Genomic DNA, 43,139 nt, shown 5'->3' on the forward strand with positions numbered 1-43,139 from the left:
CCGTGATCGCTTCGACTGAGAGACCGCGCTTGGCGGCCACGTCTTCCGGCGACTGCATGGAAGCCAGGCCATTCACGGTCGCGCGGACCACGTTCACCGGATTGGTGGAGCCATAGCACTTGGCCAGGACGTTGTGCACGCCGGCCAGTTCCAGCACGGAGCGCATGGCGCCGCCGGCGATGATACCAGTACCGTCGGAAGCCGGCTGCATGTACACCTTGGAGGCGCCATGACGAGCCTTGACCGGATACTGGAGTGTGCCGCCGACCAGGTTCACCTTGACCATGTTGCGACGCGCCTGGTCCATCGCCTTCTGAATCGCGACCGGCACTTCACGCGCCTTGCCACGACCGAAGCCAACACGACCGTTTCCGTCACCGACGACAGTCAGAGCGGTGAAGCCGAAAATACGGCCACCCTTGACCACCTTGGCGACACGGTTGACCTGCACGAGCTTTTCTTGCAGATCGCCGTTTTGCTGTTCGTTCTTCGCCATCGTAAAACCCTTTAGAATTCCAGGCCGCCTTCACGAGCGGCGTCGGCCAGGGCCTTCACACGACCGTGGTACTTGAAGCCAGCGCGGTCGAAGGCCACCTGGGTGATGCCCGCTTCCTTGGCGCGCTCAGCGATCAGCGCACCAACTTTGGCTGCGGCGTCTGCGTTGCCGGTTGCACCTTCGCGCAGGCTCTTGTCCAGCGTGGAAGCGCTGGCCAGGACCTTGCCACCATCCGGCGAGATAATCTGCGCGTAGATGTGACGCGGGGTACGGTTGACGCACAGGCGAGACACGCCCAGCTCGCGGATCTTGGCGCGAGCGCGGCGGGCACGACGGAGACGAGATTCTTTCTTCGCGTTCATAACCCTGCCTTACTTCTTCTTGGCTTCTTTACGGCGGACCTGCTCATCCGCGTAACGCACACCCTTACCCTTATAGGGCTCGGGCGGACGGAAGGCGCGGATTTCCGCTGCGACCTGGCCGAGCTTCTGCTTGTCCGCGCTCTTCAGCACGATGACGGTGTTCTTCGGCGTTTCCGCAGAGACACCCTCAGGCAGGGCATAATCGACCGGGTGAGAGAAGCCCAGTGTCAGGTTAAGCGTCTGGCCTTTCGCTTGAGCGCGATAACCGACGCCGATGATTTCGAGGGTCTTGGTAAAGCCCTCGGACACGCCGGTGACCAGGTTCTGAACCAGGGCACGGGTGGTGCCGACCATGGCCCAGCTCTTAGCGGATTCGCTCGGCTGGAAGGTCAGCTGGCCGTCTTCCTGCGCGATCACGACATCGCCGTGAACGGGCATGGAGAGGGTGCCCTGACCGCCCTTGGCGGTCAGCGTGGCGTCGTCGATCTTGACCTCGACGCCAGCGGGCACTTTAACCGGATATTTGGCTACGCGGGACATTCCAAACTCCTAGAATACGGTGCAGAGGACTTCGCCGCCGACACCAGCCTGACGCGCGGCACGATCGGTCATCACACCCTTTGAGGTAGTGACGATCGCGACACCCAGGCCATCGGCGACCTTCGGCAGCGCATCCTTGCCCTTGTAACTACGCAGGGACGGCTTGGAAACCCGCTGCAGATGCTCGATGACCGGCTTGCCTTCGAAGTACTTCAGGCTGACGGTCAGCTCGGGCTTGGCTGATTCGCTCACGGCGAAGTCAGTGATGTAACCCTCTTCTTTCAGCACGCGGGCCACTTCAACCTTGATCTTGGAGGACGGCATGGTGACCGTCTCCTTGGTGGCCTGCTGCGCATTGCGGATACGGGTAAACATATCCGCCAGAGTGTCTTGCATGCTCATTTAACTTGCGCTCCTGATGATTCTACGTGGCGTTACCAGCTGGACTTCTTGAGTCCGGGCACGTCGCCACGCATGGCGGCTTCACGCAGCTTGTTACGGCCGAGGCCGAACTTGTTGTAGTAGCCGTGCGGACGGCCAGTCACGCGGCAGCGGTTACGCTGACGCACGGGGCTGGAGTCACGCGGCAGCGACTGCAACTTCAGCTGCGCATCGAAGCGCTCCTCATCGGAGCTGTTCACGTCCTGGATGATCGCCTTGAGCTCGGCACGCTTGGCAGCATACTTCTCAACCAGTTGCGCGCGCTTCTGCTCACGCTCAATCATGCTCTTCTTTGCCATGATCCCACCCTTATTTCTTGAACGGGAAGTTCAATGCGCTCAAGAGCGCACGACCTTCGTCATCGGTGTTGGCAGTGGTGGTGATGGTGACATCCAGACCACGAATCCGGTCGATCTTATCATATTCGATCTCCGGGAAGATGATCTGCTCACGCACCCCCATGCTGTAGTTGCCACGACCGTCGAAGGACTTCGGGTTGAGACCACGGAAGTCACGAACGCGGGGGATCGCGATATTCACCAGGCGATCGAGGAAGTCCCACATACGCTCACTGCGCAGTGTGACCTTCACGCCGATCGGCCAGCCTTCACGCACCTTGAAGCCCGCGATGGACTTGCGTGCCTTGGTGACCATCGGCTTTTGACCGGAGAGCTTCTCCAGGTCGCCGACGGCCGCATCGATCAGCTTTTTATCGCTGGTCGCTTCGCCGATACCCATGTTCAGGGTCACCTTGGTGATCCTGGGTACCTGCATAACGTTGGCGTAGCTAAACTGCTCTTTGAGTTGAGCCACCACCTCGTTTTGATAACGTTCTTTCAAGTTCGCCATTTTGCTACCCGACTCGCGTTAGGCGTCGATCTGCGCTTGCGTCGACTTGTAGATACGTACCTTGGTACCGTCTTCCTTGATCTGGAAGCCGACGCGATCCGCCTTACCGGTCTCCTGATTGAAGATGGCTACGTTGGACGCGTGAATCGGAGCCTCGCGCTCGACGATACCGCCCTGATTGCCGGCCATGGGGTTCGGCTTGGTGTGACGCTTGATCATGTTCACACCCGCTACCACGAAACGGTCGTCCTGGAGGACGCGCTTCACAGTACCGCGCTTACCCTTGTCCTTGCCGGCGATGACGATCACTTCATCATCACGTTTGATCTTTTGCATGTCGCCTCGCTCCCTTACAGCACTTCAGGCGCTAAGGAAATGATCTTCATGAACTTCTCAGTACGAAGTTCACGCGTCACCGGCCCGAAGATACGGGTACCGATCGGCTGTTCGTTGGTGTTGTTCAACAACACAGCCGCATTTCCATCGAAGCGAATCAGCGAACCGTCGCTGCGACGGACGCCACTGCGGGTACGGACAACCACCGCCTTCAGCACTTGGCCTTTCTTGACCTTGCCGCGCGGAATGGCTTCCTTCACCGTGACCTTGATGACATCACCAACGCGAGCGTAGCGGCGGTGTGAACCACCCAGCACCTTGATGCACTGCACCCGGCGCGCTCCGCTGTTGTCGGCGACATCCAGCATTGTCTGAGTCTGAATCATCGGTTTTCTCCAAACCTAAACTGACTGCACGAGGTTAAGGCCGTGGCCTTAACCCTTGGCCTGTTCGACGACCTCGACCAGGGTCCAGGCCTTCTTCTTGGACAGCGGACGGCATTCCTGAATGGATACCGTATCGCCGGCCTTAGCCTGATTGGTCTCGTCGTGGGCGTGCAGCTTGGTGGAGCGCTTAACGTATTTGCCGTAGATCGGGTGGCGCTCACGACGCTCGATCATGACGACGATGGACTTGTCCATCTTGTCGCTCACCACCTTGCCGGTGAGCGTACGGGCTTTTTTCTCTTCGGCCATCTCAGACACCTGCCTTCTCGTTGAGCACAGTCTTCACGCGGGCGATATCCCGACGAACCTGCTTGAGCAGATGAGTCTGGCTCAGTTGGCCGGTGGCCTTCTGCATGCGCAGGTTGAACTGCTCGCGGAGGAGTTCGAGGAGCTGCTCCTGGAGCTGCTCGGCGGACTTTTCACGAATTTCCTGGGCTTTCATCACATCACCGTCCGTTTCACAAAGGTGGTGGAGACCGGGAACTTCTGAGCGGCCAGAGCGAAGGCTTCGCGTGCCAGCTCTTCAGAAACACCTTCGATCTCGTAAAGGACACGACCGGGCTGGATCTGAGCGACCCAGTACTCGACGGAGCCCTTACCTTTACCCATCCGGACTTCCAGAGGCTTCTTGGAAATCGGCTTATCCGGGAAGACGCGGATCCAGATCTTGCCGCCACGTTTGACGTGACGAGTGATCGCACGACGACCAGCTTCGATCTGACGGGCGGTGACGCGGCCGCGGCCGGTGGCCTTCAGGCCGAATTCGCCGAAGCTCACTTTGCTTCCGCGATGCGCCAGGCCACGGTTGCGGCCCTTTTGCACCTTGCGGAATTTTGTACGCTTGGGTTGTAACATCGAATCGCTCTCCCCTTACCTGGAACCTTTCTTCTTGGAGGGCGCTGCCTGGCTTTGCTTAGCCTTGGCGCGGACCTCTTCGATGCCCCCGAGGATTTCACCCTTGAAGACCCAGACCTTGACACCGATGATGCCGTAGGTGGTCTTGGCTTCGTAGGTGGCGTAATCGATGTCCGCACGCAGGGTATGCAGCGGAACACGACCTTCGCGGTACCACTCGGTGCGGGCAATTTCCGCGCCGCCGAGGCGACCGGAGAGCTGCACCTTGATGCCGCCGGCGCCCAGACGCATGGCGTTCTGGACAGCGCGCTTCATGGCGCGACGGAACATGACGCGGCGCTCAAGCTGACCGGCAATGTTCTGCGCGACGAGCTGGGCATCCAGCTCAGGCTTGCGAACTTCCTCGATGTTGACGTGAACGGGCACGCCCATCATCTCGGTGACGTCGCGACGCAGGCGATCGACATCTTCGCCCTTCTTGCCAATCACGATGCCCGGACGGGCAGTGTGAATGGTGATGCGTGCGTTGTTCGCGGGACGCTCGATGGTGATCTTGCTGACAGAGGCGTTCTTCAAACGCTCTTCCAGGAAGCTACGAACCGCGAGGTCGTTGTTCAGCTTGTCGGCATAGGCGCCGCGCTCGGCGTACCAGACAGAGGTATGGTCTTTGACGATACCCAGTCGGATGCCTGTCGGATTGACTTTCTGACCCATCTGGTCGACTCCTACTTCTCGGCTACCTTGACGGTGATGTGGCAAGTGCGCTTCAGAATGCGATCCGCACGGCCCTTGGCGCGCGGACGGATGCGCTTGAGCGTCATGCCCTCATCGACGCAGATGGTCGAGACACGCAGCTCGTCGATGTCCATGCCGTTATTTTCTTCCGCATTCGCGATGGCGGACTGCAGCACCTTCTTGACCAGCTTGGCCGCCTTCTTCGGGGAGAAGGTCAGCAGGTCGAGTGCTTCGGCGACAGGCTTACCGCGCACCTGATCAGCCACCAAACGGGCCTTCTGGGCGGATAAACTGGCGCCACGCAGCTTTGCTGTGACTTCCATCTCTTAATCCTCTCTGGCTTACCGTTTGGCTTTCTTGTCCGCCGCATGGCCGCGATAGGTGCGGGTAGCAGCGAATTCGCCCAGCTTGTGGCCAACCATTTCCTCGGAAACATGCACCGGGACGTGTTGGCGACCGTTATGGACTGCAATGGTGAGCCCGACCATGTTGGGCAGGACCATTGAACGACGCGACCAGGTCTTGATCGGTTTGCGATCGTTCTTTTCCGCTGCAGTCTCAACCTTTTTCAGCAGATGAAGGTCGACGAAAGGACCTTTCTTCAGTGAACGTGGCACAGCCGTTACCTCTTAATGTCTTGGCGTGGGATCTTAACCGCGAGCCTTACGGCGGCGGACGATCAGCTTGTCGGTGCGCTTGTTCTTGCGGGTCTTGTATCCCTTGGTGGGCATACCCCACGGGGACACCGGATGACGACCACCGCTGGTGCGGCCTTCACCACCACCGTGCGGGTGATCCACCGGGTTCATCGCGACACCGCGAACGGTCGGGCGCACACCTCTCCAGCGCTTCGCACCGGCCTTGCCAAGTTGACGCAGGCTGTGCTCGGAATTGCTCACCTCACCCAGGGTCGCGCGGCACTCTGACAGCACCTTGCGCATTTCGCCGGAGCGAAGACGCAGAGTGGCGTAGTTACCTTCACGAGCCACCAGCTGGGCGCTGGTACCGGCGCTGCGTGCAATCTGAGCACCCTTGCCAGGCTTCAGTTCGATGCAGTGCACCGTGGAACCCAGCGGGATGTTGCGCAGCGGCAGTGCGTTACCCTTCTTGATCGGCGCATTGACGCCGGACTCGAGGCGGTCACCAGCACTCACGCCCTTGGGGGCAATGATGTAACGACGCTCACCGTCGAGGTACTTCAGCAGTGCGATGTGGGCGCTGCGGTTCGGGTCATGCTCCAGACGCTCAACAATGGCTGGAACGCCATCCTTGGTGCGCTTGAAGTCAATGATCCGGTAATGGTTGCGATGACCACCGCCAACGTGGCGAGTAGTGATGCGACCATTGTTGTTACGACCACCGGACTTGGACTGCTTTTCGAGCAGCGGCGCGTAGGCGCGGCCCTTGTACAGCTCTTCACCAACAATCTTGACGACGTGGCGACGACCGGCGGATGTGGGTTTTGTCTTGACGATTGCCATGATCCGTACTCCTGCCTTTACTCGGCGCCAGAGAAGTCTTCAAGCGTCTCGCCGGCGGCCAGTGTCACGTACGCCTTGCGATAACCCTTGCGCATACCAACACCATGCGCGGTGCGCTTGGTCTTGCCCTTCACGTTCAGCACAGAAACGCGATCGACTTTCTTGCCGAACAGCTGCTGAACGGCAGCCTTGATCTCGGGCTTGGTTGCGTCACTCGCCACCTTGAACACGTACTGGTTACGCTCGGCGGCCATGGCGGCCTTCTCGGTCACGTGGGGACCAAGCAGAACCTTGAATACACGCTCCTGGTTCATGCCAGCTTCTCCTCAAATTTGCGCAGTGCGGAGACGGTAGCCAGGACCTTGTCGAAGGCGACCAGGCTGACCGGGTCGGCGGCGGCGACGTCCACTACATCCACGTTGGGGATGTTGCGGGCGGCCAGGTACAGGTTCTCGTCAACTTCTTCGGTGACGATCAGCACCTTTTCCAGGCCCAGGTCGGAAAGCTTGGCGACCAGCTGCTTGGTTTTCGGTGACTCGACAGAAAAGGCGTCAACGGCAACAAGGCGTTCCTGACGGACCAGCTCGGACAGAATCGAGCGCATGGCCGCACGGTACATCTTGCGGTTGACCTTCTGGGAGTGGTCCTGCGGACGAGCCGCGAAGGTCACACCACCGGTGCGCCAGATCGGCGAACGGATGGTACCGGCGCGAGCGCGACCGGTGCCCTTCTGGCGCCACGGCTTCTTGCCGCCGCCACGGACGTCGGAACGGTTCTTCTGGGCGCGGGTACCCTGGCGACCACCAGCCAGATAGGCAGTGACGACCTGATGCACGAGCGCTTCGTTGAATTCTTTGCCAAAGGTAGCGTCGGACAGTTCAACAGTCCCAGCGCTTGCACCTGCAAGATTCAGATTCATTGGAAAGTTCCCCTTCAGCCAGCTTTGACGGCGCTGCGCACGATGACATCACTGCCAGTAGCGCCAGGAACGGCACCTTTGATCAGCAGCAAGTTGCGCTCGGCATCGACACGGACGATTTCCAGGCTCTGAACGGTGCAACGTGCGTTGCCCATCTGGCCGGCCATCTTCTTGCCCTTGAATACGCGACCCGGGGTCTGGCACATGCCGATAGAACCGGGGGCACGGTGGGACAGAGAGTTACCGTGGCTGTTGTCCTGGGTACGGAAGTTCCAGCGCTTAACAGCGCCCTGGAAGCCCTTACCCTTGGAAGTGCCGGTCACGTCAACGCTTTGACCAGCTTCGAAGAGGGATACGGTGAGTTCGCCGCCCACTTCAGGAGCGTCTTCGCCTTCAGTCAGACGAAACTCCATCAGAGAACGACCAGCCTCAACACCTGCCTTGGCGTACAGGCCAGCTTGGGCCTTGGACAGATGCTTGGCTTTGCGGGAGCCGGTTGTCACCTGAACCGCAGCGTAGCCGTCGGATTCGACAGACTTCACGCAGGTCACGCGGTTGGGCTCAACCTCGATAACGGTCACGGGCACAGATGCGCCGTCTTCGGTAAAGACACGGGTCATACCGGCCTTTCTACCGACCAAACCGATAGTCATGCTTAGTCTCCTATAGTGTACGGGGCTATCACCCGCTATGGCTGCCCTTTCCAGAGCATTCCACTAGCACGTTGTGTAACGCCATCCCGGCGTGGCGGCTGCTGAACCTCATCTTTCATATCGAGGAACGCTGGGCCGCGAGTGTCTAGTGATATCAGTCGAGCTTGATCTGCACGTCCACGCCAGCGGCGAGGTCGAGCTTCATCAGGGCGTCGACAGTCTTCTCGGTCGGCTCAACGATGTCGAGCACACGCTTGTGGGTACGAATCTCGTACTGATCACGGGCGTCCTTGTTCACGTGCGGGGAAACCAGCACAGTGTAACGCTCGCGATTAGTCGGCAGAGGAATCGGACCACGAACCTGGGCGCCGGTACGCTTGGCGGTATCAACGATTTCCGCAGCGGACTGGTCGATCAGGCGATGGTCGAAAGCCTTCAACCGAATGCGAATCTTCTGGTTCTGCATTTGCCCTAACTCCAATGGAACTTGACGGCGCGAGCCGTCAACCCACGCATTCAAAGGATGCGCATTATATGCGCCACGCCACCGAGAGTCAAACCCTCAATGACGATGCGCAGAAAAGGGGGCTCCTTGCGGAGCCCCCTTCGATGATCACCGGTCTAACTTAGACCAGGATCTTGGCCACGACGCCAGCGCCGACGGTACGGCCGCCTTCGCGGATGGCGAAGCGCAGACCTTCGTCCATGGCGATCGGGGCGATCAGGTTGACAGTCATCTGGACGTTGTCGCCCGGCATAACCATCTCAACGCCTTCCGGCAGTTCACAGGTACCAGTGATGTCAGTGGTACGGAAGTAGAACTGCGGACGGTAGCCTTTGAAGAACGGAGTGTGACGACCACCTTCGTCCTTGCTCAGCACGTACACTTCCGCCTCGAACTGAGTGTGCGGAGTGATGGTGCCCGGCTTGGCCAGAACCTGACCACGCTCGACTTCGTCACGCTTGGTACCACGCAGCAGGGCACCGACGTTCTCGCCTGCACGACCTTCGTCGAGCAGCTTACGGAACATCTCGACACCGGTAACGGTAGTCTTGGTGGTGTCCTTGATACCAACGATCTCGATCTCTTCGCCCGGCTTGACGATGCCGCGCTCAACACGACCGGTCACAACGGTACCGCGACCAGAGATGGAGAACACGTCTTCGATCGGCATCAGGAACGGCTGGTCGACAGCACGCTCCGGCTCAGGGATGTAAGCATCCAGGGCCTTGATCAGGTTGGCAACGGCGGTAGTACCCATGCCGTTGTCGTCCTTGCCTTCCAGAGCCATCAGGGCAGAGCCGGTGATGATCGGAGTGTCGTCGCCCGGGAAGTCGTACTCGGACAGAAGTTCACGAACTTCCATCTCGACCAGCTCGAGCAGCTCTTCGTCGTCGACCATGTCGGCCTTGTTCAGGAACACGACGATGAACGGAACGCCAACCTGGCGAGACAGCAGGATGTGCTCGCGAGTCTGCGGCATGGGGCCGTCAGCGGCGGAACAGACCAGGATAGCGCCGTCCATCTGGGCAGCACCGGTGATCATGTTCTTGACGTAGTCAGCGTGTCCCGGGCAGTCGACGTGAGCGTAGTGACGCTCCTCGGACTGATACTCGACGTGAGAGGTCGCGATGGTGATACCACGCTCACGCTCTTCCGGAGCGTTGTCGATGGTGTCGAACTCGCGCCAGTCACCGCCGAATACCTCGGCAGAAACGCGGGTCAGGGCCGCCGTCAGGGTAGTCTTACCGTGGTCGACGTGACCGATGGTGCCGACGTTGACGTGCGGTTTGGAACGTTCGAATTTTTCCTTAGCCACTGCTATGACCTCTTTCGTTAGCTAACGGTTAACCGTTCTGGTTGATGACGGCTTCAACGACGCTGGACGGCGCCTCTTCGTAGTCCGCAAACTCCATGGTGTAGCTTGCGCGGCCCTGGGTCTGAGAGCGCAGATCGGTTGCGTAACCGAACATCTCAGCCAGCGGCACGGTGGCGCGAATGACCTTACCAGAGGAAGAGTCATCCATACCCTGGACCAGGCCCCGACGGCGGTTCAGGTCGCCCATGACGTCACCCATGAATTCTTCAGGGGTCACGACCTCGACCTTCATCACCGGCTCGAGCAGAACTGCCTTGGCCTTGGGTGCGCCTTGCTTGATCGCCATGGAAGAGGCGACCTTGAACGCGGTCTCGTTGGAGTCCACGTCATGGTAGGAACCGTCGAACAGCGTCACCTTAACGTCGATCATCGGGTAGCCCGCGATGACACCGTTCTGGAGCTGCTCATAGGCCCCTTTCTCGACGGCCGGTACGTATTCCTTGGGAACCACACCGCCGACGATCTCGGAAGCGAACTTGAAGTGCATATCTTCGTCGTCGCCCTTGTCTTCGGCCGTCAACGGCTCGATACGCAGGTGTACGTGACCGTACTGACCGCGACCACCGGACTGACGAACGAACTTGCCTTCCTGCTCGACGCTCTGACGAATCGTCTCGCGATAGGCCACCTGCGGCTTACCGATGTTGGCTTCCACCTTGAACTCGCGACGCATGCGGTCAACGATGATGTCCAGGTGAAGCTCACCCATGCCGGAGATGATGGTCTGGCCAGTCTCTTCGTCGGTCTTGACCTGGAAGGACGGATCTTCCTGGGCCAGCTTGCCCAGTGCAATACCCATCTTTTCCTGATCAGCCTTGGACTTAGGCTCGACCGCGACAGAGATAACCGGATCCGGGAACTCCATGCGCTCGAGAACGATCTTGTCGTTCAGGTCGCACAGGGTGTCACCGGTGGTCACGTCCTTCAGGCCGATACAGGCGGCGATGTCGCCAGCCAGAACTTCCTTGATCTCCTCGCGAGAGTTGGAGTGCATCTGGACGATACGACCGACGCGCTCCTTCTTCTGCTTGACGGAGTTGTAGACGCTGTCACCGGACTTCAGCACGCCAGAGTAGACGCGAATGAAGGTCAGGGTACCAACGAAGGGGTCGGTCGCGATCTTGAACGCCAGCGCAGCGAACGGAGCGCTGTCGTCGGCTTCACGAGTCGCGATGGTGCCGTCCTTGTCGTCCAGCTCACCTTCGATCGCCTTGACCTCGGTGGGAGACGGCATGTACTCGATGACGCCATCGAGAACGGCCTGAACACCCTTGTTCTTGAACGCAGAACCACAGGTGACCAGCACGATCTCGTTGTCGAGAGTACGACGACGCAGACCAGCCTTGATCTCGTCGATGGTCAGCTCACCCTCTTCGAGGTACTTCTCCATCAGCTCTTCGGACGCCTCGGCGGCGGCCTCGACCATCTGCTCGCGATACTCTTCAGCGGTCTCCTGGAGCTCCGCCGGGATATCAACGAGGTCGTAGTTCATCCCGAAGTTGTCTTCATCCCACAGGATGGCCTTCATCTGGATGAGGTCGATAACGCCCTTGAACTCGTCCTCGGAGCCCCAGTTGATCTGGATCGGCACGACGTTGGCGCCAAGACGATCCTTCAGCTGGTTGACGACCATGAAGAAGTCAGCGCCGCTACGGTCCATCTTGTTGACGAACACCATGCGCGGAACTTCGTACTTGTTGGCCTGGCGCCAGACGGTCTCGGTCTGCGGCTGCACACCGGAGGAGCCACACAGCACGACGACGGCACCGTCAAGAACACGCAGGGAACGCTCGACTTCGATGGTGAAGTCAACGTGTCCAGGAGTGTCGATGATGTTGATGCGGTGCTCATCGAACTGCTTGTTCATGCCCTGCCAGAAGCAGGTAGTCGCCGCGGAGGTGATAGTGATACCACGCTCCTGCTCCTGCTCCATCCAGTCCATGGTGGCAGCGCCCTCATGGACCTCACCGACCTTGTGGGACAGACCGGTATAGAACAGGACACGCTCGGTAGTAGTCGTCTTACCGGCGTCGACGTGGGCCACGATACCGATATTGCGGTAACGCTTAAGCGGAGTCTTGCGAGCCACGATGTAACTCCCGTTGGTTGGCGATGCGCTTTAGAAGCGGTAGTGAGAGAAGGCCTTGTTGGCTTCTGCCATGCGATGCACGTCTTCACGCTTCTTGACTGCCGAACCCTTGCCTTCGGCTGCATCCAGCATTTCGCCAGCCAGACGCTGCACCATGGTCTTCTCGCCACGACGGCGAGCGGCGTCCACCAGCCAGCGCATGGCAAGCGCCTGGCGGCGGGACGGACGGACTTCGACCGGCACCTGATAGGTCGCACCGCCAACGCGGCGAGACTTCACCTCGACCATCGGCTGGATCGTTTCCAGCGCCTTGTCGAAGATCTCCAGCGGCTCTTCATTGGAACGCTCGGCAACCCTGTCCAGCGCACCATAGACGATACGCTCAGCTACGGACTTCTTGCCGCTGATCATCAGGTGGTTCATGAACTTGGCCAGACGCTCGGATCCGAACTTAGGATCCGGCAGAATCTCGCGCTTGGCCGCAACTCTTCTTCTAGGCATGATAAGCCCTCGGTTGAAGGGTCCTTCAGGTAAACCCGAGACACGCGATAGGCGGCTCGACCTTACTCTTATCAGACCGGGTCAATCTGGTAATGGAAGCGACGTAGCCCTTAGGACTTCGGACGCTTGGTACCGTACTTGGAACGGCCCTGCTTACGGTTCTGAACACCGGAGGTGTCGAGAGCGCCGCGAACGGTGTGATAACGCACACCCGGAAGGTCCTTTACTCGACCGCCACGGATCAGGACCACAGAGTGCTCCTGCAGGTTGTGGCCTTCACCGCCGATGTAAGAGGACACCTCGTAGCCGTTGGTCAGGCGCACACGGCAGACCTTCCGCAGTGCGGAGTTCGGCTTCTTCGGGGTGGTGGTGTAGACGCGGGTACAGACGCCGCGCTTCTGCGGGCAGGCCTGAAGCGCAGGCACGTCGGTCTTCGCGGCCTGGCGCTTGCGCGGCTTGCGCACGAGCTGATTAATCGTTGCCATAGCTGTTAGCTGACTCCAATGGGTTGCCTAAGCCTTTTCACAGTGGCGCGGATACACCCACCCCACTGTTAAAGGCTGCGCATTCTACTGGCTGATGCCAAGGCGCGTCAAGCCCGGAGCCGCAAAGGCTCCAGGCTTATGCCGACATCAGATCTCGTCGTCGTCCGAGTCCAGCGCGGTAAGCTGGGCACCCAGCTCCTGCTCGACATCGTACGCAGACGGCTGAAGCAGTCGCTCGGCGTCTTCACGCTTGCGGCGACGCTCCTCGTGATGGGTCAGACCGGTACCGGCCGGGATCAGACGTCCCACCACCACGTTTTCCTTCAGGCCGCGCAGATAGTCGCGCTTGCCGGTTACCGCCGCCTCGGTCAGCACGCGGGTTGTCTCCTGGAAGGAGGCCGCAGAGATGAACGACTCGGTGGCCAGGCTGGCCTTGGTGATACCCAGCAGCAGGCGCTGGTACTTGGCCTGGAACTTGTCCTTCGTCTGGAGCTCGCCATTTTGCTCCAGCACGCGGACCAGCTCGACCTGATCACCCGGGATGAAGTCGGAATCACCAGCATCAGTGATTTCGACCTTGCGCAGCATCTGACGCACGATCACTTCGATGTGCTTGTCGTTGATGCCAACGCCCTGCAGACGATAGACGTCCTGAACTTCGGCCACGATGTACTTGGCCAGTTCGGCGATGCCGAGCAGGCGCAGGATGTCATGGGGGTTGCTCGGACCGTCCGAGATCACCTCACCCTTCTCGACCGACTCACCCTCGAAGACGGCAATCTGACGCCACTTGGGAATCAGCATCTCGAAAGGATCGCCTTCGGACGGGGTGATCGTCAGGCGACGCTTACCCTTGGTTTCCTTGCCGAAGCTGATCACACCGCTGATTTCGGCCAGGATCGCCGGCTCTTTCGGCTTACGCGCCTCGAACAGGTCGGCCACGCGCGGCAGACCACCGGTGATGTCCTTGTTACCGGACGCTTCCACCGGGATACGAGCGACGATTTCACCCACGCCGATGGCTGAGCCATTGTCGACGGTGACGATGGCGTTACCAGGCAGCGGATACTGCACGGGCGTATCGCTACCGGTCACGGTCACCGGCTTGCCGCCAGCGTCATTGAGCATGATCATCGGGCGCTTGTCGCGACCTGCCATCGGGCGAGCGGCGGACTCGATGATTTCGATCGAGGACAGGCCGGTCATCTCATCGACGCTGCGGTGCATGGTCAGGCCTTCGTCCATGTCGACGTAGTGCACCTGACCTTCTGCCTCGGCCACGATCGGGTGAGTGTGCGGATCCCACTTGGCCACTGACTGGCCGGCATCCACTGCATCACCGTCACGTACCGACAGCTCAGCACCGTAGGGCAGCTTGTAGTACTCGCGCTCACGACCGTGCTCATCGGCTACCGCCAGGGCACTGGAGCGAGACACCACCACCAGCTTGCCGTCGGCGCGCTCAACATACTTGATGTTGTGCAGGCGGACCTTGCCACCGTGCTTGACCTGAACGCTATCCACCGCAGAGGCCCGCGAGGCGGCACCACCGATGTGGAAGGTACGCATGGTCAGCTGGGTACCAGGCTCACCGATGGACTGGGCGGCGATAACGCCGACCGACTCACCGATATTGACCTGATGACCGCGGGCCAGGTCACGACCGTAGCAGGAAGAACACACACCGTGACTGGTTTCACAGGTGATGGTGCTGCGCACGATGATCTCGTCGACGCCCATGGTATCGAGCTGGGCACACCAGGCCTCGTCCAACAGGGTGCCGCGCGGGATCAGCACTTCGTCGGTGCTCGGGTCGATGACGTCCTGGGCGACCACGCGGCCGAGTACACGCTGAGCCAGCGAGACGATGATGTCACCGCCTTCGATGACCGGGTGCAGGGTCAGGCCGTGCTCGGTACCACAGTCGGTCTCGGTGATGACCATGTCCTGCGCCACGTCGACCAGACGGCGTGTCAGGTAACCGGAGTTGGCCGTCTTGAGGGCCGTATCCGCCAGACCTTTACGTGCACCGTGGGTCGAGATGAAGTACTGCAGTACGTTCAGACCTTCACGGAAGTTGGCGACGATCGGGGTCTCGATGATCGAGCCGTCCGGCTTGGCCATCAGGCCACGCATACCCGCCAGCTGGCGGATCTGGGCGGCACTACCACGGGCACCGGAGTCGGCCATGATGAAGACGCTGTTGAAGGAGTCCTGTTCGACTTCCTTGCCTTCACGATCGACCACGGTCTCCTTGGAGATGCCCGCCATCATGGCCTTGGCCACCTGGTCGTTGGCACGCGCCCAGATATCGATGACCTTGTTGTACTTCTCGCCCGCGGTCACCAGACCGGAGGAGAACTGGTCCTCGATTTCCTTGACCTCTTCCTCAGCCGCCTCGACGATCTCGGCCTTGGCGTCCGGGATGACGAAGTCGTTGACGCCGATGGAGGCGCCGGACCAGGTCGCCAGACGGAAACCGGTGTACATCAGCTGGTCAGCAAAGATGACCGCTGCCTTGAGACCGGCACGGCGATACACTTCGTTGATCAGCTTGGAGATGGCCTTCTTCTTCATGGCCTGATCGACCAGGTCGAAGGGCACCCCTTCCGGCAGAATGCGGAACAGCAGCGCACGACCGACCGTGGTGTCACGCAGGCGACGGTGCTCGCTGCGCTCGCCGGTCTCCTCGTCGACATCCACTTCGTCCAGACGAACCTTGACGCGGGCGTGCAGCGATACACTCTGGGTGCCGAAGGCGCGCTCGACCTCGTTGAGGTCGGAGAACACCATGCCCTCGCCCTTGGCGTTGATGCGCTCACGGGTCATGTAGTACAGACCCAACACCACGTCCTGGGAAGGCACGATGATCGGCTCGCCGTTGGCCGGCGACAGCACGTTGTTGGTGGCCATCATCAGCGCACGCGCCTCGAGCTGGGCTTCCAGCGTCAGCGGTACGTGAACGGCCATCTGGTCACCGTCAAAGTCGGCGTTGTAAGCAGCACACACCAGCGGGTGGAGCTGGATCGCCTTACCTTCGATCAGCAGCGGCTCGAAGGCCTGGATGCCGAGACGGTGCAGGGTCGGCGCACGGTTCAGCAGCACCGGGTGCTCGCGAATGACGTCAGCGAGGATGTCCCACACTTCCGGCAGCTCGCGCTCGACCATCTTCTTGGCGGCCTTGATGGTGGACGCCTGGCCGCTTGCCTGCAGCTTGGAGTAGATGAACGGCTTGAACAGCTCCAGCGCCATCTTCTTGGGCAGACCGCACTGGTGCAGACGCAGGGTCGGACCCACGGTGATAACGGAACGACCGGAGTAGTCGACACGCTTACCCAGCAGGTTCTGACGGAAACGCCCCTGCTTACCCTTGATCATGTCGGCCAGCGACTTGAGCGGGCGCTTGTTGGAACCGGTGATGGCGCGACCGCGACGACCGTTGTCGAGCAGCGCATCCACGGACTCCTGCAGCATGCGCTTCTCGTTGCGCACGATGATGTCCGGCGCGTTGAGGTCGAGCAGACGCTTCAGGCGGTTGTTACGGTTGATCACGCGACGGTACAGATCGTTCAGATCCGAGGTCGCGAAGCGACCACCGTCCAGCGGCACCAGCGGACGCAGGTCCGGGGGCAGGACAGGCAGCACTTCCATCACCATCCACGCCGGGTCGTTGCCAGAGCCCTGGAAGGCTTCGAGCAGCTTGAGGCGCTTGGACAGTTTCTTGATCTTGGTCTCGGAATTGGTCTGCGGAATCTCTTCACGCAGGCGCTCGATCTCTTCCTCGAGATCGATATCCTTGAGCATGGCCTGGACGGCTTCGGCACCCATGCGGGCATCGAAGTCATCGCCGAATTCCTCGAGGGCCTCGAAATACTGCTCGTCGTTGAGCAGCTGGCCACGCTCGAGGGTGGTCATGCCGGGATCGACGACCATGAAGCTCTCGAAATAGAGCACACGCTCGATGTCACGCAGGGTCATGTCCATCAGCATGCCGATACGCGACGGCAGTGACTTCAAGAACCAGATGTGCGCGACAGGGCTTGCCAGCTCGATGTGCCCCATGCGCTCACGACGCACGGCGGCCTTGGTGACTTCAACGCCACACTTTTCGCAGATGATGCCGCGGTGCTTCATGCGCTTGTACTTGCCGCACAGGCACTCGTAGTCCTTCACCGGGCCAAAGATCTTGGCACAGAACAGGCCATCACGCTCGGGCTTGAACGTCCGATAGTTGATGGTCTCCGGCTTCTTGACCTCGCCAAAGGACCAGGAGCGGATCATGTCCGGCGACGCGAGCGTAATCTTGATCGCATCGAACTCGTCGGACTGAGACTGCGATTTGAGGACTTTCACCAAATCTTTCATTAGGTCGGCTCCGTTGCGGAGTTGTCATGGGCGGGGGCTTGCGCCCCCGCGGACCGTCATTCATTGAAGCGCCTTTCGGGCCGCCTCAGCTCTCCAGTTCGATATCGATGCCCAGCGAGCGGATTTCCTTCACGAGTACGTTGAAGGATTCCGGCATGCCCGCCTGCATGGTGTGGTCGCCATCCACGATGCTCTTGTACATCTTGGTACGACCTTCCACGTCATCGGACTTGACCGTGAGCATTTCCTGCAGAGTGTAAGCGGCGCCGTAGGCCTCCAGGGCCCAGACCTCCATCTCACCAAAGCGCTGACCACCGAACTGCGCCTTGCCGCCCAGCGGCTGCTGGGTGACCAGCGAGTAGGAGCCGGTGGAACGCGCGTGCATCTTGTCGTCGACCAGGTGGTTGAGCTTGAGCATGTACATGTAGCCCACGGTCACCGGACGATCGAACGACTCACCGGTACGCCCGTCATACAGCGTCATCTGACCAGAATCCGGCAGGTCGGCCAGCTTCAGCAGGTGCTTGATCTCGTGCTCCTTGGCACCGTCGAACACCGGCGTCGCCATCGGCACGCCCTTCTTCAGGTTCTTGGCCAGCGCGATGACCTCGTCATCGGTCAGCGACTCGATCTCTTCGACGCGGGTGCCCTGGGTGGAGTTGTACACCTGCCCCAGGAACTCGCGCAGCTGGCCGAGCTGTTGCTCGCGAGCGTCACGCAGCATGTGCTCGATCTTCACACCAAGCCCACGGGCAGCCATACCCAGGTGGGTCTCGAGGATCTGACCAACGTTCATACGCGACGGTACGCCCAGCGGGTTCAGCACGACGTCGATCGGCTCACCGTTATCGTCGAACGGCATGTCCTCGATCGGCATGATGGCCGAGATGACACCCTTGTTACCGTGACGGCCGGCCATCTTGTCACCGGGCTGCAGACGACGCTTGATGGCCAGGTAGACCTTGACGATCTTGAGCACGCCCGGCGCCAGGTCATCGCCCTGAGTCAGCTTGCGCTTCTTGTCTTCAAAGCGCTCGTCCATTTCCTTGCGACGGTTCTCGAGCTGCTCGTCGGCCTGGGCCAGCAGTTCATTGAGCTTCTCGTCCTGCATGCGCAGCTTGAACCACTGCTGACGCGGGAGCTCCTCGAGATAGGCGTCGGACAGCACGTCGCCCTTGGACAGACGCGGACCACCGTTGACCGGCTGACCAGACAGCGTGCGCTTGAGACGCTCGAAGGTGGCATCTTCCGCGATGCGGTAGGTTTCCTGAAGGTCCTTGCGCACTTCGTCGAGCTGCATCTGCTCGATGGACAGCGCACGGGAGTCCTTCTCGACGCCGTCGCGGGTGAACACCTGAACGTCGATGACGGTACCCTTCATGCCGGTGGGGGCACGCAGGGAGGTGTCCTTAACGTCGGACGCCTTCTCACCAAAGATGGCACGCAGCAGCTTCTCTTCCGGAGTCAGCTGGGTTTCACCCTTGGGGGTGACCTTACCGACCAGGATATCGCCTGCACCCACCTCGGCACCGATGTACACGACGCCGGCTTCATCCAGCTTGCCGAGTGCCGACTCACCGACGTTGGGGATATCGGAAGTAATTTCTTCCGGCCCCAGCTTGGTGTCGCGCGACACACAGGTCAGTTCCTGGATGTGGATGGTAGTGAAACGGTCTTCCTGGACGACCCGCTCGGACAGCAGGATGGAGTCCTCGAAGTTGTAGCCGTTCCAGGGCATGAAGGCGATGCGCATGTTCTGGCCAAGCGCCAGATCACCCATGTCGACAGACGGACCGTCGGCCAGGATGTCACCGCGTGCCACGTTGTCACCAGGACGCACGATCGGGCGCTGGTTCTGACAGGTGTTCTGGTTCGAGCGCAGGTACTTGGTCAGGTTGTAGATATCGACGCCGGCTTCACCGCCGATGATCTCATCTTCATTGACCCGCACCACGATGCGCTTGGCGTCGACCGAGTCGATCACGCCGCCACGACGAGCCACGGCACAGACGCCGGAGTCACGGGCGACGAAGCGCTCCATGCCGGTACCGACCAGCGGCTTGTCGGCACGCAGGGTGGGCACCGCCTGACGCTGCATGTTCGCACCCATCAGGGCGCGGTTAGCATCATCGTGCTCAAGGAACGGGATCAGCGCCGCCGCCACAGAGACGACCTGACGCGGAGACACGTCCATCAGCGTCACTTGCTCTGGACGCATGAAGGTGGTTTCACCGCGGTGACGGACCTGGACCAGGTCGTCGACCAGCTTGTTGTCACCATTGACGGTGGCAGACGCCTGGGCGATGACGAAGTCACCTTCCTCGATGGCCGACAGGTGGACCACGTCGTCGGTGACCACACCGTCCACGACCTTACGGTACGGGGTCTCGAGGAAACCGTAGCTGTTGGTGTGACTGTAGGTCGCCAGCGAGTTGATCAGACCGATGTTCGGTCCTTCAGGGGTCTCGATCGGGCACAGACGGCCGTAGTGAGTCGCGTGAACGTCACGCACCTCGAAGCCTGCGCGCTCACGGGTCAGACCACCCGGGCCGAGAGCGGACACACGACGCTTGTGGGTCACCTCGGACAGCGGGTTGTTCTGGTCCATGAACTGGGACAGCTGGGAGGAGCCAAAGAACTCCTTCACCGCAGCGGCCACCGGCTTGGCATTGATCAGGTCCTGGGGCATCAGGCCTTCGCTTTCGGCCATGGACAGACGCTCCTTGACCGCACGCTCGACGCGCACCAGGCCAACACGGAACTGGTTTTCTGCCATTTCACCGACGCAGCGAATACGACGGTTACCCAGGTGGTCGATATCATCGACGTCGCCGAAGCCGTTACGGATGTTGATCAACTCGCGCAGCACATCCAGGATGTCAGCACGGTCAAGCACACCGGAACCGGTGTCGGACTCACGACGCAGGCGACGGTTGAACTTCATGCGACCGACGCCGGACAGGTCGTAACGGTCTTCAGTGAAGAACAGGTTGTTGAACAGCGTCTCGGCGGCTTCCTTGGTGGGCGGCTCGCCAGGACGCATCATGCGGTAGATTTCCACCAACGCCTCGAGCTGCGAGCCGGTGGTATCCAGCTTCAGCGTGTCGGAGACGAAGGGACCGCAGTCCAGATCGTTGGTATAGAGCGTTTCGATGGTAGTGATGCCGGCCTGCCCGAGGCCTTCCAGAATTTCTGGAGTGATCTCGGTGTTGCAGGGGCAGATCAGCTCACCCGTGGCCGGATTGATCTGATCCTTGGCCAGGGTCTTGCCGAACAGGTAATCCATCGGCACTTCAAGACGCTCAAGGCCAGCCTTCTCCAGCTGACGAATGTGCTTCTGAGTAACACGACGACCTTCCTCGACGATGACCTCACCGTCGGCACCCTTGATGTCAAAGGTGGCCGTTTCGCCGCGCAGACGCGACGGCACCAGCTCCACAGAGAAGCCAGACTTCTCGATGTGGAAGGTGCTGGTGTCGAAGAACTCGTCGAGAATCTCTTCGGCACTCATGCCCAGCGCGCGCAGCAGAACAGACGCCGGCAGCTTGCGGCGACGGTCAATACGCACGAAGACGTTGTCCTTCGGATCAAACTCGAAGTCCAGCCAGGAGCCGCGGTAAGGAATCACGCGTGCAGAGTACAGAAGCTTGCCGGAGCTATGGCTCTTGCCCTTGTCGTGATCAAAGAACACGCCGGGACTACGGTGCAGCTGGGACACGATGACCCGCTCGGTACCATTCACGACAAAGGTACCGTTCTCGGTCATCAGGGGGATTTCCCCCATGTAGACTTCCTGCTCCTTGATGTCCTTGATGGCCTTGTTCGACGACTCTTTGTCGTAGATGATCAGGCGGACCTTGACACGCAGGGGAGCGGAATAGGTGACACCGCGCAGCTGGCATTCCTTGACGTCGAACGCCGGAGTGCCGAAGCGGTAGCTCACGTACTCGAGCGCGGCGTTGCCGGAGAAGCTCTCGATCGGGAACACGGACTTGAAGGCGGCGTGCAGGCCTACCTCCATGCGCTCCTCAGGGGAGCGGTCCTGCTGGAGAAAGTCGTAGTAGGAATCAAGCTGGATGGCCAGCAGGTAAGGCACATCCATCACTTGGGGCAGTTTGCCGAAATCCTTGCGGATGCGTTTTTTCTCAGTGTATGAGTAAGCCATCTGTATTCCCCAGCTTGTTCACCATGGGTGACCGATGCGTGTCGGCGCCACCCGACGGACGGTCTCCGTCAGGCGCTGACGGCAAGTCCTCGGAATGAGTGACTCGCCGTCGGAATTCTGCAAGCTACATGACCGATGTTGGACAGGCAGCTAGTGACAACAGAAAAAGGCCGGTAGCGGGCGTCCCGCCACCAGCCGTGGAAGCTTACGCAGCGCGTGAAGCCATGGGCACAAGGATTACTTGAGCTCCACGGAAGCGCCGGCTTCTTCCAACTTCTTCTTGGCTTCTTCTGCGTCGTCTTTGCTCATCGCTTCCTTGATGGTCGCCGGAGCACCGTCGACGGCGCCCTTGGCTTCCTTCAGGCCAAGACCAGTGATCTCGCGGACGGCCTTGATGACGTTCACTTTCTTGTCGCCAGCAGAGGTCAGCACCAGGTCGAACTCGGTCTGCTCTTCGGCAGCACCGGCGTCGCCGCCAGCACCCGGGCCAGCCACAACAGCGGCGGCAGCGCTAACGCCGAACTTCTCTTCCATCGCTTCGATCAGCTCGACAACTTCCATCACGGACATGTCGGAGACGGCGTTGATGATATCTTCTTTGGTCAGTGCCATTGTCTAGATTCCTAACTTTGCGGGCGTCCCGGTTTTCCGAGAACGCGTGGATCGTGGTCGGTCGACAGGGAGCCTTAAGCGGCTTCTTCCTGCTTCTGGTCGCGCAGCGCAGCGAGGGTACGAACCAGCTTGCCGGCAGAAGCTTCCTTCATGACGGACATCAGCTTGGCGATCGCCTCATCGTACGTCGGCAGAGTTGCCAGACGGTCGATATCGCTTGCCGGGATCAGCTCACCTTCATAGGCCAGCGCCTTGACTTCGAAGTTCTTCTCATCCTTAGCGAACTCCTTGAACAGACGGGCGGCAGCGCCCGGGTGCTCATTGGAGAAGGCCAGCATGGTCGGACCTACGAAAGACTCTGACAGGCACTCCCAGGGAGTACCGGCCAGGGCGCGGCGTGCCAGGGTGTTACGCACAACGCGCACCTGGACGCCATTCTCGCGAGCCTGCTTGCGCAGTTCGGTCATCTTGTGGACCGCGACGCCGCGAGAGTCGGCAACTACGACGGAGAGTGCATCCTTGGCGACTTCACTGACCTCGGCAACAATTGCCTTCTTGCCTTCGAGTGCTAGTGCCACTGTGATCACTCCTTCGTGCCGGAACCCGAGGGCTCCGGTGGTTACCATCTCCCCTTCTCGATAACTCAAAGAAGAGGGGCTTCTTGGATGGTGCTCACCAGATGCCTGGCGGCAACACCATCTGCGCAGGTGCCCTGAGGGCGATTAAGCCGCGTTCAACCCGAGGGTCAGACGGCGGCGCCTGCGGTCTTTGACGGTGCCCCGCCGGCCGGGTGATTCACCCGGCACGGGGACCGCAAAGTGTCTTGCCTGTTGTGTCGCATCACACCAGCGCGGAGTGATCGACAGTCAGACCCGGGCCCATGGTAGTGGACAGGGTCATCTTCTTGAAGTACACGCCCTTGGAAGTGCTCGGCTTGAGCTTCTTCAGGTCGGCGATCAGCGCATCCAGGTTGCCCTTGATGGCGTCGGCGTCGAAGTCGACCTTGCCCAGGGTAGCGTGGATGATGCCGTTCTTGTCGGTACGGAAGCGCACCTGACCGGCCTTGGCGTTCTTGACGGCGGTAGCAACGTCAGGAGTCACAGTACCGACCTTGGGGTTCGGCATCAGGCCGCGCGGACCCAGGATCTGACCCAGCTGACCGACCACACGCATGGCGTCAGGAGAAGCGATGACCACGTCGAAGTCGAGCTGGCCTTTCTTGACCTGCTCGGCCAGGTCGTCCATACCGACGATGTCGGCACCGGCTTCCTTGGCGGCTTCTTCGTTGGCACCCTGGGTAAAGACGGCAACGCGCACGTCCTTGCCAGTACCGTTAGGCATCACGGTTGCACCGCGAACCACCTGGTCAGATTTACGCGGATCAACACCCAGGTTGATAGCGACGTCCAGGGATTCCTTGAACTTGACGGTGGACAGCTCGGAGAGCAGTGCCACGGCCTCGTCGACAGAGTAAGCCTTGTTGGCGTCAACCTTGTCGCGAATCTGCTTTGCGCGCTTGGTAAGCTTAGCCATGATCAGAGACCCTCCACGTTGAGGCCCATGCTACGGGCGCTACCAGCAATGGTACGCACCGCGGCGTCGAGATCAGCAGCCGTCAGGTCCGGCTCCTTGGTCTTGGCGATCTCTTCGAGCTGCTCACGGGTCACGGTACCGACCTTCTTCTTGTTCGGCTCGCCAGAGCCGGACTTGATGCCAGCAGCCTTCTTCAGCAGCACCGCAGCGGGCGGCGTCTTGGTGACGAAGGTGAAGCTGCGGTCGGAGTAGACGGTGATGACCACGGGAGTCGGGAGACCCGGCTCGATGTTCTGCGTCTCAGCGTTGAACGCCTTACAGAACTCCATGATGTTGACACCGTGCTGACCCAGCGCGGGACCCACGGGGGGACTCGGATTGGCTTTACCGGCTGCAACCTGCAGCTTGATGTAAGCCTGTACTTTCTTGGCCATGATGGACTCCAGTTGGGTAATAGCGCCTTGCGGCTCCCCGGACAAAACGGCCGCCTGATTCCAGGCGACCCCTACTGACTACAGGCGGACAGCACACCGCGGCGGGCCTGCCTAGACAGACCCACCGCGCGCTGTTCGCCTTACTCCTTCTCGACCTGGGAAAATTCCAGCTCGACCGGAGTCGCACGCCCGAAGATCAGCACACTGACCTGCAGACGGCTCTTGTCATAATTGACCTCTTCGACCACGCCATTGAAGTCGGCAAAGGGCCCGTCGATAACGCGGACAGACTGCCCAGGCTCGAACATGGTCTTGGGCCGCGGCTTTTCCGCACCATCTCTCACACGACTAAGGATGGCATCAGCTTCACGCTGAGTGATCGGCGCCGGCTTTTCCTTGGTACCGCCAATGAACCCCATGACTCGCGGAGTCTCATTGACCAGGTGCCAGGTCTCGTCAACCATTTCCATCTCGACCAGGACGTAGCCGGGATAGAACTTGCGCTCACTCTTGCGGCGCTTGCCGTCGCGCATCTCGACGACTTCCTCGGTCGGCACCAGAATCTCACCGAAGCGATCTTCCATGCCATGCATCTTCACACGCTCGATCAGCGAGCGCATGACGTGCTTCTCGAAGCCGGAGTAGGCGTGGACGACGTACCAACGCTTGGACATGAAGACTCCTAACCGATGACGCCGGACATCGCCCAGCTGAGCAGCGTGTCGATCAACCAGAGCAGCAGCCCGACTACCAGCACAGCCACCAGCACAATGGCAGTGGTCTGAATGGTCTCAGGGCGCGTCGGCCAGACGACACGTTGAATTTCCTTTCTGGCGCTACGAGCAAGCTCGACCAGCTCACGCCCCTTGGTGGTCATCAGCGCCACCAGAGCGGCAACGACAGACAGGGCGACAACGCCCAGGACACGATACAGAAGCGGCTGGTCGGCAAAATAGGTGTTGCCGACAACGGCCAGCACCAGAAGAACGACGACAACCGCCCACTTGAGCCCGTCGTGGCGCGACTCCTGCACCTCGGCGTTATGCTTCATGAAAACGAGACTCCTCAGGGCGCGGCAATCGAAACACGAAAGTATATAAAAAACTGCCAGCCTGGGGAAGACTGGCAGGCCAGGAGGGAATCGAACCCCCAACCTGCGGTTTTGGAGACCGCTGCTCTGCCAATTGAGCTACTGGCCTGTACTCGATGCAAACCACCCTTTGCGGGCAGCCTCTGCAACAGCGGGCGCCATGATAGCGAAGCAACGCTTGCCTGACAACCCCTACTCCACCCTGCAGACGCGATGGAGAAAGAAAAAGCGAGCCAAGGCTCGCTTTTCTATATGGAGCTCATGGACGGATTTGAACCGTCGACCTCACCCTTACCAAGGGTGTGCTCTACCCCTGAGCTACATGAGCGCACTCTTTGGCGCAACACACACGGCACACGCCGAAATCTGGAGCGGGCAGCGGGGATCGAACCCGCATCATCAGCTTGGAAGGCTGAGGTTCTACCATTGAACTATGCCCGCATCATGACCCAAGGCCATTCTTGCTGAAACATGCTCATCGAACCCGACCAGCCTGGCAGCGTCCGACCGCCTGCTCCGTTTCGACCACCCAAGGGCAATCGAAAAAAACCTGGTGGAGGGGGAAGGATTCGAACCTTCGAAGCTTTCGCGGCAGATTTACAGTCTGCTCCCTTTGGCCACTCGGGAACCCCTCCAACTGGCGACGTATTTTATCGCCTCACTCCAAGATGTCAAGTAGCTGTTTTAAAAAGAATCCGCTCCTCTAGACTCTTTTTCACCTTCTCGACACAGGACAGCGGCCTCGCCGCCTGCCTTGGAACGCGGCGCATTGTGTCAAAGCCCAACGAATAACGCAAGGCCCTCAACGCTTTTTTCGCTCGAACACCACATCCTTCTCGCCTGTTGGCGTGGGACAAAAGGACTCTCAACTTCCCCGAGCGGCTCCCCGACCTGGGCGGCAGCCGCCCCACCCATCGTCGCTGAGCACACCAGGGGCCCGCGGCTCCCGGCCTTGTCACAGCAGCATCGAGAAGGCTAATCCGGCACGAATCTTTTCCAGCGCCACTGGTGCAGGCGGCACTGGGGCGCCAGCCATCTTGCCAGCACGCTCTGCTGCGGTGAGCGGAAAGCACGCCTCGAGTCCCGCATAGACCATATCTGGCCAAATGGCGTGGGGCACCTGGATACCCCTTGAGACGACTCGGGCATCCCCTCCCGTGACCAGCATCGGCAGGGCAACCCCTTCGCGATCGCACACTTCACTGTAAATCCGGTTGACGGCACTCACAGCCGCCATATAAATCCCGTGATTCACGGCCTCCACTGTGCGCCGGCCTGGCGCCAGCAGCTCGTCCGCCTCGCTGTCCGGATCGATGGCCACGTTACGTGTGCCGAGTTTCAGGCTTTCCTTCATGAGACGAAGCCCAGGGAGTATATAGCCCCCAAGATGACGCCCCCCAGGCAGCACGAAATCCACCGTGATGGCACTACCACAGTCCACCGTGCAGCTGGCTCCCGCCAGTTGATAACCGGCCAGGACCCCCATCCAGCGATCCACGCCCAATCGTCCAGGTTCGTGGTAGCCGTTGGTGACCCCAAGAGCCTCACGACAGGAACGTGCCACGTGGACGGAGCGAACCCTGTCTTTCAGCAACGATTCCGTCTGGGCCAGCACCGAACGACGCGCCACGCTGGAAATCCGCACGGTCTCGACCACGTCGAGATCCGGGATGTCCGCTCCAGGCTTCCACTCCTCCCGGGTCCATACCGCACCGCGCGAGCGTATCTCGCTGCTATCAGCATCCTTGAGGCGCCATTTGGACAGAGTATTGCCGATATCCAGGTCAAGAATCATGGGCGCGCTCGCACGCTGATCTCTCCTCCGACAAGGCGCTCATCCTGCTCATCCTTGCGCACCCAGAGATTGCCGTTGTCATCCACTTCTCCCGCCCGGGCGAGCTCCCGGCGCTCGCCCCTGATGATCTCGATATCCCAGCCAGCAAAGGCGTGGCGCGCGTTCCACTCGTCTTTCCAGGCCGCAAACCCGTTCTCCTCAAAGCCTGCCAGCATGGTCAACAAGCCGTCCAGCAGCTCTGCCGCCATGACGTTGCGGGAAAGCCCTGGCGCCTGATCATGTACACAGGCGACCGGCTGATCGATGCGCGCCCGGAAGCTATCAGGCAGATCCACGTTGATTCCCATCCCCAGCACTACCTCACAGGGGCCCGCGGCATCTCCGCTCATTTCCACCAGGATGCCGGCCAACTTGCCAAAGCCACCCTGGCCATCGGGAAGCAGTACGTCATTCGGCCATTTCAAGGCGGGATTCAAGCCGTGGCGCTCCAGCATCTGGGCCAGCACCACGCCGATCGCCAGACTGAGCCCTTCCAGCGCCGCAACGCCGGCGTCAAAGCGCCAGCCCACGGAACACATCAGGGTACGCCCCCAGGGGGTCGTCCAGATCCGGCCACGTCGTCCGCGCCCCGCAGACTGCTGCTCGACCAGGCAAGCCTCGCCATGTCCAGCCCCCTGACGAAAGCGCTCGCGCAGAAACTCGTTACTGGATGGAAGAGTGTCTTCCACGAACAGGCGAGCGAGGTGCTGACGCGAGTCACGGGACAGCGCCGCCACCACCGCCGGCCCTTCAAGCAGTTCCAACGGCTCTGCCAGGCGATACCCCTGCCCTTTCACCGCTTGCATGGGAATGCCAAGATCCTCGAGCTTGCGCAGCTGCTTCCACACCGCCGCTCGGGACACCCCCAGCTTCTCGCCCAGCTGCTGTCCAGAGTGAAACTCGCCATCACTCAACAGCCGGATCAGCTCACCAATGGTCATTCCTCGCCCCTTACGCGGGAAAAGGGCATAGTCTATCGAAAGACAGCTTGCGCCGGAAATGCGCGCGCATTCCGGCTCACGCTTGAGCAGACGCGGCTCTCGGTCGCCTTCCTAGGATAATCGCCATTCAGAACCCTGCGACGCCGGCCCCGGATGCGTTAATCGCCCCAGGCTGGGAGGTGAATGCCCCAGTGGGCGCGGCGCCACCGTCACCCCGTCGACGCAGGCTCGACAACCTGTGAGGGCTCAGGCAGAGAGGGCGTCGACGCTTTGGCGGGTTGCCGCGATCAAGTGGGTAAACGCAGCCCGCGCCGCCGGCTCGTCCCGTTGCTGCATGGCCTCCAGCAGGGCTTCATGAAACGGAAAACCGGCATCGAATATCCGGAGTCGATCTTCCGGTGAGTCCCAGGACAGATACAGTTCGTCATGCATCATCTGGATCAATCCCACCAGTACACGATTGCCGCAGGCGTGGTAGATGGCCAGGTGAAAGGCGGCGTCGGCCTCGCTCACCCCCAGAAAGTCCTCCTTTTCCCTGGCGCGACGGTAATCGTCCAGATGGCTGGCCATGGCGTCGAGCTGATGATCGGCGGCGTGGCGTATCGCCAGCACGATCGCCTGGACCTCAAGCGCCTCGCGGACCTCGAGCATCTCGATCAAGTGGGCCTTGGCGTCCTTGATCCCGAGACTCGCCAGCAACTGGAAGGTGCGCTGCTCGCTGACAAACAGGCCCTTGCCATTGACGATGTCGATGATGCCTTCCGCCTCCAGCTTCTTGAGTCCCTCTCTCAGGGTCGAGCGACCTACCTCAAGCCGCTCCATCCACTCTCCCATCGAGGGTAGCTGTGTCCCCGGCGCCAGCTCCTTAGCGGCGATGTAGGCGCTGATCTCTCCTGCGACGGTGTCTGACAAATAAAGTCGTTTCATACAGTTGGGGTCCACTATCGGAAGAGGCCGGCGAGTCCTTTCGACGTTAGCCGTAAACCCCTTCTGGATCAATTGTCGCCTGCGGACCCCCGTGCTAGCTTACCTATCAGACAGGCTGATAGCCTTTTCCACTTTACCGAGGATGCGCCATGGATCCACTGGATCGACATATCTGCAGTCATGCCTATGAACAGCGCCAGGAGCATCACGGCGCGGTGGCGCCTCCGCTCTACCAGACCAGCATCTTTACCTTCCCCGACCTCGAGAGTTTCAGCCGTGCCCAGCTGGACGAGCGCCAGCACTTCATCTACAGCAGAGGGCTCAACCCGACGGTCAAGCTGCTGGAAGACAAGTTGGCCGCACTGGAGCGGGGCGAGGCGTGCAAGGCCTTTGCTTCCGGCATGGGCGCGATCGCCGCCACCCTGTTCTCGTTGCTCGGCCAGGGCGATCACGTCCTGCGCATCAATCAGACCTATGGCCCCGCGGTGGAGCTGCTCGACCAGATGGCACGCTACGGCGTCAGCCATGACGGCATCAGCGGCGACCAGGACATTGGCGCCCACCTGCGCCCCGAGACACGCCTGATCTACATAGAGAGCCCTTCATCGCTGCGCATGGAACTGGCCGATCTCGAGGCCATCGCCCGCATCGCCAGACAGCACGGCATTCTGACGCTGATCGACAATACCTGGGCGACCCCGCTGTTCCAGAAGCCGATCACCCATGGAATCGACCTGGTGGTGCACTCGCTATCGAAGTACATCGGCGGCCACAGCGACGTGGTCGGTGGTGCCGTCATCGGCAACGCCGAGGTGATCGACAGGCTCTTCGCTAATGGTCACCAGCTGCTGGGAGCGGCGCTCTCGCCCCACAGCGCGTCGCTGATCCTGCGTGGCCTGCGCACTTTGCCGGTGCGAATGGCAGAACACCTGCGCAACGGCCAGGCGATTGCCGCCTTCCTTGACGCCCATCCACAGGTGGCCGCGGTGTATCACCCAAGCCTTGCCCAGGGTCCGGCGGCTGAGTGGGCGGCACGTCAGCTCAAGGGCCACTCGGGCCTGCTCAGCTTCGCCTTGCACGATTCCAGCTACCCGCGGGTGGAACGCTTCATCAATGCCCTGCAGCTGATGCGAATTGGGGTGAGCTGGGGTGGCTACGAAAGCCTCGCCCTGTCTCCGCTGCGTCCCGACGGTAGCGGCCAGCCACTGATCCGTCTGGCCATAGGGCTGGAAGACATTGACGAGATCATCGTCGACCTGGAGCGGGGGTTCACCGCGCTCGATCACTGATCACCCTGAGGAGGACATCCCATGCCAGCGACACAACGACAACCTGGCCTTGCTCCATCCCTGCTGCTGCTCACCGCCATCGCCTTCGCCATCGTCTACGGCATCGTGGTAGCGGGCCTTCCCACCGAGCTGGTACTGATCACCCTAGGTGCCGCCGCCACCCTGTTCAGCCTTCTTCATGGCGGAACCTGGGAAGGGGTCATGGACATCATGGGCGCCAAGGTCAAAACCGCCCTGTCCGCCCTGCTGGTGCTCTACAGCATCGGCATCATCATCGGCAGCTGGATGATCTCGGGCACCATTCCCTACTTCATCTACCATGGCCTGGAGCTGATCGACCCTCGCTACCTCTACGTCATGGCATTTCTTGGCACCGCCATCGTCTCCACCTTCACCGGCACCTCCTGGGGGTCCGCCGGCACCCTCGGCGTGGCCATCATGGGCATCGCTGCAGCCATGGACATCAACCTGGCGATCACCGCCGGCGCCGTGCTCTCCGGCGCCTACTTCGGCGACAAGCTGTCACCGCTGTCGGACACCACCATCATGGCCTCCATGGTGGTGGGCGAGGACCTCTATCGCCATATTCGCAACCTGATGTACACCTCACTCCCCGCCGCCCTGGTGGCGGCGGTGGTCTACCTGATGCTGGGGCTCAACATGGAGCTGGGCGCGGGTATGCCGGCCGCCATCGCTGCCAGTGCCAATACCCTTGACGGCCTCTATCGCCTCAACCCGCTGCTGCTGCTGCCGGTAGCCATCGTGCTCTACGGATCGATTCGCAAGAAACCCACCCTGGTGGTGCTGTTTCTAGCTTCGGCCTGCGCCGCCCTGCTGGCCATGATCGTTCAGGGCGCGAGCCTTGAGGCGGTCGCTCAGGCAGCAGTGTCCGGCTTCAACGTCAGTCTGCTGACCAGCTTCAACCCGGGCCTTGACGTTTCCACCCTGCCAGCGGCACTGGCGAGTCTGCTAAATCGCGGCGGCCTCTACAGCATGCACGGTGCGGTGCTGTTCGCTCTGTGTGCCTTCTTCTTTGCCTCAGCCCTTGAGGCCTCCGGCATCCTCAAGGTGGTGCTTGACCGCAGTCTGGCCTACGTGCGCTCGGCACGTGGCACGATCCTGGCGTCACTGGCTGCCAGCTGCACCATCATTCTGGCCACCGGCAACAGCTACGTGACCTTCTTCCTTACCCGAGAACTGTTCGCCGAGCAGTACCAAAAACGCCGCCTGCACCCGCTGGTACTGTCACGCAGCATGGAGGATGGCGGCATGATTCCCGAGCCACTGGCCCCCTGGACCGTCTCTGCCATCTACATGGCCGGCACCTTGGGCGTCGCCACCCTGGATTACGCACCCTGGGCCCTGTTCAACTACCTGGGCATTGTGTTCTCGATCCTGCTGGCGATGATCGGCCCCTGGACGGGCTGGTACGGCGTCCGCCGACTCGCCGCCACCGAGTCCGCCCCATGCGAGCCAGCTGCTTCCACGCGGGAGGCTCCTCGGCCAACCCAGTGACAGCTAAGCACAAGGCCCCCGACGAAGGCATCGTCGGGGGCCTTGAATCAACCGCGTGTGATCTGCCTTAGGCGTGCTTGGCGTGCCGACCCTCGCCGATTTCCTCCACCAGCTTATGGCAGAAGATGTCCAGATCATCGGGCTTGCGGCTGGTCACCAGGCCATTGTCGACCACCACCTGTTGATCCACCCATTCGGCGCCAGCATTGCGTAGATCCTGGGCCACACTGGGGTAGGACGTCAGCTTGCGCCCGCTTACTACATCAGCATTGATCAGGATCCAAGGGGCGTGGCAAATCGCGGCAACGGGCTTGCCCGCCTGGAAGAACGCTCGGACAAACGCCAGGGCCGCTTCATCCAGACGCAAGGCGTCGGGGTTGAACAGGCCGCCGGGCAGCACCAGTGCGTGATAATCGTGCTCACTGGCGTCTTTCAGGGCCACGTCCACGCCATAGGTATCGCCCCAGTCGCTTTCCGCCCAGGCTCTGATGCCTTTCGCCTCCGGCGAGACCACGTGCACGACGATGCCCTGCTGCTGCAGTTTGGCCTTTGGCACCGCGAGCTCGGATTCCTCGAATCCGTGAGTGGCCAAGATCGCGACTCGTTTGCCTTCCACTTGCTGCGTCATGACATCCTCCTTGTAGAGATAAGTTGGACAACCTCTTAAGCTCTGTCACGCACTTGTACAAGATAGTGATGCAGTCCCCAGACTTCAACCCGTATGCCGTTTCAGCTGCTACCCCTGTCGCGAAGACTCTTCCCAGAACGCGACTCCTGCTCGTGATCAGCCAGCCTTTCCACGACCTGTCGCGCCGCTGGCCACATCACACTGCCATGATCTTCACCGGCAAAGATCATCAGTTCACTCGACAGGGAAACGCAGCGCTGCTGTAGCCGGCGCTGGTAGTCACGCGCTTCATCTACCATGGCTCGCCGAAGGCGCAAGCGATCTCGCTGGGACCCTGAATGGCCTTCGCGTGGTGACTGTTCACGCGCACCGACCCCCACCAGCAACGATGTTCCCTCAAGCGCCTCGCACCACTCAGCATCCTGCAGCCGGGCATCCAGCGCTTGGACCAGATAACGCTGACCCCACCACAGCGAGGGGCTGATGGCGAAAAGCCGGCGAAAGCACTCGGGGCAGCGCTGCTGAGCGTAGAGCGCAAACAGCCCTCCCAACGAGTGGCCCAGCAGCGCGCGACGCTCCGGATCCAGCGTCAAGTCCCGCTCGAGCATGGGCAGCAACTGAGCACTCAAGAAGTGAAGAAACTGGTCTGCCCCTCCTTCCTGCACAGATTCCTGCCCCTTCGCTGATGCCCCCTCTTCGCCGGCCTCAGCCGCGTGCGCGGCGATATCCGTTGGCACAGGGGGCGTGAAATCCCAGCGACGTCGCTGGGAATCAAAGCGCTCAGCGCCGGGATAGCCGACACCGACGATGACCAGAGGCAGGGCGCTGCCCTCAGGACCTTTTCGCGTCAGCGTGTCCCGCGCCTCACGCAGCAACGGGAAGCGTGCATTGCCATCCAGCACCACCAGCACGGGGTATCCTTGCGCTGGCCGAGGCGCATCCGGCATCGACACCTCGACCTGATAGGACAGGCCTGTCTGCGCGTCCACCACCACCCGAGACCCATCAAGCTCAGGCATCACGCTGCCGTCATCCATGGCGACAGCGCTGTCGACGAGAGACGCTAACAGTGACACCAGCACCAGCATGCCCAGCGGCCAGCCCGCGATGATCTGCCACGCCTTAGAACGCATAGCGCAAGGTGGCCAGGGCGCTGGCTGGCTGACCCACGAAGTTGAAGGAGCCCTCGCCCCCTGCACGCAGGTAATACTCACGGTCGAACAGGTTGTAGACGTTGAGCTGGCCGCTCAGCTGCGGGGTAAATTCATAGCCAAGCATCGCGTCCACCACTGCATAGCCGGGTGCCTCGACGCCGCTGCTCGAACTGAAGTCGCTCATGGCGGTGATCCCGCCGCCCAGTGACAGGCCATTGAGCATCCCTTGCTGGAAACGATACTGCGACCATAGGTTTACCATGTTCTCGGGCATCAGCAGGAAGATGCCATCATCCCGGGCACTGGATGCCTTTTCGATCTCCGTATCGGTATAGGTATAGCCAAAGATCAGGTCCCACTGGTCGGTGAGACTTCCAGTGACTTCCAGCTCGGCACCGCGAATACGCACTTCACCGGTGTCCACGGAATAGCTGGCACCGGGATCACTCGACGCGGCTGCACGATGGCTGTCTTCGAGCTGGTAGGCGCTAGCCCGTGCATTCAGTCGCCCTCCCAGGTAACTGCCCTTGATACCGACCTCGTACTGATCGCCCTCACGGGGATCGATCAGATCATTGTCCTCGTTGAACGCTGTCTGAGGCTTGAAGACCCGCGAATAGCTGGCATAGAGGGAGTGCTGAGCATCCAGGTCCAGCACAGCCCCTGCATAGGGCGTAAACTCGCTGTCACTGCGAGAGCTTTCGCTATCACTGGTGCGGTCGTCGTATTCGGTGGAAAAGTGACTGAAGCGGCCGCCGGCGATCAAGGCCAGAGGGGCGATCGGTCTGACCGTTACCTTGGCATAGGCACCGGTCTCTTCCAGCTCGCTGCGGGTGTCGGTAAGACTGAAGCCGGACAGGCCAGCCTGGGCACTGTCCAGGACATTGACGTAGGCCAGATCATTGAGCTGACCGACGCTGAGACTGCTTCCAAGCCCGCGAGCCCGCCCCTGGCGATTGTCCTGGTCGTAGTCCTTATGGTCGAGCCCGACCACAAACTCGTTGTCATTGCCAAAAGCGTCAAACGCCTGGGTGTAGCTGGCGTCCAGCGACAGCGACGTCTCGTCGGTCTTACCCCCGAAACCGGCAGCATTCAGCCTGCCCTGATCATCCACCGCACCGGCGCCGAAGGCATAGTTGTAGTCCGCATCTCGGTCGGAGTAGCGGGCCGCAACGCGACCGTAGCCATCGTTGGCAAAGCGGTGTGTTAGCTCTGCCAGTACATCCGTGGACTCACTGTCAAAGTCGTTCCAGTCAGCCCCATAGAAGGCGCTACGACGGGTATACAGAAGATCCCCATCGGCATCGGTCGGCTGGCCGTTGTTGACCGTGATGTCCTTGGCATTGTGAATGATGCCAAGGGAAAGCTCGGTGGCATCGGTCAGGTCGATATCTACCGCTGCGTAAAGGTCATCCTGCCGGTTATCGTTGTCGTCGACCCACTGTGCGTTCTCCGTGGAGCGTGCCACAAACCGCCCTCTTACCCGGCCGGCCTCATCGATGGGCCCCGCCACATCCACTCCCAGCGCACCATCGTCCAGCGTGCCCAGGCTGCCGAACACCTCAGCCTGGAAGGTCTCGGTCGGACGCTTGCGCACCAGGTTGACGATGCCGCCCAATTCGCTGGTGCTGTTGAACAGCCCCGACGGCCCGCGCATGATCTCGACCCGGTCAAACGCGGTCAGGCTCGGCACAGACCCGAGGATACTGCTCATGGGCGCAGGCAGCCCATCAATGCTGTAGGCATCGTACTCATAGCCTCTGGCAAAGATGGAGGAACGACCATAATCGTTGCTGAGTACCCGCACCCCCGGCGTGCGTGCCGCCAACTGATCCAAGGTCACAAACCCCTGGTCCTCGATGGCATCGTGGGTGACCACGCTGACCGACTGCGGAATATCCCGCAGGGCGGCCGGCACCTTGGTACCCACCGTAGCCGCGTCAACGCTATAGCCCCCGGTCTGCTCGCTGGCCAACATGTCGTACAGGCGCACACCGATCACCCGGGTAACGTCCAGCTCCTGATCCTCGATTCCCGGATCATCAGCGCCTATCCCCCCAGCCCCCTGGGCCTCTGCTCCCCGACCCTCTGCCCTCTGCTCGGCGATATCCTGCGCCTGGGCAGCGGTGGCCAGCAGCGCCCCCCCCGCTCCGGCAAGCACCCACGCCAACAACATGTTGCCCTTCATGCCACCTCCAAAACTTAATGCGAATCTATTGCATTCAAATCCCTGGAGCGACATTCTGTCACTGACGGCACCCCGATACCTTTGCCCTTTGACCAGCGACCTTTGGCATGACGACAACCTTCACCACGACGCAGCCGAAAGCCCCCCAGGCCGGCTGGATTCATCAGCATGACCTGACGTCACTGGCGGGCGTACTGACCAGCCAGTATCAATGCACCGCGGCCGACCACCAGGCCACTGGAGCGCCGCTGCATGGCATCGTGCAACAGCATGAGGTCCAGCGTGGCATGTACCTGCGGCTCAATCGTCTGCGTGACCGCCACGGTGTAACGCCCCGGGCACGGCTGCATCCAGGTCTCAAGATTTCGCTGGTCTGGCGCGGAGAGGCCTGCGTGAGCTTCGACGAGCATAGCTTTACACTCGATGCCAACAAGCGAGCCTGCGGCCTGCTGATAGCGGTCGACGAGCCCACCACCTTCGTCCGCCACGGCAGGCGTGGCGCAGTGGAATTCAGTGCCGTACTGAGCCTGACCTCGGACTGGCTCCAGCGTCGTCTGGGCTCTCCGCTGCCCAGTGTTTGCTGTCACGGCCTCAGGCAGCACCTCGGCCATCTGAGGTGGACACCGTCAAGCGACCTGGTGGCACGCCTGAACAGCGTGAGTCAGACCGCCGACATGACGACGGTCCTTAACCTGGAGCGCGAATCGATCGCCCTTGCCATGGTGTCCGAGGCGTTGGCGCACCAGACGACCCCTGCTGTGTCCCACGATGGTAAGGCCTGGCAGCAACGCCTGGCCGGCTGGATCGCCAGCGGCGAGTCGCTGCACCTGTCGCCCGCCGACATGGCAAGCCGATTGGGGATGAGTCTGCGACAACTGCAGCGGCGTTATCACCGGGAATATGGGCTGCCGTTGAGTGCCGGACTGCGACAGCAGCACTTGCTGCGCGCCCGAGCGGCGCTGCAAGACGAGAACGTCAGCGTCGATACCGCGGCCAGTATCGCCGGCTACCGGCACGCCGCCAACTTCGCCACCGCCTTCAAGCAACATTTTGGTGAAGGTCCGGCACAGTGCCGGCGTCACGCTCAGCGCGAACTCAGCACAGACGCCGCCAGCTAAGGCACCGCATCGGCATTGCCCCCGAGACGCGACAGCGCGACGTTCCAGGAGCAAAAAAAAGGGCCACGGCGATCGCCGTGGCCCTGTCGTCAGACGTCACTCCGCTGTGAGTGACAACACACGACGGTCAGAATGCCCAATCTTCGTCTTCGGTGCTCACCGTCTTGCCGATGACATAGGAAGACCCTGAACCAGAGAAGAAGTCATGGTTCTCATCGGAGCCAGGAGACAGCGCGGCCAGAATGGCCGGGCTCACATCGGTCACGCTGGACGGGAACAGTGCCTCGAAGCCAAGATTCATCAACGCCTTGTTGGCGTTGTAATGCAGGAACTTCTTGACGTCCTCGGTCAGACCAACGTCGTCGTACAGCGCCTCGGTGTACTTCACCTCGTTCTCATAGAGCTCGAACAGCAGCTCAAATGCGTAAGCCTTGATCTCTTCCTGACGCTCCTGCGGCTGCTGGGCCAGCTGACGCTGGAACTTGTAGCCGATGTAATAACCATGGATAGCCTCATCACGAATGATCAGACGAATCAGGTCGGCGGTGTTGGTCAGCTTGGCGCGGCTTGACCAGTACATCGGCAGATAAAAGCCAGAGTAGAACAGGAAGGACTCAAGGAAGGTGCTCGCCACCTTGCGCATGAGCGGGTCCTCGGCGCGGTAACGCTCCAGGATCAACTCGGCCTTCTTCTGCAGGAAGGGGTTCTCTTCACTCCAGCGGTAGGCATCATCCACATCACGGGTCGCGCACAGCGTGGAAAAGATCGAGCTGTAAGAACGCGCGTGTACCGACTCCATGAAGCTGACGTTGGTCAGTACGGCTTCTTCATGAGGCGTTACCGCGTCCTCGATCAGCGCAGGAGCCCCCACCGTGCCCTGGATGGTATCGAGCAGGGTGAGGCCCGTGAAGACACGAATGGTGAGCTGCTGCTCATGTTCCGTCAGGGTATTCCACGACGGGATATCGTTGGACAAGGGGATCTTTTCCGGCAACCAGAAGTTACCGGTCAAACGGTTCCAGACCTCGAGGTCCTTGTCGTCCTGGAGTCTGTTCCAGTTGATCGCGTCGACCCGGCTCAAACGACGGGCAGCAGAGGTAGCGGGCATATCCATGAGAGGGTTCTCGTTCGGTTGGCGCCGGGCCCTGAGCACGGCGCGTCGCTCGATTGAAGCAAAAAACGGCGACCAAGACGGCCTTCAGTCCCTTTGCCCGTGCGAATTCCACAACAGTAGTCTCGCTGGCAAAGGAGCGGCGAAGACAGGTAGGGCTCACGGCATCGTGCCAGAGACTCCTACCCGTGACTTCGCCTTGGCCTGTCTTTCCGCCTACTCCGTGACGGCTTCGCCATCACGGCTCATCATTACAGGGTGCAGGACACGCAACCTTCCACTTCCGTCCCTTCCAGCGCCGCCTGACGCAGACGGATGTAGTAGATCGTCTTGATGCCCTTGCGCCAGGCGTAAATCTGCGCCTTGTTGACGTCGCGGGTGGTCGCCGTGTCGCGGAAGAACAGCGTCAGCGACAGCCCCTGGTCAACGTGCTGCGTGGCGGCAGCATAGGTGTCGATGATCTTCTCAGGACCCAGCTCATAGGCGTCTTGATAGTAGTCCTGATTCTCGTCCGTCAGGTAGGGGGCCGGATAGTACACACGTCCCAACTTACCCTCTTTACGAATCTCCACCTTGGCCGTGACAGGGTGAATACTCGACGTGGAGTTGTTGATGTAGGAAATGGACCCGGTGGGCGGAATCGCCTGCAGATTGCGATTGAACAACCCATGAGCCATCACCGACGCCTTCAGCTCACGCCAATCCTCCTGAGTCGGAATATGGATCCCGCTCTTGTCGAACAGCGCGCGTACCTTGTCGGTCTTCGGCTCCCACGCCTGCTCGGTGTACTTGTCGAAGTACTCGCCGCTGGCATAGCTCGACTTCTCGAAACCGGCAAAGTGACGGTTGCGCTCAATGGCGATGCGGTTGGACGCACGAATGGCGTGAAACGCTACGGTGTAGAAGTAGATGTTGGTGAAATCCACCCCTTCTTCGCTGCCGTAGTAGATATGCTCGCGAGCCAGGTAACCGTGCAGGTTCATCTGGCCCAGGCCGATGGCGTGAGACTTGGCATTGCCCTCGGCAATCGACGGCACTGAGCTGATGTTGCTCATCTCGGAAACCGCGGTCAATCCACGGATAGCGGTCTCTACCGTCGCACCGAAGTCAGGAGAGTCCATGGCCTTGGCGATGTTGAGCGAACCAAGGTTGCAGGAAATATCCTCACCGATCTTGCGATAGCCCAGGTCATCGTCGTATTCGGTAGGTGTATTGACCTGCAAGATTTCCGAGCAGAGGTTGGACATGTTGATCCGGCCATCGATCGGGTTGGCGCGGTTCACTGTGTCCTCAAACATCAGGTACGGATAGCCAGACTCGAACTGCAGCTCGGCAATGGTCTGAAACAGCTCACGAGCGTTGATCTTCTTCTTGCGAATACGACCGTCAGCGACCATCTCGTCGTACTTCTCGGTCACGCTGATGTCGCCAAAAGGCACACCATAGACGCGCTCGACGTCATAGGGCGAGAACAGATACATGTCCTCGTTACGCTTGGCCAGCTCGAAGGTGATATCCGGCATCACGATCCCCAGTGAAAGGGTCTTGATGCGAATCTTCTCGTCGGCGTTCTCGCGCTTGGTGTCGAGGAAGTTCAGGATATCCGGGTGGTGTGCGTTGAGATAGACCGCACCAGCGCCCTGGCGAGCGCCAAGCTGGTTGGCATAGGAGAACGCATCCTCCAGCATCTTCATTATCGGAATGATGCCTGAAGACTGGTTTTCGATACGCTTGATCGGAGCACCGGACTCGCGCACGTTGGAAAGCGAGAAGGCGACACCGCCGCCCCGCTTGGACAGCTGCAGAGCCGAGTTGATGGAGCGTCCGATGGACTCCATGTTGTCCTCGATCCGCAGCAGGAAGCAGGAGACCAACTCGCCCCGCTGCTGCTTGCCGCAGTTGAGGAACGTCGGCGTCGCCGGCTGAAAGCGGCCGTGGATGATCTCATCGACCAGTTGCTTCGCCAACGTCTCGTCGCCACGCGCGAGCGACAGCGCGACCATGCAGACGCGATCCTCGAAGCGCTCAAGATAGCGTTTGCCATCGAACGTCTTGAGGGTATAGCTGGTGTAGTACTTGAACGCTCCCAGGAAGCTCTGGAACCGGAACTTGACCGCATAGGCCTGATCGAACAACGCGGTAACGAAATCAAAGTCGTACTGATCGAGCACCTGGCGCTCGTAGTAGCCTTGCTCCGTCAAGTAATCGAGCTTTTCCTGCAGCGAGTGAAAGAACACGGTGTTCTGGTTCACGTGCTGCAGGAAGTACTGACGCGCGGCCTCGCGATCCTTGTCGAGCTGCAGACGCCCTTCGGCATCATACAGGTTCAACATCGCATTCAGCGCGTGATAGTCGAGTGTCTTGGCGTTGTGATCGGCAGCGGGTCGCGTTGCCGCATCCTTTTCTAGGCTGAGCGTTTCCAAAATTCTTTCACCCCTGCAAGAACACGATGGACATCCTCATCCGTGCCCATCAGTTCAAACCGATAAAGAAGCGGCACCTGACACTTCTGCGCGATCACTCTCCCGGCCAGGCCAAAGGCTGCGCCGAAATTGGTGTTGCCACCCGCGATCACGCCCCGAATCAGGGACCGATTGTGTGCATCGTTGAGAAACCGAATCACCTGTGGCGGTACCGAGCTCATCGGGTCACCGTCGCCGTAGGTCGGCACAACGAGAATATATGGCTGATCGACACGCAGAGGACCGTCGTCACGACTGAGCGGAATACGCTTGGCAGACAGACCCAGCTTTTCTACAAAGCGTCGTGTATTGCCAGACTTTGTCGAGAAATAGACCAGCTCAGCCAAGACGATTCTCCTGCATCCCTGAAGCCTCGGACGTGACGCGGCCATCGCCGCGCACATCCGCTAGATACGAAGAACTTACGTGCGAAGGACGTTATCAGGCGACCAGCGTACTGATCTTGTCCGGGCGAAAGCCGGCCCAATGATCCTCGCCAGCGACGACGACGGGCACCTGGCGGTAGCCCAGCTCCTGGACTCGCTGCATGGCATCGGCGTCCTGGGTCAGATCGACCACGGTATAGTCGATTCCCTGATTGTCCAGGGCGCGGTAGGTGGCGTTGCACTGGACGCAGGCAGGTTTGCTATAGATCGTGATGGTCATGATAATCGTTACCGTCCGTGACGTGATGATACGCCCATCATAGGGGATGGCGTGGACATGGGCGGTCGGTGGAGTCACGGCACCAGGCCGTACTCCCCGCCTTCGGTAGGGCACTATATATGGTAGAGGGAGTTTTTTCCAAGCACAGATATAGTTTTTTTCTGTGCATTCCCTGTGGACAACTTTGGACACCGCTGGAGCCCGCGCCACTGCCCGCTTCCCGTCTTGTCAAGACAGCAATAAAAATCTGTTTCAGCGCTAGGAGATCATCCGTCGCTGGTCAGCGCTCATCGGCACACGCTACCAGATAGTGTTGGCCTCCCCGGCCGGAGCTACCAGGGAGGCTAATTCCTGCGCAATGATGCTCAGGATGACTTGATGGCATGGCCGCCAAACTCATTGCGCATGGCAGCGAGCATCTTGTCCGCATAGGAGTCGGATTCACGGGAGCGCAGCCGCTCAAGCAGGGACATCGTGATGACGGGGGCACTAACGTCGAGTTCGATGGCCTCGCTCACCGTCCAACGCCCTTCGCCGGAATCAGAGACATAGGGGGCGATGCCGTCAAAGGTCGGGTTCTTGTCGAGGGCATTGGCGGTCAGGTCGAGCAGCCAGGACCGTACGACGCTACCATGACGCCAGATCTCAGCGACTTGATGCAGGTCCAGCCCGAAGGAGGCCTTCTTCTCCATGATGGCGAAGCCTTCCGCAAACGCCTGCATCATGCCGTACTCGATACCATTGTGGACCATCTTGGTGAAGTGGCCTGCCCCGCTGGGCCCTACGTGTCCCCACCCTTTATCGGCAGCCGGGGCCAGTGTCTCGAACAGCGGCTTGAGCCTCTCGACCACGGCATCATCACCGCCGACCATCATGCTGTAGCCCTCTGCCAGCCCCCACACGCCACCGCTGGTTCCCACATCCACATAGCTCAAGCCATGTTCACGCAGCTCAGCGGCACGTCGCACGCTGTCCTTGTACATGGAGTTGCCACCATCGATGACGATGTCATCAGGGGACAGCAGCGATGTCAGCTCCTTGAGCAGTGCATCAACGGCTTCCCCCGCAGGTACCATCAGCCATACGATACGCGGGGAAGGAAGTTGCTCGACCGCCTCTGCCAGAGTCTGTGCTGGCTCAACTCCTCGCTGCTGCGCGCTGGAGAGTGCCTCAGCGCCAGGGTCTGTACCAATGACACGATGACCGCCGCGAACCAGACGTTCTGCCATGTTGGCGCCCATGCGCCCAAGGCCAATCATTGCAAGATCCATGTATGCTCCTCTAAATGAATGGTGACGTCAGTATCGTCGCGGTGCTCACGATATCTGTCGGTTCAGATGGTGCCAATGCACAGCCGCCTTATGCGGCCTTCAACGTACGGCTGCAGAGAGCCAACGCCCGCCTTCCGCTACGCCAAACTTCGGCTAGACGGAAAACGGCGGACGTCATAAAAGAAGCCCAGCCATCTCTAGATAGCCGGGCCTCTTTTGAATAAATGCCTGATCTCGCATGTAGGTGAGCCACCCTGGCGCTCTTTACAAGGGCTGCAGCGAAGCTGCAAGAGGTGGCGAAGGCCACGAGCCCGCCCTTGAGAAGGACCAGGCCGCTCCACACCGAGGGAGCCATCGACCCGCACTCGTCTATGCAAACGATCTTGACCTTGTGGAAAATCCCGATATCCGCAGAGGTACTAGCAACCAGGCAGCTTGCCTCTCGCATGGGGGTGAGCCGCCCTGGAGCTCTTTACAACGGCTGCAGCGAAGCTGCAAGGGGTGGCGAACGACGCGAGCTTGCCCTTGAGGAGAGCCAGGCCGGACCGCGCCGAGGCGGTTATCGGCGCGGCCCCACACATAAAAAGCGGGGTCGACCCATGCATGCGAAAAACCCCGACCATCTCTCGATAATCGGGGTTCTTCTGAATAAATGCCTGACGATGACCTACTCTCGCATGGGGAGACCCCACACTACCATCGGCGCTGAGCGGTTTCACTTCTGAGTTCGGCAAGGGATCAGGTGGTTCCCACTCGCTATGGTCGTCA

The 43,139-nt window shown here is 60.5% G+C and carries 45 protein-coding genes, 4 tRNA genes and 1 rRNA gene (1 of these 50 running past the window's edge); 3 read left to right on the forward strand and 47 right to left on the reverse strand.

The genetic code is table 11. The features are described 5' to 3' along the window. The 38 genes from rpsE to JF545_RS17650 all read right to left on the reverse strand — a co-directional run. A protein-coding gene (gene rpsE / locus JF545_RS17465; protein WP_206944190.1) for a 30S ribosomal protein S5 crosses the window boundary here: on the reverse strand, window positions 1–496 show its 5' portion. 5 nt of this gene lie to the left of the window's left edge; the window shows 496 of its 501 coding nt (coding positions 1–496); the start codon lies at window positions 494–496; its stop codon lies beyond the left edge, outside the window. Between the two features lie 11 nt (window positions 497–507). Then, the gene (gene rplR / locus JF545_RS17470) at window positions 508–858 is read right to left on the reverse strand and encodes a 50S ribosomal protein L18 (RefSeq protein ID WP_206944192.1); all 351 of its coding nucleotides are present in this window, start codon (window positions 856–858) and stop codon (window positions 508–510) included. A gap of 9 nt (window positions 859–867) precedes the next feature. Beyond that, window positions 868–1,398 (reverse strand): 50S ribosomal protein L6, encoded by a 531-nt coding sequence (gene rplF / locus JF545_RS17475; protein ID WP_206944194.1) that lies wholly within the window; start codon window positions 1,396–1,398, stop codon window positions 868–870. A gap of 9 nt (window positions 1,399–1,407) precedes the next feature. After that, window positions 1,408–1,800, reverse strand: a complete 393-nt coding sequence (gene rpsH / locus JF545_RS17480) for a 30S ribosomal protein S8 (RefSeq protein ID WP_045990848.1) — start codon at window positions 1,798–1,800, stop codon at window positions 1,408–1,410. A gap of 32 nt (window positions 1,801–1,832) precedes the next feature. After that, complete coding sequence (gene rpsN, locus JF545_RS17485) at window positions 1,833–2,138, reverse strand: 30S ribosomal protein S14 (protein WP_206944196.1); 306 nt, start codon at window positions 2,136–2,138, stop codon at window positions 1,833–1,835. A gap of 10 nt (window positions 2,139–2,148) precedes the next feature. Then, a complete protein-coding gene (gene rplE, locus JF545_RS17490) occupies window positions 2,149–2,688 on the reverse strand; it encodes a 50S ribosomal protein L5 (protein WP_045990850.1) in 540 nt (179 codons plus the stop codon). A gap of 18 nt (window positions 2,689–2,706) precedes the next feature. Beyond that, window positions 2,707–3,024, reverse strand: coding sequence for a 50S ribosomal protein L24 (rplX, locus tag JF545_RS17495; RefSeq protein ID WP_206944198.1), 318 nt, complete (start codon window positions 3,022–3,024; stop codon window positions 2,707–2,709). Window positions 3,025–3,038: 14 nt separating this feature from the next. After that, window positions 3,039–3,410, reverse strand: a complete 372-nt coding sequence (rplN, locus tag JF545_RS17500; protein ID WP_146803726.1) for a 50S ribosomal protein L14 — start codon at window positions 3,408–3,410, stop codon at window positions 3,039–3,041. A gap of 48 nt (window positions 3,411–3,458) precedes the next feature. Then, window positions 3,459–3,719, reverse strand: coding sequence for a 30S ribosomal protein S17 (rpsQ, locus tag JF545_RS17505; RefSeq protein WP_045990852.1), 261 nt, complete (start codon window positions 3,717–3,719; stop codon window positions 3,459–3,461). A gap of 1 nt (window position 3,720) precedes the next feature. After that, on the reverse strand, window positions 3,721–3,912 hold the full coding sequence (rpmC, locus tag JF545_RS17510) for a 50S ribosomal protein L29 (protein WP_035596360.1): 192 nt from the start codon (window positions 3,910–3,912) through the stop codon (window positions 3,721–3,723). After that, window positions 3,912–4,325, reverse strand: a complete 414-nt coding sequence (gene rplP, locus JF545_RS17515) for a 50S ribosomal protein L16 (RefSeq protein ID WP_045990854.1) — start codon at window positions 4,323–4,325, stop codon at window positions 3,912–3,914. The genes rpmC and rplP overlap by 1 nt, the downstream gene beginning before the upstream one ends. Window positions 4,326–4,340: 15 nt before the next feature. Further along, window positions 4,341–5,039 carry a 30S ribosomal protein S3 gene (rpsC, locus tag JF545_RS17520; protein WP_045990855.1) on the reverse strand — a complete coding sequence of 233 codons (699 nt, stop codon included), beginning with the start codon at window positions 5,037–5,039 and terminating at the stop codon, window positions 4,341–4,343. Between the two features lie 11 nt (window positions 5,040–5,050). Beyond that, entirely contained in the window at window positions 5,051–5,383 is a 333-nt protein-coding gene (gene rplV, locus JF545_RS17525; protein WP_016856415.1) for a 50S ribosomal protein L22, read from the reverse strand. An 18-nt stretch (window positions 5,384–5,401) separates the two neighbouring features. After that, window positions 5,402–5,677, reverse strand: a complete 276-nt coding sequence (rpsS, locus tag JF545_RS17530) for a 30S ribosomal protein S19 (RefSeq protein ID WP_045990857.1) — start codon at window positions 5,675–5,677, stop codon at window positions 5,402–5,404. A gap of 33 nt (window positions 5,678–5,710) precedes the next feature. Further along, complete coding sequence (rplB, locus tag JF545_RS17535; protein WP_206944200.1) at window positions 5,711–6,541, reverse strand: 50S ribosomal protein L2; 831 nt, start codon at window positions 6,539–6,541, stop codon at window positions 5,711–5,713. A gap of 17 nt (window positions 6,542–6,558) precedes the next feature. Then, entirely contained in the window at window positions 6,559–6,855 is a 297-nt protein-coding gene (rplW, locus tag JF545_RS17540; protein ID WP_206944202.1) for a 50S ribosomal protein L23, read from the reverse strand. Beyond that, entirely contained in the window at window positions 6,852–7,460 is a 609-nt protein-coding gene (gene rplD, locus JF545_RS17545; RefSeq protein ID WP_206944205.1) for a 50S ribosomal protein L4, read from the reverse strand. The genes rplW and rplD overlap by 4 nt, the downstream gene beginning before the upstream one ends. 14 nt (window positions 7,461–7,474) lie before the next feature. Continuing rightward, window positions 7,475–8,113, reverse strand: coding sequence for a 50S ribosomal protein L3 (gene rplC / locus JF545_RS17550; protein WP_206944207.1), 639 nt, complete (start codon window positions 8,111–8,113; stop codon window positions 7,475–7,477). A 154-nt stretch (window positions 8,114–8,267) separates the two neighbouring features. Next, window positions 8,268–8,579 (reverse strand): 30S ribosomal protein S10, encoded by a 312-nt coding sequence (rpsJ, locus tag JF545_RS17555; RefSeq protein ID WP_089848256.1) that lies wholly within the window; start codon window positions 8,577–8,579, stop codon window positions 8,268–8,270. A gap of 160 nt (window positions 8,580–8,739) precedes the next feature. After that, on the reverse strand, window positions 8,740–9,933 hold the full coding sequence (gene tuf / locus JF545_RS17560; protein WP_206944210.1) for an elongation factor Tu: 1,194 nt from the start codon (window positions 9,931–9,933) through the stop codon (window positions 8,740–8,742). Window positions 9,934–9,961: 28 nt separating this feature from the next. Continuing rightward, complete coding sequence (gene fusA / locus JF545_RS17565; protein WP_206944212.1) at window positions 9,962–12,082, reverse strand: elongation factor G; 2,121 nt, start codon at window positions 12,080–12,082, stop codon at window positions 9,962–9,964. Window positions 12,083–12,112: 30 nt separating this feature from the next. Then, entirely contained in the window at window positions 12,113–12,583 is a 471-nt protein-coding gene (rpsG, locus tag JF545_RS17570; RefSeq protein ID WP_023007554.1) for a 30S ribosomal protein S7, read from the reverse strand. A gap of 110 nt (window positions 12,584–12,693) precedes the next feature. Further along, a complete protein-coding gene (gene rpsL / locus JF545_RS17575; protein ID WP_206944213.1) occupies window positions 12,694–13,068 on the reverse strand; it encodes a 30S ribosomal protein S12 in 375 nt (124 codons plus the stop codon). Window positions 13,069–13,215: 147 nt separating this feature from the next. Beyond that, window positions 13,216–17,433 carry a DNA-directed RNA polymerase subunit beta' gene (rpoC, locus tag JF545_RS17580; protein ID WP_206944214.1) on the reverse strand — a complete coding sequence of 1,406 codons (4,218 nt, stop codon included), beginning with the start codon at window positions 17,431–17,433 and terminating at the stop codon, window positions 13,216–13,218. Window positions 17,434–17,518: 85 nt separating this feature from the next. Then, a complete protein-coding gene (rpoB, locus tag JF545_RS17585; RefSeq protein ID WP_206944215.1) occupies window positions 17,519–21,598 on the reverse strand; it encodes a DNA-directed RNA polymerase subunit beta in 4,080 nt (1,359 codons plus the stop codon). 237 nt (window positions 21,599–21,835) lie between these two features. Then, window positions 21,836–22,210 carry a 50S ribosomal protein L7/L12 gene (rplL, locus tag JF545_RS17590; RefSeq protein ID WP_206944216.1) on the reverse strand — a complete coding sequence of 125 codons (375 nt, stop codon included), beginning with the start codon at window positions 22,208–22,210 and terminating at the stop codon, window positions 21,836–21,838. Between the two features lie 74 nt (window positions 22,211–22,284). Continuing rightward, complete coding sequence (rplJ, locus tag JF545_RS17595) at window positions 22,285–22,788, reverse strand: 50S ribosomal protein L10 (RefSeq protein ID WP_206944217.1); 504 nt, start codon at window positions 22,786–22,788, stop codon at window positions 22,285–22,287. 262 nt (window positions 22,789–23,050) lie between these two features. Continuing rightward, window positions 23,051–23,743, reverse strand: a complete 693-nt coding sequence (gene rplA, locus JF545_RS17600; RefSeq protein ID WP_206944218.1) for a 50S ribosomal protein L1 — start codon at window positions 23,741–23,743, stop codon at window positions 23,051–23,053. Between the two features lie 2 nt (window positions 23,744–23,745). Beyond that, complete coding sequence (gene rplK / locus JF545_RS17605) at window positions 23,746–24,177, reverse strand: 50S ribosomal protein L11 (protein ID WP_206944219.1); 432 nt, start codon at window positions 24,175–24,177, stop codon at window positions 23,746–23,748. Window positions 24,178–24,317: 140 nt separating this feature from the next. After that, entirely contained in the window at window positions 24,318–24,851 is a 534-nt protein-coding gene (gene nusG / locus JF545_RS17610) for a transcription termination/antitermination protein NusG (protein WP_206944220.1), read from the reverse strand. An 8-nt stretch (window positions 24,852–24,859) separates the two neighbouring features. Beyond that, complete coding sequence (gene secE / locus JF545_RS17615; protein WP_206944221.1) at window positions 24,860–25,228, reverse strand: preprotein translocase subunit SecE; 369 nt, start codon at window positions 25,226–25,228, stop codon at window positions 24,860–24,862. Between the two features lie 72 nt (window positions 25,229–25,300). Next, window positions 25,301–25,376, reverse strand: a tRNA-Trp gene (locus JF545_RS17620). 144 nt (window positions 25,377–25,520) lie between these two features. After that, window positions 25,521–25,595: transfer RNA gene (locus JF545_RS17625), tRNA-Thr, on the reverse strand. Between the two features lie 39 nt (window positions 25,596–25,634). Next, window positions 25,635–25,708 (reverse strand) — tRNA-Gly (locus JF545_RS17630). Between the two features lie 110 nt (window positions 25,709–25,818). Continuing rightward, window positions 25,819–25,902: transfer RNA gene (locus JF545_RS17635), tRNA-Tyr, on the reverse strand. A 320-nt stretch (window positions 25,903–26,222) separates the two neighbouring features. Then, complete coding sequence (locus JF545_RS17640; protein ID WP_206944222.1) at window positions 26,223–27,062, reverse strand: type III pantothenate kinase; 840 nt, start codon at window positions 27,060–27,062, stop codon at window positions 26,223–26,225. After that, complete coding sequence (locus tag JF545_RS17645; RefSeq protein ID WP_206944223.1) at window positions 27,059–28,042, reverse strand: biotin--[acetyl-CoA-carboxylase] ligase; 984 nt, start codon at window positions 28,040–28,042, stop codon at window positions 27,059–27,061. Before JF545_RS17645 ends, JF545_RS17640 begins: the two co-directional genes overlap by 4 nt. 246 nt (window positions 28,043–28,288) lie before the next feature. Beyond that, window positions 28,289–28,969, reverse strand: a complete 681-nt coding sequence (locus JF545_RS17650) for a FadR/GntR family transcriptional regulator (RefSeq protein WP_206944224.1) — start codon at window positions 28,967–28,969, stop codon at window positions 28,289–28,291. Between the two features lie 149 nt (window positions 28,970–29,118). Between JF545_RS17650 and JF545_RS17655 the strand changes: the two genes are divergently transcribed. Together JF545_RS17655 and nhaC are read left to right on the forward strand one after the other, a co-directional pair. Continuing rightward, complete coding sequence (locus JF545_RS17655; RefSeq protein ID WP_206944225.1) at window positions 29,119–30,258, forward strand: trans-sulfuration enzyme family protein; 1,140 nt, start codon at window positions 29,119–29,121, stop codon at window positions 30,256–30,258. Between the two features lie 21 nt (window positions 30,259–30,279). After that, window positions 30,280–31,773, forward strand: a complete 1,494-nt coding sequence (gene nhaC / locus JF545_RS17660) for a Na+/H+ antiporter NhaC (RefSeq protein ID WP_206944226.1) — start codon at window positions 30,280–30,282, stop codon at window positions 31,771–31,773. A gap of 67 nt (window positions 31,774–31,840) precedes the next feature. Here the strand turns inward: nhaC and JF545_RS17665 are convergent, their stop codons facing one another. The 3 genes from JF545_RS17665 to JF545_RS17675 all read right to left on the reverse strand — a co-directional run bounded on the left by JF545_RS17665 (window position 31,841) and on the right by JF545_RS17675 (window position 35,743). Next, window positions 31,841–32,401: a type 1 glutamine amidotransferase domain-containing protein gene (locus JF545_RS17665; protein ID WP_206944227.1), complete on the reverse strand. Its 561-nt coding sequence runs from the start codon at window positions 32,399–32,401 to the stop codon at window positions 31,841–31,843. Window positions 32,402–32,502: 101 nt separating this feature from the next. After that, window positions 32,503–33,534 (reverse strand): alpha/beta hydrolase, encoded by a 1,032-nt coding sequence (locus JF545_RS17670; protein WP_206944228.1) that lies wholly within the window; start codon window positions 33,532–33,534, stop codon window positions 32,503–32,505. Next, a complete protein-coding gene (locus JF545_RS17675) occupies window positions 33,524–35,743 on the reverse strand; it encodes a TonB-dependent siderophore receptor (RefSeq protein ID WP_242520939.1) in 2,220 nt (739 codons plus the stop codon). Before JF545_RS17675 ends, JF545_RS17670 begins: the two co-directional genes overlap by 11 nt. A 107-nt stretch (window positions 35,744–35,850) precedes the next feature. Here JF545_RS17675 and JF545_RS17680 point away from each other — a divergent pair, with 107 nt between their 5' ends. Then, a complete protein-coding gene (locus JF545_RS17680; protein ID WP_206944229.1) occupies window positions 35,851–36,861 on the forward strand; it encodes a helix-turn-helix transcriptional regulator in 1,011 nt (336 codons plus the stop codon). A gap of 127 nt (window positions 36,862–36,988) precedes the next feature. On the opposite strand, the gene nrdF is transcribed toward JF545_RS17680, so the two are convergent. The 6 genes from nrdF to rrf form a co-directional block, all read right to left on the reverse strand. Further along, window positions 36,989–37,969, reverse strand: coding sequence for a class 1b ribonucleoside-diphosphate reductase subunit beta (nrdF, locus tag JF545_RS17685; protein WP_206944255.1), 981 nt, complete (start codon window positions 37,967–37,969; stop codon window positions 36,989–36,991). Between the two features lie 254 nt (window positions 37,970–38,223). Beyond that, entirely contained in the window at window positions 38,224–40,395 is a 2,172-nt protein-coding gene (nrdE, locus tag JF545_RS17690) for a class 1b ribonucleoside-diphosphate reductase subunit alpha (RefSeq protein WP_206944230.1), read from the reverse strand. Next, window positions 40,377–40,781: a class Ib ribonucleoside-diphosphate reductase assembly flavoprotein NrdI gene (gene nrdI / locus JF545_RS17695; protein ID WP_224908929.1), complete on the reverse strand. Its 405-nt coding sequence runs from the start codon at window positions 40,779–40,781 to the stop codon at window positions 40,377–40,379. The genes nrdE and nrdI overlap by 19 nt, the downstream gene beginning before the upstream one ends. A 94-nt stretch (window positions 40,782–40,875) precedes the next feature. Continuing rightward, entirely contained in the window at window positions 40,876–41,100 is a 225-nt protein-coding gene (gene nrdH / locus JF545_RS17700) for a glutaredoxin-like protein NrdH (protein ID WP_206944232.1), read from the reverse strand. A 365-nt stretch (window positions 41,101–41,465) separates the two neighbouring features. After that, a complete protein-coding gene (gnd, locus tag JF545_RS17705; RefSeq protein WP_206944233.1) occupies window positions 41,466–42,371 on the reverse strand; it encodes a phosphogluconate dehydrogenase (NAD(+)-dependent, decarboxylating) in 906 nt (301 codons plus the stop codon). A gap of 654 nt (window positions 42,372–43,025) precedes the next feature. After that, window positions 43,026–43,139: ribosomal RNA gene (gene rrf / locus JF545_RS17710) — 5S ribosomal RNA — on the reverse strand; the annotation flags it as partial.

Source organism: Halomonas litopenaei, assembly GCF_017303055.1.
Taxonomy (GTDB): Bacteria; Pseudomonadota; Gammaproteobacteria; order Pseudomonadales; family Halomonadaceae; genus Halomonas; species Halomonas litopenaei_A.

What these genes read in the sequence shown, in the direction of transcription:
- rplF (WP_206944194.1), bottom strand. Translation starts at nt 1,398, where the DNA reads ATGTCCCGCGTAGCCAAATATCCGGTTAAAGTGCCCGCTGGCGTCGAG.
- rplR (WP_206944192.1), bottom strand. Translation starts at nt 858, where the DNA reads ATGAACGCGAAGAAAGAATCTCGTCTCCGTCGTGCCCGCCGCGCTCGC.
- rpsJ (WP_089848256.1), bottom strand. Translation starts at nt 8,579, where the DNA reads ATGCAGAACCAGAAGATTCGCATTCGGTTGAAGGCTTTCGACCATCGC.
- rplL (WP_206944216.1), bottom strand. Translation starts at nt 22,210, where the DNA reads ATGGCACTGACCAAAGAAGATATCATCAACGCCGTCTCCGACATGTCC.
- gnd (WP_206944233.1), bottom strand. Translation starts at nt 42,371, where the DNA reads ATGGATCTTGCAATGATTGGCCTTGGGCGCATGGGCGCCAACATGGCA.
- rpoC (WP_206944214.1), bottom strand. Translation starts at nt 17,433, where the DNA reads ATGAAAGATTTGGTGAAAGTCCTCAAATCGCAGTCTCAGTCCGACGAG.
- nrdF (WP_206944255.1), bottom strand. Translation starts at nt 37,969, where the DNA reads ATGCCCGCTACCTCTGCTGCCCGTCGTTTGAGCCGGGTCGACGCGATC.
- rpoB (WP_206944215.1), bottom strand. Translation starts at nt 21,598, where the DNA reads ATGGCTTACTCATACACTGAGAAAAAACGCATCCGCAAGGATTTCGGC.
- rplA (WP_206944218.1), bottom strand. Translation starts at nt 23,743, where the DNA reads ATGGCTAAGCTTACCAAGCGCGCAAAGCAGATTCGCGACAAGGTTGAC.
- JF545_RS17645 (WP_206944223.1), bottom strand. Translation starts at nt 28,042, where the DNA reads ATGACCATTGGTGAGCTGATCCGGCTGTTGAGTGATGGCGAGTTTCAC.
- rplW (WP_206944202.1), bottom strand. Translation starts at nt 6,855, where the DNA reads ATGAACCAGGAGCGTGTATTCAAGGTTCTGCTTGGTCCCCACGTGACC.
- JF545_RS17670 (WP_206944228.1), bottom strand. Translation starts at nt 33,534, where the DNA reads ATGCGTTCTAAGGCGTGGCAGATCATCGCGGGCTGGCCGCTGGGCATG.
- rplN (WP_146803726.1), bottom strand. Translation starts at nt 3,410, where the DNA reads ATGATTCAGACTCAGACAATGCTGGATGTCGCCGACAACAGCGGAGCG.
- rplE (WP_045990850.1), bottom strand. Translation starts at nt 2,688, where the DNA reads ATGGCGAACTTGAAAGAACGTTATCAAAACGAGGTGGTGGCTCAACTC.
- nrdH (WP_206944232.1), bottom strand. Translation starts at nt 41,100, where the DNA reads ATGACCATCACGATCTATAGCAAACCTGCCTGCGTCCAGTGCAACGCC.
- rplX (WP_206944198.1), bottom strand. Translation starts at nt 3,024, where the DNA reads ATGCAAAAGATCAAACGTGATGATGAAGTGATCGTCATCGCCGGCAAG.
- rplC (WP_206944207.1), bottom strand. Translation starts at nt 8,113, where the DNA reads ATGACTATCGGTTTGGTCGGTAGAAAGGCCGGTATGACCCGTGTCTTT.
- JF545_RS17675 (WP_242520939.1), bottom strand. Translation starts at nt 35,743, where the DNA reads ATGAAGGGCAACATGTTGTTGGCGTGGGTGCTTGCCGGAGCGGGGGGG.
- nusG (WP_206944220.1), bottom strand. Translation starts at nt 24,851, where the DNA reads ATGTCCAAGCGTTGGTACGTCGTCCACGCCTACTCCGGCTTCGAGAAG.
- rpsQ (WP_045990852.1), bottom strand. Translation starts at nt 3,719, where the DNA reads ATGGCCGAAGAGAAAAAAGCCCGTACGCTCACCGGCAAGGTGGTGAGC.
- rpsN (WP_206944196.1), bottom strand. Translation starts at nt 2,138, where the DNA reads ATGGCAAAGAAGAGCATGATTGAGCGTGAGCAGAAGCGCGCGCAACTG.
- rpsG (WP_023007554.1), bottom strand. Translation starts at nt 12,583, where the DNA reads ATGCCTAGAAGAAGAGTTGCGGCCAAGCGCGAGATTCTGCCGGATCCT.
- JF545_RS17655 (WP_206944225.1), top strand. Translation starts at nt 29,119, where the DNA reads ATGGATCCACTGGATCGACATATCTGCAGTCATGCCTATGAACAGCGC.
- rplB (WP_206944200.1), bottom strand. Translation starts at nt 6,541, where the DNA reads ATGGCAATCGTCAAGACAAAACCCACATCCGCCGGTCGTCGCCACGTC.
- JF545_RS17640 (WP_206944222.1), bottom strand. Translation starts at nt 27,062, where the DNA reads ATGATTCTTGACCTGGATATCGGCAATACTCTGTCCAAATGGCGCCTC.
- JF545_RS17665 (WP_206944227.1), bottom strand. Translation starts at nt 32,401, where the DNA reads ATGACGCAGCAAGTGGAAGGCAAACGAGTCGCGATCTTGGCCACTCAC.
- rplV (WP_016856415.1), bottom strand. Translation starts at nt 5,383, where the DNA reads ATGGAAGTCACAGCAAAGCTGCGTGGCGCCAGTTTATCCGCCCAGAAG.
- rpsL (WP_206944213.1), bottom strand. Translation starts at nt 13,068, where the DNA reads ATGGCAACGATTAATCAGCTCGTGCGCAAGCCGCGCAAGCGCCAGGCC.
- JF545_RS17650 (WP_206944224.1), bottom strand. Translation starts at nt 28,969, where the DNA reads ATGAAACGACTTTATTTGTCAGACACCGTCGCAGGAGAGATCAGCGCC.
- rplP (WP_045990854.1), bottom strand. Translation starts at nt 4,325, where the DNA reads ATGTTACAACCCAAGCGTACAAAATTCCGCAAGGTGCAAAAGGGCCGC.
- secE (WP_206944221.1), bottom strand. Translation starts at nt 25,228, where the DNA reads ATGAAGCATAACGCCGAGGTGCAGGAGTCGCGCCACGACGGGCTCAAG.
- rpsH (WP_045990848.1), bottom strand. Translation starts at nt 1,800, where the DNA reads ATGAGCATGCAAGACACTCTGGCGGATATGTTTACCCGTATCCGCAAT.
- rplD (WP_206944205.1), bottom strand. Translation starts at nt 7,460, where the DNA reads ATGAATCTGAATCTTGCAGGTGCAAGCGCTGGGACTGTTGAACTGTCC.
- rplK (WP_206944219.1), bottom strand. Translation starts at nt 24,177, where the DNA reads ATGGCCAAGAAAGTACAGGCTTACATCAAGCTGCAGGTTGCAGCCGGT.
- rpmC (WP_035596360.1), bottom strand. Translation starts at nt 3,912, where the DNA reads ATGAAAGCCCAGGAAATTCGTGAAAAGTCCGCCGAGCAGCTCCAGGAG.
- rpsC (WP_045990855.1), bottom strand. Translation starts at nt 5,039, where the DNA reads ATGGGTCAGAAAGTCAATCCGACAGGCATCCGACTGGGTATCGTCAAA.
- nhaC (WP_206944226.1), top strand. Translation starts at nt 30,280, where the DNA reads ATGCCAGCGACACAACGACAACCTGGCCTTGCTCCATCCCTGCTGCTG.
- JF545_RS17680 (WP_206944229.1), top strand. Translation starts at nt 35,851, where the DNA reads ATGACGACAACCTTCACCACGACGCAGCCGAAAGCCCCCCAGGCCGGC.